The sequence below is a fragment of the Parazoarcus communis SWub3 = DSM 12120 genome, from assembly GCF_003226565.1.
Taxonomy (GTDB): domain Bacteria; phylum Pseudomonadota; class Gammaproteobacteria; order Burkholderiales; family Rhodocyclaceae; genus Parazoarcus; species Parazoarcus communis.
In genome coordinates this window covers 1-57,671 of sequence record NZ_QKOE01000015.1, presented here as the reverse complement: position 1 = coordinate 57,671, position 57,671 = coordinate 1, and the positions used below count along the sequence as shown (strand labels likewise).

General features: G+C 63.4%; 43 protein-coding genes and 1 pseudogene (1 of these 44 running past the window's edge). 21 read left to right on the top strand and 23 right to left on the bottom strand.

Annotation, left to right across the window (positions count from 1 at the left end; all coding sequences use genetic code 11):
• From tssC to DNK49_RS17280, 10 genes are all read left to right on the top strand, one after another.
• Positions 1–26, top strand: partial view of a type VI secretion system contractile sheath large subunit gene (gene tssC, locus DNK49_RS17325; protein ID WP_110527373.1) — the 3' portion only. The gene continues 1,471 nt to the left of window position 1, outside the view; 26 of the gene's 1,497 nt are visible here — the last part of the coding sequence; its start codon lies beyond the left edge, outside the window; the stop codon is at positions 24–26.
• Between the two features lie 83 nt (positions 27–109).
• Positions 110–598: an Hcp family type VI secretion system effector gene (locus DNK49_RS17320; RefSeq protein WP_110527370.1), complete on the top strand. Its 489-nt coding sequence runs from the start codon at positions 110–112 to the stop codon at positions 596–598.
• A gap of 81 nt (positions 599–679) precedes the next feature.
• Positions 680–1,186: an Hcp family type VI secretion system effector gene (locus DNK49_RS17315; protein WP_110527367.1), complete on the top strand. Its 507-nt coding sequence runs from the start codon at positions 680–682 to the stop codon at positions 1,184–1,186.
• 191 nt (positions 1,187–1,377) lie between these two features.
• Positions 1,378–2,040 (top strand): type VI secretion system accessory protein TagJ, encoded by a 663-nt coding sequence (locus tag DNK49_RS17310; RefSeq protein ID WP_243632422.1) that lies wholly within the window; start codon positions 1,378–1,380, stop codon positions 2,038–2,040.
• Positions 2,033–2,542 (top strand): type VI secretion system baseplate subunit TssE, encoded by a 510-nt coding sequence (tssE, locus tag DNK49_RS17305; RefSeq protein ID WP_110527361.1) that lies wholly within the window; start codon positions 2,033–2,035, stop codon positions 2,540–2,542. Before DNK49_RS17310 ends, tssE begins: the two co-directional genes overlap by 8 nt.
• A gap of 8 nt (positions 2,543–2,550) precedes the next feature.
• Positions 2,551–4,425: a type VI secretion system baseplate subunit TssF gene (tssF, locus tag DNK49_RS17300; RefSeq protein WP_110527358.1), complete on the top strand. Its 1,875-nt coding sequence runs from the start codon at positions 2,551–2,553 to the stop codon at positions 4,423–4,425.
• Entirely contained in the window at positions 4,401–5,438 is a 1,038-nt protein-coding gene (tssG, locus tag DNK49_RS17295) for a type VI secretion system baseplate subunit TssG (RefSeq protein WP_110527354.1), read from the top strand. The genes tssF and tssG overlap by 25 nt, the downstream gene beginning before the upstream one ends.
• Positions 5,439–5,507: 69 nt before the next feature.
• Positions 5,508–8,234, top strand: coding sequence for a type VI secretion system ATPase TssH (gene tssH / locus DNK49_RS17290; protein ID WP_110527351.1), 2,727 nt, complete (start codon positions 5,508–5,510; stop codon positions 8,232–8,234).
• Positions 8,235–8,486: 252 nt separating this feature from the next.
• Complete coding sequence (locus DNK49_RS17285; protein ID WP_243632421.1) at positions 8,487–9,788, top strand: tetratricopeptide repeat protein; 1,302 nt, start codon at positions 8,487–8,489, stop codon at positions 9,786–9,788.
• Between the two features lie 107 nt (positions 9,789–9,895).
• Entirely contained in the window at positions 9,896–10,480 is a 585-nt protein-coding gene (locus tag DNK49_RS17280) for a hypothetical protein (protein ID WP_110527345.1), read from the top strand.
• A gap of 22 nt (positions 10,481–10,502) precedes the next feature.
• On the opposite strand, the gene DNK49_RS17275 is transcribed toward DNK49_RS17280, so the two are convergent.
• The 10 genes from DNK49_RS17275 to DNK49_RS17230 form a co-directional block, all read right to left on the bottom strand.
• Entirely contained in the window at positions 10,503–11,960 is a 1,458-nt protein-coding gene (locus DNK49_RS17275) for a serine/threonine-protein kinase (RefSeq protein ID WP_110527342.1), read from the bottom strand.
• Between the two features lie 16 nt (positions 11,961–11,976).
• Positions 11,977–12,849, bottom strand: a complete 873-nt coding sequence (locus tag DNK49_RS17270) for a Tll0287-like domain-containing protein (RefSeq protein WP_110527340.1) — start codon at positions 12,847–12,849, stop codon at positions 11,977–11,979.
• A gap of 64 nt (positions 12,850–12,913) precedes the next feature.
• A complete protein-coding gene (locus tag DNK49_RS17265) occupies positions 12,914–13,735 on the bottom strand; it encodes a FecR domain-containing protein (RefSeq protein ID WP_165843362.1) in 822 nt (273 codons plus the stop codon).
• Positions 13,736–13,997: 262 nt separating this feature from the next.
• The gene (locus DNK49_RS17260; protein ID WP_110527335.1) at positions 13,998–15,365 is read right to left on the bottom strand and encodes a GTPase/DUF3482 domain-containing protein; all 1,368 of its coding nucleotides are present in this window, start codon (positions 15,363–15,365) and stop codon (positions 13,998–14,000) included.
• Positions 15,362–16,780 (bottom strand): DUF2868 domain-containing protein, encoded by a 1,419-nt coding sequence (locus tag DNK49_RS17255; RefSeq protein WP_110527332.1) that lies wholly within the window; start codon positions 16,778–16,780, stop codon positions 15,362–15,364. Before DNK49_RS17255 ends, DNK49_RS17260 begins: the two co-directional genes overlap by 4 nt.
• A gap of 9 nt (positions 16,781–16,789) precedes the next feature.
• Complete coding sequence (gene yidD, locus DNK49_RS17250) at positions 16,790–17,050, bottom strand: membrane protein insertion efficiency factor YidD (protein ID WP_110527329.1); 261 nt, start codon at positions 17,048–17,050, stop codon at positions 16,790–16,792.
• A 141-nt stretch (positions 17,051–17,191) separates the two neighbouring features.
• A complete protein-coding gene (dksA, locus tag DNK49_RS17245) occupies positions 17,192–17,620 on the bottom strand; it encodes an RNA polymerase-binding protein DksA (protein ID WP_110527326.1) in 429 nt (142 codons plus the stop codon).
• Between the two features lie 120 nt (positions 17,621–17,740).
• The gene (gene adeC, locus DNK49_RS17240) at positions 17,741–19,147 is read right to left on the bottom strand and encodes an AdeC/AdeK/OprM family multidrug efflux complex outer membrane factor (RefSeq protein WP_110527323.1); all 1,407 of its coding nucleotides are present in this window, start codon (positions 19,145–19,147) and stop codon (positions 17,741–17,743) included.
• Positions 19,144–22,305, bottom strand: coding sequence for an efflux RND transporter permease subunit (locus tag DNK49_RS17235; protein ID WP_110527320.1), 3,162 nt, complete (start codon positions 22,303–22,305; stop codon positions 19,144–19,146). The genes adeC and DNK49_RS17235 overlap by 4 nt, the downstream gene beginning before the upstream one ends.
• An 11-nt stretch (positions 22,306–22,316) precedes the next feature.
• Entirely contained in the window at positions 22,317–23,510 is a 1,194-nt protein-coding gene (locus tag DNK49_RS17230) for an efflux RND transporter periplasmic adaptor subunit (protein WP_110527317.1), read from the bottom strand.
• A 157-nt stretch (positions 23,511–23,667) separates the two neighbouring features.
• On the opposite strand from DNK49_RS17230, the gene DNK49_RS17225 reads away from it, so the two are divergent.
• The 3 genes from DNK49_RS17225 (at position 23,668) to DNK49_RS17215 (ending at position 26,591) form a co-directional block, all read left to right on the top strand.
• Positions 23,668–24,285 (top strand): TetR/AcrR family transcriptional regulator, encoded by a 618-nt coding sequence (locus DNK49_RS17225; protein WP_110527315.1) that lies wholly within the window; start codon positions 23,668–23,670, stop codon positions 24,283–24,285.
• Between the two features lie 177 nt (positions 24,286–24,462).
• A complete protein-coding gene (locus DNK49_RS17220; protein ID WP_110527312.1) occupies positions 24,463–25,470 on the top strand; it encodes an adenosine deaminase in 1,008 nt (335 codons plus the stop codon).
• A gap of 26 nt (positions 25,471–25,496) precedes the next feature.
• Complete coding sequence (locus tag DNK49_RS17215) at positions 25,497–26,591, top strand: BMP family ABC transporter substrate-binding protein (RefSeq protein ID WP_110527309.1); 1,095 nt, start codon at positions 25,497–25,499, stop codon at positions 26,589–26,591.
• A 60-nt stretch (positions 26,592–26,651) separates the two neighbouring features.
• On the opposite strand, the gene DNK49_RS17210 is transcribed toward DNK49_RS17215, so the two are convergent.
• The 6 genes from DNK49_RS17210 to DNK49_RS17185 all read right to left on the bottom strand — a co-directional run bounded on the left by DNK49_RS17210 (position 26,652) and on the right by DNK49_RS17185 (position 36,761).
• Positions 26,652–27,728 carry a metal-dependent hydrolase gene (locus tag DNK49_RS17210; RefSeq protein WP_110527306.1) on the bottom strand — a complete coding sequence of 359 codons (1,077 nt, stop codon included), beginning with the start codon at positions 27,726–27,728 and terminating at the stop codon, positions 26,652–26,654.
• A gap of 439 nt (positions 27,729–28,167) precedes the next feature.
• Complete coding sequence (locus tag DNK49_RS17205) at positions 28,168–31,263, bottom strand: AAA family ATPase (protein WP_110527303.1); 3,096 nt, start codon at positions 31,261–31,263, stop codon at positions 28,168–28,170.
• Positions 31,260–32,405: an exonuclease SbcCD subunit D gene (locus DNK49_RS17200; RefSeq protein WP_110527300.1), complete on the bottom strand. Its 1,146-nt coding sequence runs from the start codon at positions 32,403–32,405 to the stop codon at positions 31,260–31,262. The genes DNK49_RS17205 and DNK49_RS17200 overlap by 4 nt, the downstream gene beginning before the upstream one ends.
• A gap of 145 nt (positions 32,406–32,550) precedes the next feature.
• On the bottom strand, positions 32,551–32,799 hold the full coding sequence (locus tag DNK49_RS17195; protein WP_110527298.1) for a hypothetical protein: 249 nt from the start codon (positions 32,797–32,799) through the stop codon (positions 32,551–32,553).
• 79 nt (positions 32,800–32,878) lie between these two features.
• Positions 32,879–33,907, bottom strand: coding sequence for an alpha/beta hydrolase (locus DNK49_RS25030; protein WP_110527296.1), 1,029 nt, complete (start codon positions 33,905–33,907; stop codon positions 32,879–32,881).
• Positions 33,822–36,761 (bottom strand): transporter substrate-binding domain-containing diguanylate cyclase, encoded by a 2,940-nt coding sequence (locus DNK49_RS17185; protein ID WP_207807023.1) that lies wholly within the window; start codon positions 36,759–36,761, stop codon positions 33,822–33,824. The genes DNK49_RS25030 and DNK49_RS17185 overlap by 86 nt, the downstream gene beginning before the upstream one ends.
• A 254-nt stretch (positions 36,762–37,015) precedes the next feature.
• Here DNK49_RS17185 and DNK49_RS17180 point away from each other — a divergent pair, with 254 nt between their 5' ends.
• The gene (locus DNK49_RS17180) at positions 37,016–37,747 is read left to right on the top strand and encodes an SDR family oxidoreductase (protein ID WP_110527293.1); all 732 of its coding nucleotides are present in this window, start codon (positions 37,016–37,018) and stop codon (positions 37,745–37,747) included.
• Positions 37,748–37,802: 55 nt separating this feature from the next.
• The gene (gene ovoA, locus DNK49_RS17175; protein WP_110527290.1) at positions 37,803–39,920 is read left to right on the top strand and encodes a 5-histidylcysteine sulfoxide synthase; all 2,118 of its coding nucleotides are present in this window, start codon (positions 37,803–37,805) and stop codon (positions 39,918–39,920) included.
• 89 nt (positions 39,921–40,009) lie between these two features.
• On the opposite strand, the gene DNK49_RS17170 is transcribed toward ovoA, so the two are convergent.
• From DNK49_RS17170 to thiS, 6 genes are all read right to left on the bottom strand, one after another.
• Complete coding sequence (locus tag DNK49_RS17170) at positions 40,010–43,120, bottom strand: efflux RND transporter permease subunit (protein ID WP_110527285.1); 3,111 nt, start codon at positions 43,118–43,120, stop codon at positions 40,010–40,012.
• The gene (locus DNK49_RS17165; RefSeq protein WP_110527282.1) at positions 43,117–44,304 is read right to left on the bottom strand and encodes an efflux RND transporter periplasmic adaptor subunit; all 1,188 of its coding nucleotides are present in this window, start codon (positions 44,302–44,304) and stop codon (positions 43,117–43,119) included. The genes DNK49_RS17170 and DNK49_RS17165 overlap by 4 nt, the downstream gene beginning before the upstream one ends.
• A 239-nt stretch (positions 44,305–44,543) precedes the next feature.
• A complete protein-coding gene (gene sppA / locus DNK49_RS17160; protein WP_243632419.1) occupies positions 44,544–46,373 on the bottom strand; it encodes a signal peptide peptidase SppA in 1,830 nt (609 codons plus the stop codon).
• Positions 46,374–46,402: 29 nt separating this feature from the next.
• Positions 46,403–47,134, bottom strand: a complete 732-nt coding sequence (gene trmB / locus DNK49_RS17155) for a tRNA (guanosine(46)-N7)-methyltransferase TrmB (protein ID WP_110527279.1) — start codon at positions 47,132–47,134, stop codon at positions 46,403–46,405.
• Positions 47,131–47,916 (bottom strand): thiazole synthase, encoded by a 786-nt coding sequence (locus DNK49_RS17150; protein ID WP_110527276.1) that lies wholly within the window; start codon positions 47,914–47,916, stop codon positions 47,131–47,133. Before DNK49_RS17150 ends, trmB begins: the two co-directional genes overlap by 4 nt.
• 78 nt (positions 47,917–47,994) lie before the next feature.
• Positions 47,995–48,198, bottom strand: coding sequence for a sulfur carrier protein ThiS (gene thiS, locus DNK49_RS17145; RefSeq protein WP_110527273.1), 204 nt, complete (start codon positions 48,196–48,198; stop codon positions 47,995–47,997).
• Between the two features lie 280 nt (positions 48,199–48,478).
• On the opposite strand from thiS, the gene metX reads away from it, so the two are divergent.
• Together metX and metW are read left to right on the top strand one after the other, a co-directional pair.
• Complete coding sequence (metX, locus tag DNK49_RS17140; RefSeq protein WP_110527270.1) at positions 48,479–49,606, top strand: homoserine O-succinyltransferase MetX; 1,128 nt, start codon at positions 48,479–48,481, stop codon at positions 49,604–49,606.
• Between the two features lie 2 nt (positions 49,607–49,608).
• Positions 49,609–50,196 (top strand): methionine biosynthesis protein MetW, encoded by a 588-nt coding sequence (metW, locus tag DNK49_RS17135; protein ID WP_110527267.1) that lies wholly within the window; start codon positions 49,609–49,611, stop codon positions 50,194–50,196.
• Positions 50,197–50,252: 56 nt separating this feature from the next.
• Here the strand turns inward: metW and DNK49_RS17130 are convergent, their stop codons facing one another.
• A complete protein-coding gene (locus DNK49_RS17130) occupies positions 50,253–50,570 on the bottom strand; it encodes a hypothetical protein (protein WP_110527264.1) in 318 nt (105 codons plus the stop codon).
• Between the two features lie 223 nt (positions 50,571–50,793).
• On the opposite strand from DNK49_RS17130, the gene DNK49_RS24150 reads away from it, so the two are divergent.
• The 4 genes and pseudogenes from DNK49_RS24150 to DNK49_RS17110 all read left to right on the top strand — a co-directional run.
• Positions 50,794–54,669: an EAL domain-containing protein gene (locus DNK49_RS24150; protein WP_165843361.1), complete on the top strand. Its 3,876-nt coding sequence runs from the start codon at positions 50,794–50,796 to the stop codon at positions 54,667–54,669.
• Positions 54,670–54,802: 133 nt separating this feature from the next.
• Positions 54,803–56,323, top strand: a complete 1,521-nt coding sequence (locus DNK49_RS17120) for an AmpG family muropeptide MFS transporter (protein ID WP_110527261.1) — start codon at positions 54,803–54,805, stop codon at positions 56,321–56,323.
• A gap of 37 nt (positions 56,324–56,360) precedes the next feature.
• Positions 56,361–57,083: a uracil-DNA glycosylase family protein gene (locus DNK49_RS17115; protein WP_110527258.1), complete on the top strand. Its 723-nt coding sequence runs from the start codon at positions 56,361–56,363 to the stop codon at positions 57,081–57,083.
• A gap of 414 nt (positions 57,084–57,497) precedes the next feature.
• A pseudogene (locus tag DNK49_RS17110) lies at positions 57,498–57,671 on the top strand (IS1634 family transposase); the annotation flags it as partial.

The window sequence follows — 57,671 nt, the reverse complement described above, 5'->3', positions numbered from 1 at the left end:
AGCTCCCGTCCACCAAGGGCAGCTGACCCCTGGGTCCGGCTGGCGCGTGGTTCAAAAGCGGGGAGCCTCCCCGAAGTTCATCGCAGCATCAAATGGATAGGAGTTCATCATGGCAGTGGATATGTTCCTCAAACTCGGCAGTATCAAGGGCGAGTCAACGGACAAAGTGCATAAGGAATCAATCGATGTCCTAGCTTGGAGTTGGGGCTTGAGTCAATCCGGTACCACGCACATGGGTGGTGGAGGCGGATCGGGCAAGGTGAGTGTCCAGGACCTTTCCATTACCAAATACATTGATGCATCGAGCCATGCCCTGATTCAAGCCTGCTGCAGTGGCGAGCACTTCGACCAAGCCGTCATCACCGTGCGCAAGGCTGGAAAAACCCCGCTTGAGTACGTGAAGATCACCATGAAAGAGGTCCTGATCTCTTCGGTCAGCACGGGCGGTAGCGGGGGAGAAGACCGCTTGACCGAGAACGTAGTACTTAACTTCGCCGAGTTCAAGTACGAGTACACCGAGCAGACCCCGTCAGGCGGCAAGGGATCCACCAAGACCGCCACGTGGAATATCGCCGAGAATCACGGCGACGTTAGTTGATCGCTAATCCGCCGGTGTCATGCCGTCCTCTCGGCGGTGTGACGCCAGCTTCCTGAGGACCGCGTTTCCGGAGTCCAGTTGATGGCCATTGGTGACATATTCCTGAAAGTCGAAGGCTCCCGGTCGGGCCCCATTAAGGGTGAAGCGCAGGACATGCTCCACAAAAGCGAAATCGACGTTCTTGCTTGGACATGGGGCATGCAGGGAAATGCCAGCGCAACGGCTACCGCTGCCTCCGGCCGGGCAGGAGCCAATCAGGTTGCGCTCAAGGAGCTCGTCGTTACGAAGTTGGTGGATCGGGCAAGCACGGGACTGATGAGTGCTTTGCGTACGAACGAGCCAATCAAACAGGCAGTGCTGACCGCACGGAAAGCAGGCGGCGCCAAAGCTGTCGAATACTTGACGATCACCCTCTCCAACGCACGGATCAGCGCCCTCGAACTGGAGGGCGTCGGCGGCGGCGGACAGGCAGCGATCGAACGAGTGTCGTTCGCTTTTCAGAAAATTACTGTCGAGTACCGTGGCCAGAGTGAATCGGGTGGATCCAGCGCAACCTCGCAGTTCGAAACTGACATATCGCCCAAGTAGCCCCTGCCGCGACGGAACCAATGAACATGCCCTCAACAGACCAAGACAACGCCGAAGCCCAGTTGCGGGCGGGACATCCGGAAGCAGCACTGTCCCTGCTTCAAGCCGAGATCCGTCGCCAACCGGCGAACTCCAAGCTCCGCATCTTCCTGTTCCAGTTGCTTGCCATACTTGGCCAGTGGGATCGCGCAATGAATCAACTCAACGTTGCGGCGGAGCTTGACGTCTCGGCCCTTGCCATGGCCCAGATGTACCGCGAGGCACTGCGCTGCGAAGTCCTTCGCAGTGAAGTTTTTGCAGGCAAGCGCGCGCCCCTTGTCTTCGGCGAACCAGAACAGTGGCTGGCGCTGCTCGTCGAGTCGCTGCTCGTCGCTGGACGGGGTCAGCAAACTGAGGCCGCCGCACTGCGCGATCGGGCTTTCGAACTTGCCCCCGCCACCCCGGGCAGGATTGATGGCGCCCCATTCGAGTGGCTGGCTGATGCAGACGGCCGCCTTGGTCCGGTGTGTGAAGCAATCATCAACGGCAGTTACTACTGGATTCCGTTCTCCCGGCTAAGCCGTATCGACATCGAAGCCCCGACCGACCTGCGTGATTACGTCTGGGCACCGGCACATTTTCAGTTCAGCAACGGCGGCGAAGCCGTCGGCGTAATCCCGACCCGTTATCCCGGATCTGAGCAGGAGGCTGATGGCGCAATCAAACTCGCCTGGCGAACAGAGTGGCTGGTACACGCAGGAGATTACCGCGGGCTAGGCCAGCGCCTGTTCGCAACGGACCAAGGCGATTTCGCATTGCTCGATATCCGACGGGTTGACCTCGGAAACGCAGAACGGGGGAACATTGATGATTGAACGACTAGCTCAGGACAGGCTTCAGCCCGCCCTTCTCGACCGCCTGCGGGACGATGCACCCGAACTACGTACGGAAGCTCTTGAGCGCAGCGTGCTGAGCCGGTCGCAGCTGCGTGAGGCTGTATTGCGGGATCTGACCTGGCTGCTCAACGCCACCCGCCCACCCGCCAGCGACGGACTCGCTCACTGGACCGAAGCAGATCAGTCCGTACTGAACTACGGTATGCCCTGCTTCTCCGGCGAGACTGCCTCCTCGCTGGACATCACCGAACTTGAACGCGCCATCAGCGATGCCCTCACCCGCTTCGAACCGCGCATCATCCCAGGCACGCTAAAAATCAGCACCGACCAACAAGAGAGCGTCCTGGACTGGCACAACGTCATCGGCGTGCGCATTTCTGCTCAGATCTGGGCTCAGCCGATTCCGCTGGAGTTACTCCTGCGTACCGAACTGGATCTCGAGAGTGGTCTGGTCGAGGTCCGCGACTTGGGTAGCCACTGAGATCGGGCATGGACCCTAGGCTGTTAAAGCACTACAACCGCGAGCTTCAGCATCTGCGAGAGATGGGCGCAGAATTCGCACGCCAGTTTCCCAAGATTGCCGCACGGCTCGGAATGGAAGGCATCGAGGTTGCCGACCCATATGTCGAGCGTCTACTCGAAGGAACCAGCTTTCTCGCTGCGCGCGTCCAGCTGAAGATCGATGCGGAGTTTCCCCGCTTCACGCAAAACCTGCTGGAGATGCTGTACCCACACTATCTCGCGCCGACGCCTGCGATGCTGATCGTACAGTTTCGCCCGGAGCCGGGTGAAACCAACCTCGCCAGTGGCGTCACCCTGCCCCGAGGAGCACCGTTTCGCAGTGTATCTACGCGGAACGACACCACACATTGCGAGTTCCGTACCGCGCATACACTCCGTCTATGGCCAGTTGAGCTGACCCAGGCGAACTACTTCAGCTTTGCTCCTGATCTGCCACTGGCCCGCCTTCCCCTGACCGGGAGGGTGCGGGGTGGCGTGCGCCTGCGTTTGCGCACCACCGGTGGCCTCAAATTCGCCCAACTCGAACTGGACTCGCTAAATATTCATATCGGCGGCGCGCAGGAGGTTGCTCATCGCCTGCTCGAGATGATTGGAGGATCAACGCTCGGCGCGCTGGTGAGAGCCGCTGACGGAAAGTCCAGTTGGCAGCATTTCATTCCACCAACCCAGGTCCGCCTTTGCGGTTATGAAGACGAACAGGCGCTGCTTCCAGTTAGTCGACGCAGCTTCGATGGTTATCGCCTGGTACAGGAATACTTCGCATTTCCCGAGCGTTTCCTGTTCTTCGACATCAGCGGTCTGAAACCGGCCATCGTTCAAGCCAATGAGGAAATAGAACTCGTCCTATTGTTCGGGCAAGGTGACTCGGTCCTCGAAAGTGTGGTCGATCGCGCAAACTTTCTGCTTCACTGCACACCCGCAATCAACCTCTTTCCGAAACGCGCTGACCGAATCCATATCAATGACAGCGGTCACGAGTTTCACGTCGTTGCAGACCGTGCACATCCGATGGACTACGAAGTCTACGCGCTCACCAGCGTCACCGGGCACTTCCACGGATCCCAGGAAGAACTGCGTTTCCTTCCGTTCTACGCTGATTTTCACGACAATGGCATTAGTTCCACGCAGGCCTTTTATACCTGTCGACGGGAGCCTCGACTGCTGTCCGAAAAGCAGAAACGCACCGGGCCACGTACTGGCTACATTGGCAGCGAGTTATTTTTATCCCTGGTCGACCCGGCCGAAGCACCCTATCGATCCGACCTGCGGCAATTGTCGATCCAAACGCTTTGTACGAATCGAGATCTGCCCATCCTGCTACCGCAAGGTGAGGGGCACGGCGGCTTTTCGCTCGACATCGCCGCACCTGTCGAAGACATCCGCTGCGTGCGCGGCCCCTCTCGCCCTTATGCGATGCTGGCCGATGGCTCGATCGCATGGCGCCTAATCAGCCACTTGGCGCTCAATCACCTCTCCTTGGTCGATACACCAGCACACGAAGGAGCTGGCGCTCTGCGCGAGATGCTCCTGCTCTACACCAGGAGCAGCGATGCCAGCGCACGTCGCCAAATCGAAGGGCTTAAGTCCGTTAAGGTAGACACGGTTGTCGCTCGCCTACCATTTCCCGGCCCCATCTGTTTTGGCCGAGGCCTGGAAATCGAACTTGAAGTTGACGAATCGGCATTCGAGGGGAGCGGTGCGTTCCTGTTCGGCAGCGTAATGGAGCACTTCCTGGCCCGTCACGCGTCTCTAAACAGCTTTACCCAAACCAGCCTGCGCTCCCTGACACGAGGCACGATCATGAACGGGGAGCCGCGATGCGGAAAGCGTCCGATCCTGTAAGCCTGTTCGCGGCACTCGAACGCGCACCTTACGCCATCGATTTCCTTCAGGCGATGCGCCGGATCGAATGTGCCTTTCCGCATGCACCGCGCTGGGCAGAGGCATTGCGCCCACAGGACGAGCCGGTGCGCCTCGGCCAAGAGGCATCACTTTCTTTCGCCCCTGCCAGCCTTTCCGCATTCACACCTGCCAACGATCTTCACCCCCCGCGACTGGAGGTACGTTTCTTCGGTTTGCTCGGCCCGAATGGTCCTTTACCGCTTCACTTAACAGAATATGCCCGTCATCGTCAATTAAACCACGGTGACGCGACCTTCAATCGCTTTCTCGATCTAATTCACCATCGTTTCCTGGCGTTGTTCTACCGAGCCTGGGCACAGGCTCAACCCACAGTCAGCCTGGACCGACCAAAAAACGACCGCTTCTCGGACTATGTTGGCTCCACTTTCGGTATTGGCGAACCCACACTACGCAACCGCGATTGTGTCCCCGACAACGCCCGCCTGTTCCATGCCGGACTGCTGTCGCGGCAGATCCGCAATGCCGAAGGCCTGCAGGCCATTCTCGCCAACGACTTCGACCTGAATGTCGAGGTTGAACAATACGTCGGGCACTGGATGGCGCTGCGGGAGCGAGATCACGGCCGTATCGGCCAACGACACCTCGGCGTCGATGTGGTCATCGGTCGTCGAGTATGGGACCGACAGAGCAAGTTCCGTTTGCGCCTCGGCCCCATGAGCCTGAAGCAGTACATCGCCTTGTTGCCGGGCGGCAGCGCGTTGCCGCGGATCTCGGACTGGATACGTTTCTATACTCATGGAGAACTGGCTTGGGATGCACGCCTGCAACTCAAGGCCAGCGAAGTGCCGCAACTCGAACTGGCGCGCGGAGCGCGCCTCGGCTGGACGAGCTGGCTTGGCAAGCGTAGGACGCAACATGATGCGGATGACCTCGTTCTGGATGGAGAAAGGCTGCTGAAGCGGCAAGCAAACGCCCCTCCCCCTTCTGCTTAACCCTCTCGTCAACAAACACTGATCTCGCCCACGGCGGCAAGACACAACACAACTTACGGAGACAGACGCATGAGCGAAATCAGTCGGATCGCCTCCTTCGGCAAACTCAACAGTCTGACTTACAAGGCAATCGAAGGCGCAACTGTCTTCTGCAAGCTGCGCGGCAATCCCTACGTCGAGCTGGAACACTGGCTGCAACAACTGCTGCAGGCCGAAGACACGGACCTGCATCACATCGTCCGTCACTTCGAGCTCGACGCCGCGCGCCTGGCAGCCGACATGACGGCAGCACTCGACCGCCTGCCCCGTGGCTCGACCTCGATCTCGGACCTGTCCACCCACCTGGATACTGCAGTCGAACGCGGCTGGGTCTATGGCTCGCTGATGTTCGGCGAGCGCCAGGTCCGCTCCGGCCACCTGCTCGTCGGCATGCTCAAGACGCCTTCGCTGCGCAACGCCCTGATGGGGATATCGCGCCAGTTCGAACGGATCAAGCCCGATGTGCTGACCGACGACTTTGCCCGTATCGTGGCAGCCTCTCCTGAGGAACACCTGGGTGCGCGTGACGGCTCGAGCAGCCAGCCAGGCGAGGACAGTAACGCGATCGCCCCGGCCCAGATGGGCAAGCAGGAGGCACTGAAGAAGTTCACCGTCGACCTCACCGAGCAGGCCCGCTCCGGCAAGATGGACCCGATCGTCGGTCGCGACGAGGAAATCCGCCAGGTCATCGACATCCTGATGCGCCGCCGCCAGAACAACCCCATCCTCACGGGTGAAGCCGGGGTCGGCAAGACCGCGGTGGTGGAAGGCTTCGCTCAGCGCATCGTCAAGGGCGACGTACCACCGGCGCTCAAGGACGTCAGCCTGCTGACCCTGGACATCGGCTTGCTGCAGGCTGGAGCCAGCATGAAAGGCGAGTTCGAACAACGACTGCGCTCGGTCATCGAGGAGGTTCAGGCTTCGCCCAAGCCCATCATCCTGTTCATCGATGAAGCGCACACGCTGGTCGGCGCCGGAGGTGCCGCAGGTACCGGCGACGCTGCCAACCTGCTCAAGCCAGCACTGGCGCGTGGCACCCTGCGCACCGTTGCCGCCACGACCTTTGCCGAATACAAGAAGTACTTCGAGAAGGACCCCGCCCTGACCCGCCGCTTCCAGGTTGTGCAGGTCGACGAGCCGTCCGAAGAAAAAGGCGTGCTGATGCTGCGCGGCGTTGCGACAATGATGGAGAAGCACCACAAGGTACAGATCCTGGACGAGGCGCTGGAGGCAGCAGTCAAACTGTCGCATCGCTACATCCCGGCGCGTCAATTGCCCGACAAGGCAGTCAGCCTGCTCGACACCGCCTGCGCCCGGGTAGCCATCAGCCTGCATGCCACCCCTGCCGAGGTGGATGACAGCCAGCGCAGGATCGAAAACCTCGAGACCGAACTCGCCATCATCGATCGCGAGAAGGCCATTGGAATGAACACCGCCGAGCGCGAAGCCCTGTGCAACGGGCTGCTGGCTGCCGAACACGACCGTCTGGCGGGGCTCTCGCAACGCTGGCAGGACGAGAAGGCGCTTGTCGACCAGTTGTTGGGGCTGCGCGCGAAGCTGCGCGACGGCAGCAAGCCGGTCGAAGGGACCGGCAGTCCGCTGGAAGTTGCCGCCGACGCCGTCGCACCCCTGGCCGCCAACACTGACGAAGCCGCCCCGCCCGAAAAGTCGCGTGAGGAGCTGCTCGCCGAACTCATCGACGTCCAGAGCCGGCTGGCTGAACTGCAGGGCGAAGACCCGCTGATCCTGCCAACGGTCGATTACCAGGCCGTTGCCTCGGTGGTCGCCGACTGGACCGGCATTCCGGTCGGACGGATGGCCCGCAATGAGGTGGAAACCATCCTTAAACTGGCCGAAAACCTGGGTAAGCGCGTGATCGGCCAGGATCATGCGATGGAGATGATCGCCAAACGCATCCAGACCTCACGCGCCGGCCTCGACAACCCGAACAAACCGATTGGTGTATTCATGCTCGCCGGCACCTCCGGTGTGGGCAAGACCGAAACGGCCCTGGCACTGGCCGAGGCGCTGTACGGTGGCGAGCAGAACCTGATCACCATCAACATGAGCGAGTTCCAGGAGGCGCACACGGTCTCGACGCTGAAAGGCGCCCCGCCGGGTTACGTCGGTTACGGAGAGGGTGGTGTGCTGACCGAAGCAGTACGACGCAAGCCCTATAGCGTGGTACTACTGGACGAAGTGGAGAAGGCACATCCCGACGTGCATGAGATCTTCTTCCAGGTCTTCGACAAAGGCTTCATGGAAGACGGTGAAGGGCGCTACATCAACTTCAAGAACACCCTGATCCTGCTCACCACCAACGCAGGCACCGAACTCATCGCCGGCATGTGCAAGGATCCGGAACTGCTGCCCGACCCGGATGGTCTGGCGAAGGCCCTGCGCGACCCCCTGCTGAAGATCTTCCCGCCCGCCCTGCTTGGCCGACTGGTGACCATTCCCTACTATCCGCTCAGTGACGAGATGCTGGGCAAGATCGTCCACCTTCAACTCGGCCGTATCAAGAAGCGTGTCGAAGATCACCACAAGGTCCCGTTCGAGTACAGCGAGGACGTCGTCAAACTTGTCGTCAGCCGTTGCACCGAAACCGAATCCGGTGGCCGCATGATCGATGCGATCCTGACCAATACGATGTTGCCGGACATCAGCCGTGCCTTCCTGACACGGATGATGGAAGGTACTCAAATTGAACGGGTCAGTGTCGGAGTGGAAGATAGCAACTTTCAGTATACATTCTGACCTTGCCAGTAGAGTCAGTCTGCCGAATTGGGGACTCCATTCCCAGCACCATCCACCAATTCGCGTCGCTCAAGGCCGCCCATCCGGGCCGGCCACAGGTACGCACAGCAGCACGACGATCAGTCGCACAACGCAAGAAATTGCGGCGTTGCGTACTCCGGCAAGACATGACTTGTCCTCGGCCTCAAGACACCTGAAGCACAAAGCCCATCGACTATGACAGCCTCCGCACCTGCTGGACTACCCGACGAGATGACGCTGGAAGATGCGTTGACATTTGCTACCCGCTTGCATCGTATCGGAGAACTCGATGCTGCAGAAACCGTTTATTGGCGTGTGCTCGAAAGTGTTCCGGAGCATCCTGACGCATTGAACTTTCTAGCAATTGCAATGCACCAGCGTGGCCGTCCGGAAGAGGCCATCGCGCTGATGCGGCGCAGTCTGGCTCAGAATCCGGATGCACCCGGCGTCTGGAACAACTTGGGCAACATCTTGCTGGACCTTGGCCACATCGACGATGCTGGTGAAGCTTACGAACACTGTATCGCCCTCAACGCGACTGAACCCACTGTTCATAACAATCTTGGTGTACTTCGCCGCGCCCAAGGACGGTTTGCAGAATCAGAAGCTGCATACCGCAAAGTGCTAGAACTAGACCCGAGCAACATCGATGCCCACAACAATCTGGGCAATCTGCTCGCGGGCATCGGCCGCGTCGAGGAAGCAGTACGGTACTACTGTGAGACCATCGCTCTGATGCCATCCAATCCTTCGGCACGCAGGATGCTGGGTTATGCCTATTACATGCTCGGACGTATCGATGATGCAGCTGCGTTCTACCGAGCGTGGGTCGAAGCCGAACCGAACAACCCGACCCCCCGCCATCATCTGGCCGCCTGTACCGGAAAGGACGTCCCAGAACGCGCTGAAGATGCCTACATCGAATCCGTATTCGACGGTTTTGCCGACAGCTTTGACGCCAAGCTGGCCGCATTGACCTATCGCGCACCACAGCATGTCGCCGATGCAGTCGAGCGCATGCATCACAATCAGTTCAAATCTCTCGAGATACTCGACGCCGGCTGCGGAACCGGTCTGTGCGGACCATTGCTGACCCGCTTCGCACACCAGTTGACCGGTATCGACCTCTCCGCCCCTATGCTCACGAAGGCGCAAGGACGCAATGTCTATGACCGGTTGGTGAAAGCCGAGCTAACGGCCTTCCTTCGCGAGGAGCCCGCAGGAAGCTACGATCTGATCGTTTCGGCCGACACACTCTGCTACTTTGGCGCCCTGGATGCCGTATTCACAGGTGCCTTCAGATCGCTGAAGCAGGATGGAACACTGGTATTCACCGTAGAACTGGCCAGTTCCGGGCAGAACTGCCTGCGTTACCTGCTTGCACCCCATGGCCGCTACGCACATTCACCAGCCTATGTGATCGATGCGCTCCAGGCAGCGGGGCTAACCCCGACATCCACCGAACACGTGGTCCTTCGAACTGAAGGGGGAAAGCCTGTACCTGGTTTATTGCAGGTCGCCCGCAAGGTATGATCCTACATACCTCCGCACTCAAACCCCGCAGCAGCTCGAGTGGGTTGAACAGATCGAGCACATCTGCTTAACTCAGTCATCATCGGCGCAAATACTGAGGAGATCCCATGGCAGCAGACATGTGGCGGGTTCCCGCCTCCAAGGTCCACAAAGTCGGCACACTCAGTTTCGTTCAGGACAGCGGCGTGATGACGCACGCCGCCACCGCGAGCAATGGCAACTATCTCTTCTCGGAAGTTGGTGCGGGCACCAAGCCACTCGCACTAATCGGCATGTGGCATGAGGTAATCAATTTCCTTGCGCAGCGACCCACGGCCGCAATTGAGAACCGAATACTGGATCTGCCAGACATCTATATGGGCGCCTGTTTCTATCGGCCTGGCGAGCGATTCAAGGGACTATTCCCGATACACGACACCATCCAGCAGCTCACCGAGGGGCTGGCTGCAATGACGCCCGGCAACACGGTAACCGATGTCGGCGGTTTGATCGGGGAAGGTGTTTCTGCAATCCATAAGCAAGTCAAGACAAGACAAAGACCCCCGGCAATTTCCATGGCGAGCACGCCGGTGGTGGTCACCTTCACCTACCTACCAGCCAAAGACGTCGAACTGATTGGCACAGGGACTGCCGACTTCCAGACGCTACAGCCCATCGTCACTCGCGTGCTATCAGCCTTCAGCGGGGTTTAAGGCCAGACTTGACAGGTATGCCTCAACCCGTCTTGCCTAAATCCGCCAGGAAACGACTCCGTATTACGGGATCGTCAATCTGAGCGGCTAGCAGCGCACCGAACTGGTTGAGGTCTGCGCCATCTCGCGCAGCACGCTTAACCAGCACCCCCGCGATCGGCCCGAGATGACGAGCCAATAACTGGGTTGCACGTTCGATCTGTGCAGGTGTGACCGCGACCTCCTGCGCTGACTTCGGGGTAGTGGTCACCACCGCCAGCCCTCCTCCCACGGCGGATGTCACAACGCATGTCGGAGCCGAGGGTTGAGCCAATCCTGCGCGGCTCAGGCCATCGCGGAACTTCCGGCGAGCCTCTTCCGTATCAAGCTTGTCCTCCAGCTGCCGGTAAAGTTCGCCCAGATCGGCTGATGTCGTCGCGGCCTTGCGCACGATCACCCGGGCTAACGGCCCGATGTGGGCGGCCAGCTGGCGTTCGACCGTCCGCAAGGTGTCCTCCTGCCATTGGGTGGGCAGCGGGGTGGCCAGAGTCGGGCTCAACGGCATCGAAGTCACCGGCCCCGCATGCTGCGCCTGCATGGCCGCGAGACTGGCGCGCACTGCCGCGGCCGTCATGACCACCGTCTCCTCCGACACCACTGGACTGGGCGGCGTCCGGAAAGCTGCCTCATAAGCCTCGCGCAGCGCCACGGCAAAAGCTGCGGCATCGGCATAACGCTCGTCCGCGCGCTTGGCCAGTGCCTGGGTAAGGATCGCATCAAACAAGGGCGACAGCTCTGGATTGTGCGCGGATGGCGGCAGTTGCTGCACATTGCAAACCTGGTAGGCCATCGCCTCCATGCCACCGGTAAACGGGCGCTCACCGGTCAGCATCTCATAGAACACCACTCCGGCAGCAAACAGGTCGGCCCGGTGATCCACCGCCAGGCCAAGAAACTGCTCAGGCGCCATCGTGCTCGGCGTTCCGATGACCGAACCGACCTGAGTCAGGTTGGCCATGTCGATGCGGGCAATACCGAAATCGGTGATCTTGAGCCGACCATTGGCCGTGATCAGCAAGTTGGCCGCCTTGATGTCGCGATGGATGACGCCGCGCTGGTGCACGTAATCGAGCGCTTCCAGCAGCTGGATCATGATGCTGACCACGTCGGCAACCGGCAGCTTGCGGCCCTGGCGCAGATACTGCCCCAGACCACAGCCATCGACATACTCCATGGCGATGAAGGCAACCTGCTCGTCTTCACCAAAATCGTAGATTGCAACAATGCCGGGGTGGTTGAGACGGCCCGCCGCGCGCGCCTCGTTGCGGAATCGCTCGACCATGCCCTGGCCATCCCCAGCCTCGATCAGCTCACGACGGATGGTCTTGAGTGCGACCACCCGATCGATCGCCGGATCATGGGCACGATAGACCGTACCCATGCCGCCTTTGCCAAGAACGGCCTGAATCTGATACTTGCCCAGATGTTGCGGATGGCTCATCGAAACACCGACCCACTCAGGATTCGAGCATCTTCAGCGCATGCACCAGACTCTTGCGCATGCGTCCGAACGATTCGGCCAGCGTGGAGATTTCGTCGCGGCCTTTTACCGGAAACTCTTCGACATTCATCTCGCCCAGGCTGACGCGGTCGGCAATGCGCGCCAATCGGTTGACCGGACGAATCACCAGGGTGATCAACAGGATGTTGAGCAGCACGAAGATGAAACCAACCAGCGCAACCAGCAACACCATGAAGACGCGGAAGGTTGCATCCGCCCGCTGGATGGGTACCTCCATCGGCACCGACACCACCTGCGCACCAACGATCTCGTTGAGCTGCCAGCCGAAACCGTTGGCGGAGCCATAGCGCGCCAGCATCGAGGCGGGTGCGGCATCGGGTACGCTATGACAGCGCAGACAGCCGGGGTCAGTGATCTTGATCGGACGTGCCAGGTAGAGCGTCCGGCCGGCTGGCGTATCACGCTCACCCATGATTTCGGTCTGTCCCTGCGTATTGCGGAAGCTGTTGACGATGTCTGCCTCCCAGTCCGTCGCACGGTCGCGGGGATTGGTCGGGTTCAGCGTGGCTTCCTTGTAGGTATAGTCCGGATACTGCTTGCGCAGCTCGTTGAAATACTCGGTAGCCGCATAGGCCGCCACCGTCTGCGGCAGAAACTCGTAATTGAGCTGGTTCTGCAGCAAGGGGGTGATCTGACTGATGGTGTACCCGCGCGCAGCCAGGGAACCCTGCATCATGATCCGCGCATTCTGCAGGATCTCATCACGTGCATTGCGTTGCAGTACCTCATGCGACACATAGGCCGCCCCGCCCAGGCCGACCAGGAATACCAGGCTCAGGACCAGATTGAACTTCACGATCAGCTTCATGCTTGCCTCTCAGGATCGGTGCATCAGGGATACAGGGTTGAGGAATCCACACGCGATGCAGGCATCAGGGACGTGCCGGCGGGTTGCGGGGACGGTATTTTTCGGGGAACAGTATCCTGTCCCACTCGGGGTGGCGGGCGACATTGTCGGCCAGTTGCTGACGAAAGGCCTTGTCTCCCAGTCGGGGACGAAAACGTGCCACGAACCCGCTGCGCCAGGGCTGTGGCCCCTGCAGCCAATGCGCGACATCGCCGTAGGCGACCTCTCCCGCAGGTCTCGGCTCGACCTCACGCCCCTTGAAGCGCTCGAGCAGTCTTGGCAGCGGGTCACGGAAAGGGCGCGGCATGGCAGTCACAAAAACTTCTGCCGGACGCTCCTGCAAGACCAGGGCACGGTTTTCGTCCAGCACACCGAAACGTCCGCTATTGAGCCGCTGTGGCGTGCCTGCACGCCCTTTGAGATCGCTGACACTGACTGCAACCGCGCCATGCTCGACAAACAGCATTGCATCATCGCGCACGATCACGCTCGTCTCCCGTCCCTGTATCGACCAGCGCAGCCCCTGCAACTGAAAATCGGCCACCGAAGCTGCAGGGGACTGGATCTTGACCCAACCCTGCAGCACCGCAAACTCGCGCATGGCAGGCTTGCCACCTGACGCCAGCGTTCGCAGCATCAAACGCGTCTCGTCCCCCAGCGCCAGCCGGACGCCGTCCGGAAACTCGATCAGGGCATAGGCCTTGGGCGCGGTCTCGAGGATGTCCGAATCCAGCACCACCACCCCCGGCGCGGCAAGCAACACCTGGGTGCCACGCAACAGCTTCATCTGACCGTCGACAAAGGTCACCCGCACGTCAGCCTGGGCAAATGCCGGTATCAGGTGCAAGCAAGCCACAAGGGTCAGGAAACAACGAAGCAACATATGAGTGACAGATATCCAGGATGATCGGCCCCGGGCCCTGGCGCATGGCCCCGGAATCCTTCGAAGGATAGCAGGATCCGGGTGAAACACCCGTACGTCAGACATCACGACGACAGCAACTTCTGCGCCATTCCGATGCAATCCCCCCCTTATGTTCGATCAGGAGATGCCGGAAGCCAAGCCTGAGGTTCGAACCGTCAGTCAGTGATCACTGCCGTGTCAGGGCTCAATTCAAGGTCGCCGCAGCAAGCGTCTCGACCGCCTGCTCACGCTCCGGACTGGCAACGCCGCTCCACTCGGGATGCGCGCGAGCCTGGCGCAACTCGAGCGGCAAGCGCCCGCTTTGCCAGGCGAAGCCGTCCGGCACCCCCTCTTCGGCCACCGTCATCTCGATCGGTGCCAGCGCGGCGTGCCCACGCCCATCCAAGGCCCGCAACAAGGCCCGCTGGCGCAAGGCCAGTACCCGCAGGATCGCGTCATCCACGCTCAGCTCACGATGCCCACGGACACGGGCGGCAATCCGCTCACCATAGTGGCCGAATGTCTGCCACAAGCCGCCTGCCACCGCCCCCAATGCAGCCGCCGCCCCCAGCGTGATCCCCCCCACCATCAGGTCGATACCCACGCCGGCGGCAGCGCCTGCCGCAGCCCCACCCCCCAGCCTGACCCCAAACTGACGCAAGGTCTCGGGATTGAACAGATCATCCTCCCAACGTCCGGCCACCAGTGGCAGCGCGGTCATCCGGACGTCATCAGGACGGAAGCGGTAGAGTTGCAGCAGCGCATCGACACAGGCCTGCTCGCGCTCGCGCACCGTAGACCTGAGACGTTCGACCGCGGCAACCAATGCGCGATCCGAAGCATCAGCAACACGATGCCGGTGCGCGGCCAACGTGATCAACAAACGTGCAACCAGGCGCCGGGCGGCCTCGCGCCGCGCATCCGCCTCCCGGCAACGATCGGCAATCAGGGCGTCGATTGCCTCGCGATGCGCATGCAGCAGCGTTCCCAGGGTGGCAAACAGGCGCCGCTCACCGTCAATCTCCGGTGCCACCGTGTCGAAGCTCACCACCGCATGCAGACCCAGACGCGCCAGTGCCGCATGCCAGTCCTGTACGCGCGCAGCGGGCGAAACGACGAAGTTGAGCACGGGCAGCACCGGCTTTGCAGCACAAACCAGCAAGGCCAGTTCGTCCCTGTGCTTGGGCAAGACCGGATCGCGCGCATCAATCACATACAGCGCCGCATCGCTCCTGAGCAACTGACGCAGCACCTTCGATTCCTGCTCGAAGCGAGCGGCGGCCTCCGGCGTCACCAGGAAGCGGTCGATGCGATCCGGCCCATCAAGCCGCGCCCCTGCACCGAACTGCGCATCGATGAAGTCCAGCAGCGCAATCGCGTCTTCCATGCCGGGCGTGTCGTACAACTCGATGGCCACCTTCCCCGCCGCCATCAGCCGCAAGCCCTCCACATGGCGGGTCGTGCCTGCCGAGTCCGCCACCTCACCAAAGCCGGTGTCCCGTGCAAGGGTACGCAATAATGAAGTCTTGCCGGTATTGGTGTGGCCGACAACGGCAAGCTGCAAGGGGTTCATCGGCCCGTCTCCAGCCATGCCGCCGCCCGTGCGGCATCGTCACACACGGCGGCCTCGGGCAAGCCAAGGCTGGCAAGGCGGTCGCGCCAGAGGCCCATGCGACCGACCTGCCCATCCGGGCCGGGGTAGGCCCAGACCATGACCGATCCGGCGGTACCGGCAAGTTCGGCGATCAGCCCCAGGCTGCCACGGTCAGGCGTCATCCGGGGATCAACGGCAATCAGCAGTCGGGACGGCTGTCGCTGCAGAAAACGGCCGATAATTGCCTTGCGTTGTTCACGACTATCAATCCGCCCGCCATCCTCGACCGTGGTACTGAGCCATACCGGTGGCCAGACGAGATCGTCCCCCAACTCCAGTGCCAGTGCGCAACCGTCACCTGGAACCAAGCCCGGGCGTGCTGGTGCGACAGGCCCCACACCTTTGGCCGGCGCCGGATCACACACCCCGGCGCGCTCGCTATCGGGCAACAGTCGGGCACGCAGACGCAAGTAGGCCGGCTGAGTGAGATCCAGATGCTGGCGTGCAAGACCACGCCGCCACGCCAGCACACACAAGCCCGTCAGCACAAGCCGCGGCATGACCCCATAGAGCACCAGACACCCCAGCAGCCAACTCGACCACGCTCGCCGCGCAGCCTCGTCCAGCCCCCCCCCTGCACCCGCAGTAGCCACCATTGCCGCATCCGGCACCGCAAATCCGAAAAAGGCGGGTCCTGCACCGGTCATCGCCACCAAGCCAGCAAACACGTCCGCAGGCAGGATCGTCGTCTCCCAGACAAAACCGTAACGCCGCGTCGCCAACAACAGCAGCAGACCGACAAGTGCGGCCAGCAGCGCCAGCAACCAGAACAGGTGACTGAGAGCACTCAATCCCCAGGCAGCCGTCCGGTCACGACTCATCAGCCCAGCCAGGGCCACGGGCACGTCGGGCTGCGCCGTACGCCGGTCCAACCAGGCGACACCCTGCAACCATAAGCGCCCCAGGCCCGATCCCCCTGCTTGCCCGCCAGCCGTCACACTGATCAGCCAGACGATCAGGCTGATCGCATGAACACCCAGCAAGGCGCCCAGCGCCCAGATCACATTGACCGGCCGGCCGGCATCCCCCAGCACGGCACCGGCACTACCGCTGCCAAGCAGCACGGCGAACAGACAAACCAGTGCCAACAGCCAGCTTGCCCGCAGGCGCCAGGCCTGGATTGCGGAACGCAGCCCCAGGTGCCGACCAAGATGCGCCGCACGGACACACAGGCGACGCTCCAGATCGGCTTCAGACTGGCGCGCCACTGCCACCGCAGCCCTATCGTCAAGCACGCCCTCACGCGTTTCGTAGTGACGGACGGCCTCGGCCAGCCAGCGTGACTCGAAGGCGGAAAGCGGGCGATCGGAAACAGGATTGGAGGAAAATACCATCGACCCGTCCTACTGTCGGGGCGGGTGATGCTCATGCGGAGCGTGGTCGCCGCAGCAAGGCGGCGGGACGGGATCAAGCCCGCCCGGATGCCAGGGGTGACAGCGCAACACCCGCTTCAAGGCCAGCCAGCTGCCCTTGAGCGCGCCATGCACCTCAATGGCCTCAATCGCGTAGTGCGAGCAGGTCGGATAGAAACGACAGCGCGGCCCCAGCAGGGGACTGATGAACAACTGATAGCCGCGGATCAACGCACGCAGTAACCAGCGCATCAAGCAGACTCCAGGTACCCAGGCTGATCTGGACGGGCAGGCGGCGCAAGAAACACGTCGCCAAGCGCCAGCCACCCGCCACGCGCGTCACCGCCCCTCACGGGACGGTGCGGAAAAGAGAAAGACCGGAAGAAGGGCGGCTCAGCCGCCATGCATCTTCTTGAGTTTCTCGCGGCGCTCCTGCGCTTCGAGCGACAGGGTTGCGGTAGGACGCGCCAGCAAGCGGCCCACGCCGATCGGCTCACCGGTCTCCTCGCACCAGCCGTAATCACCGGCGTCGATGCGGGCGATGGCTTCCTCGATCTTCTTCAGCAGCTTGCGTTCGCGGTCACGCACGCGCAACTCGAGCGTGTGTTCTTCCTCGACACTGGCACGGTCCGACGGGTCGGGCGTGGCTTCGTTATCCTGCAGGTGCGTCGTGGTTTCGTGTGCATTTTCGAGCAGCTGGTTCATTTCGTCCTGCAGACGCTGACGAAAGAAGGCCAACTGACGCGGCGACATGTAATCCGACTCCGGTGCGGCACGGAGTTCTTCCTCGGTCATGAGGGCAGGTGTGATCGTTGCATTCATGGTGTGATTCCTTGTTCGGCATCCGTCCGGACTAGCAGGCCGTGACCATACCGCAAAGCGGGAATTGTTGCGACCCATCCAGCAGATAAATTCGCAACATATCCCACTTTGACCAATGGCTTATTGCCAGCCACCACCCAGCGCCTTGTACAGCGCCACCCTGTTACCTGCATCGGCAAGCCGGACGGCAATCAACTCCTGCTCGGCAGCATACGCCGAGCGCTGCGTATCGAGGAAGAGCAGATAACTGTCCAGGCCATTGCGGTAGCGCGCCTCGGCCAGGCGCAGGCTTTCGCGACTGGCAGCGACCAGGTTGCGCCGGGCATCCACCTGCTCGTCCAGCGTGGCGCGGCCGGCCAAGGCGTCGGCCACCTCACGGAATGCCGACTGGATGACCTGTTCATAACGCGCGACATTGATCTCGCGCTGCACCTCCGCCACCTCCAGACTGGCCGCCAACGCACCTGCATTGAAGATGGGCAGCGTGATCTGCGGCACGAAGGTCCAGGTCCCGGAGCCCGCCTCGAACAAGCCATCCAGGCTGGCACTGGCCGTTCCCGCACTGGTGGTCAACGCGATGCGCGGGAAGAAGGCCGCACGCGCCGCACCAATGCTGGCATTGGCGGCCTGCAGCTGATGTTCGGCCTGCAGCACGTCGGGACGACGCACCAGCACCTCTGACGGCACGCCGGCAGACAGCTCAGCCACGGTACTGACCGCCTCGACCAGGCGGTCCGGAAGCAAGGCATCCGGCACCGGGTTCCCGGTCAGCAGATTCAGCGCATTGCGGTCACGCGCGACCTGGGCGGTGTAGCTGGCCACATCGGCACGTGCGCGCTCCAGCGCGCTGCTCGCCTGATGCACATCCAGCGCGGACACGGCACCGGCCTCAAAGCTGCGCCGGGTCAACTCGTAGGACTGTTGCCGGGTGATGTAGGTCGATTGCGCCAGCGCCAGCAGCTCGCGATCGGCCGCCAGCGCAAGCCAGGCATTGGCCAGCTCGGCAACCAGCCCAATCTGCGCGCTGCGACGCGCCTCTTCGGTCGCGAGATAGGTTTGCAGGGCCTGATCACGCAGACTGCGAATCCGGCCAAAGAAGTCCAGCTCCCAGGCTGAGATTCCAACCGTCGTGCTGAACTGCCGGCTGATCTGAGCCTCTCCGCTGCTGGTCAGATCGCCTGGCAGGCGCTGGGCACTTTGTCCACCGCTCAGCCCCAAGGCCGGAAACAGCTCGGCGCGCTGGATGCGGTACTGCGCACGCGCCTGTTCGATATTGAGTGCAGTCACCCTCAAGTCACGGTTGTTGGCCAGGGCGATCCCGATCAACTCGCGCAGACGGGCATCGGCGAAATAAGTCCGCCAGTCGAGATCGGCAACGGCCTGGCCGTCACCAGCCGGCGCAGCCGATCCCATCGACCAGCTCGCAGGCACTGGCGCCGTCGGCCGCTGATAATCAGGTGCCAGCGTCGAGCAGGCCGTCCCCAGCACTGCGGCCAGGGCAAGCGTCAAGGTACGGATGGCGTTCATGCCCGGCCCTCCACAGGTTTTGCGGCATGCGCGTCTTCGGCTGCCGGCTTGTCTTTGAAAATGCGCTTGATCACGACGTAGAACAGCGGCACGAAGAAGATGCCCAGCACGGTGCCAGCGATGGTGCCACCCAACACGCCAGTGCCGATTGCGTTCTGGCTGCCCGAGCCCGCGCCCGTGGCGATGGCCAGTGGCGTAACCCCCAGACCGAAAGCCAGCGAGGTCATGATGATCGGACGCAGACGCATGCGGACTGCCGACAGCGTCGCGGCGATCAACTCCTTGCCCGCCTCCATCTCGGCCTTTGCGAACTCGACGATCAGGATCGCATTCTTCGACGACAGGCCGATGGTCGCCAACAGCCCGACCTGGAAGTACACATCGTTGGACAAGCCGCGTCCGGTCGCTGCCAGCAGCGCACCCAGCACCCCCAGCGGCACCACCAGGATCACCGCGAATGGCACCGACCAGCTCTCATACAGCGCGGCAAGGCACAGGAACACCACCAGCATCGACAGGACATACAACGCCGGTGCCTGAGCCCCGGAGCGGCGCTCCTCGAAAGAAGTCCCGGTCCACTCAAAGCCGATCCCCGGCTGCAGTTTGGCCATGATCTCTTCGACCGCGGCCATCGCGTCACCCGACGACAAGCCCGGTGCAGCCTGCCCCAGCAACTCGATCGAGGGCTGCCCGTTGTAGCGCTCCAGGCGTGGCGAACCGTAGGTCCAGTGTGCCGTGGTGAAGGCCGAGAACGGCACCATCTCGCCCCGGCTGTTGCGCACGAACCACTTTCCCAGATCCTCGGGCGTCATCCGGGCACCTGCATCCGCCTGCAGATAGACCTTCTTGATCCGGCCACGGTCGAGGAAGTCGTTGACGTAGGTTCCACCCCAGGCCGTCGACAAGGTGTCGTTGATATCGGCCACACTGACGCCGAGCGCACCCGCACGCGCATGGTCGATATCGAGCTGATACTCCGGCGTGTCATCCTGACCATTCGGGCGGACCGCCACCAGACGCTTGTCCTGCGACGCCATGCCGAGAAACTGGTTACGCGCGGCAACCAGTGCCTCATGACCCAGACCCGCACGATCCTGCAGCATCACGTTGAAGCCGTTTGACGTGCCCAACTCGATCACCGCCGGCGGCACGAAAGCAAACACCATGGCCTCGCGGATCTGCGAGAACGCCCCCATGGCACGGCCGGCGACCGACTTCACATCCATGCCCGGCCCTTTGCGTTCGTCCCAGTGCTTCAGGTTAACGAAACCGATACCCATGTTCTGGCCGCTACCGCCAAAGCTGAAGCCTGCCACGGTAAAGACCGCACGAACGGTGTCCTTCTCGTTCTCCAGATAGTGTTGCTCGACCTTCTTCAGTACCTCCAGCGTACGTTCCTGAGTGGCGCCCGCAGGCAGCATGACCTGATTGAACATCACGCCCTGGTCCTCCTCCGGCAGGAAGGAGGTCGGCATGCGCATGAACAACAAGCCCAACACGACGATGATTGCAAAATAAATCGCCATGAAGCGCTTGCGCCGGCTGAGGATGCCGCCAACACTGGATTCGTAGCGTGTCGTATTGCGTGCAAACATGCCATTGAACCAGCGGAAGAAGCCTGCGAACCACCCCCCTTCGGAAGCATCGTGACCCTTCTCGACATGCTTCAGCATGGTTGCACACAAAGCCGGGGTGAAAATGATCGCAACCAGCACCGACAGTGCCATGGCCGACACGATGGTGATCGAGAACTGACGGTAGATGACACCCGTCGACCCGCCGAAGAAAGCCATCGGGACGAACACCGCCGACAGCACCAGGCCGATCCCCACCAGCGCGCTGGTGATCTGGTCCATCGACTTGCGGGTCGCCTCCTTGGGTGGCAACCCCTCTTCAGTCATCACCCGCTCGACGTTCTCGACGACGACAATCGCATCATCCACCAGCAAGCCGATCGCCAGCACAATGCCGAACATGGTCAGGGTGTTGATCGAGAAGCCGAACGCCGCCATCACACCGAAAGTACCCAGCAGCACGACCGGTACCGCAATCGTCGGGATCAAGGTGGCGCGAAGGTTCTGCAGGAACAGGAACATCACCAGGAAGACCAGCACCACCGCCTCGATCAGGGTCTTCACCACTTCCTGGATCGAGATCTTGACGAAAGGCGTGGTGTCATAGGGCACGACCACTTCGACCCCAGCCGGGAAGTAGGGCTTCATCTCCTCGAGCTTGGCGCGCACCGCGGTGGCGGTTTCTAGCGCATTCGAGCCCGCGGCCAACCGGATACCGACGCCAGCCGCCGGCTTGCCATTGAAGCGCGCCACGGTACCGTAGTTCTCTGCACCGATCTCGATACGTGCAACGTCGCGCAAACGCACCTCACCCCCCTGGGTGCTGGTACGCAGCAGGATGCCCTCGAACTCCTCGACCGTCTGCAACCGGCTCTGGGCGGTAATCGTCGCCGTAAAACCCTGACCAGGCAGCGCGGGCGTTCCGCCAAGCTGACCTGCCGAAACCTGGGTGTTCTGCGCCGTGATCGCCGCCCTGACATCTGCCGGCGTCAGCTTGAAGTTGTTCAGCTTGGCCGGATCCATCCACACCCGCATCGCGTACTGCGCGCCAAACACCTGGATCTCGCCCACCCCTGTGACCCGCGACAACGGGTCCTGTACCGTGGACACCAGGAAATCCGACAGGTCGACCCCGTCCTGGCTACCGTCCGACGATACGAAACCCACCACCATCAGGAAGTTGCGCGCAGACTTGGCAACCTGCACACCCTGCTGCTGCACTGCCTGCGGCAGCAAAGGCAAGGCCAGTTGCAGCTTGTTCTGCACTTGAACCTGGGCAATGTCGGGATCCGTACCCGCATCGAAGGTCAAGGTCACCGATGCACGGCCATAGGCATCGCTGGACGAGTTCATGTAAAGCAGGCCGTCCAGCCCGGTCATCTTCTGTTCGATGATCTGGGTCACCGAATCCTCGACTGCCTTCGCCGACGCCCCAGGGTAGGTGGCGTTGATGACCACAGCGGGAGGCGCGATGGTCGGGTATTGCGACACCGGCAGTTGCAGGATGGACAAGGCCCCAGCCAGCATGATGACGATGGCGATCACCCAGGCAAAGATCGGCCTGTCGATAAAGAATCTTGCCATGGTTCAGGCCCTCACTTGGACACGACCGGCGCACCGGCGGCCGCAACTGGCGCCAGTGGCTGCGCCTGGACCTGGACACCGGGGCGGACTTTCTGCAGGCCTTCGACGATGACACGGTCACCGGCACGCAATCCCTCGGTCACCACCCACTTGTCGCCTTGCGAACGTGCGGTCTGAACCACCTTCGCCTCGACCTTGTCCTCAGCTCCGACCACCATCACCGTCGCATTGCCGCGCGGATCACGACTGACCGCCGCATGTGGCACCAGGATGGCCTCTTCCGCCTGCCCTTGTACCAGGCGAGCACGCACATACATGCCCGGCAGCAGCTCACCCTTGGTATTGGGGAAGATCGCGCGCAACGTCACGCTGCCCGTGCCGGTATCAACCGACACTTCGGAAAAGGCCAGCTTGCCCTCGGCCGCATACAGGCTGCCATCTTCGAGCACCAGCCGCACCGGCACGCTCTGATCACCGACCGGCTTGAGCTTGCCTGCCTCCAGCGCACGACGCATCTGCAGCAACTCACCGGTGGACTGCGTCAGATCAACGTAGATCGGGTCAAGCTGCTGGACCGTTGCCAGCGAGTCTGCCTGATTGGCCGTGACCAGCGCTCCCGGCGTCACCGTAGAGCGGCCAATACGGCCGGAAATGGGTGAGGCAACCCGGGTAAAGTCGAGATCGATCTTTGCTTTGTCCAGCGCAGCGCGCGCGGCAGCCAGATCCGCTTCGGCCTGCTTCAGCGCCGCGATCGCATCATCGTTGGCCTGCTTGCTGACGGCCTCGATCTTGACCAGCTCTGCATGACGCTCGGCCTTCAGGCGTGCGCTGTAGAGATTCGCTTCCGCCCGGGCCAGACTGGCACGGGCGCTATCGTAGGCGGCCTGATAGGTGGCAGGGTCGATCTGGTACAGCGTCTGCCCGGCCTTGACCTCGCTCCCTTCCGTAAAGAGGCGCTTGTGGACGATGCCGCTCACCTGCGGCCGCAACTCGGCCACCATGAAGGGTGTCGTACGGCCGGAAAGCTCACTGACCAGCGGCACCGAGCTGGCCTCGGCAACAATGACGCCCACTGACGGCATGCCAGGACCACCCGGCGCACCACCCGCCCCCTGTTGCGCCCCCTGCCCGCACGCGCTCAGCACGGTAACGGTGGCGAGCGCGATGGCCAGGGGTTTGATCAACGCGCGATATCGACTCTGCATGGTATGCCTCGTATGAAGGGGAGCGACGCGCGACTTCCGGATGGGAGGCCTAGCGCCACGATAGAACGTTCATTCTAGATTGAACGCTCATTCTATGTTATCGTCTGCTGCGTTGCAAGATCATTAAGACAAGTTCTCATTACATACGGAGACGGCCATGACCACCGACCCCTGCACGCCTGCCGAACGCTCCCGCGCCGCCAGCCGGCGCGCGCAAATCTTGCAAGCAGCATCTGACTGCTTTCATGACCACGGGTTTCATGGTGCCAGCATCTCGTTGATTTCGAAAGCGGCTGGCATGAGTGCCGGGCATATCTACCACTACTTCGAGAACAAGGAAGCCATCATCGCCGCCATCGTCGAACGCGATCTGGACCGTTTGCTGACCTTGTCGGCGGAGATGCGCGCCGCCAGCGACGTACTGGAAGCGTTGATCGGCCGGGCCGCTGAAGGCGTCATCGACAACCTTGACCCACGCACCGCAGGGCTCAAGGTGGAAATCGTTGCCGAAGCCTCGCGCAATCCCGCCGTTGCCAAGATTGTGCGAGCTGCTGATCGCTGCTGCATGTCCAGCCTGTCGGAAACCTTACGCATCCTGCGCGCGAACAAAGGGCATTCCACCGATGACGCCACCTTGCAGGGCATGACCGAAGTGCTGGCGTCGATGTTCGAAGGCCTGCTGTTGCGTGCCATCCGCAACCCTGATCTGGATCGCGACAGGGTCGTTGCCATCTTCCAGCGCGTGATCCGCCAACTGGTGACCGATCCGAACTGATCCTGGACTCAAGCCTGGGCACCGGCATGCGGGTCCTGACACCCAGCGCTATCTGCGAGGCATTATGATGTTTATTGCGCTGACGCATGCCTGAGTGCGCCCGTCCGTCCTAAGATCCGGAGGTCGATTGCGGCAGCGCAGCATTGCTGCCCAACGACTGTCGAACCGGAGATCGCGATGGACCTCGAAAGCTATATCCGCGCCCTGCCCAAGGCCGAACTTCACCTACACATCGAAGGCTCGCTCGAGCCCGAGATGATGTTTGCACTCGCCCAGCGCAATGGTGTGACCCTGCCCTGGGACAGCGTCGAAGCCACGCGCGCCGCCTATGCCTTCTCCGACCTGCAGAGCTTTCTCGACCTCTACTATGCCGGCGCCGCGGCGCTGATACACGAGCGTGACTTCCATGAGCTGGCGATGGCCTACTTTGCCCGGGCCCACGCCGACGGTGTAGTCCATGCAGAACTGTTCTTCGACCCACAGACCCATACCGAACGCGGCATCGCCTTCGAGACCGTGCTCGACGGCCTGGAACGGGCCTGTCAGGAGGCGCAGACCCGCTACGGCATCAGCTCGCGGCTGATCCTGTGCTTCCTGCGCCACCTCAGCGAGGACGAAGGCTTCGCCACGCTGGAGCAGGCTCTGCCCCATCTCGGCCGCATCCACGGCGTGGGGCTGGATTCATCCGAGAAGGGCCACCCACCCTCCAAGTTCACCCGTCTGTTCGCACGTTGCCGCGATCTCGGCCTGCATGTCGTCGCCCACGCAGGTGAGGAAGGCCCGCCAGCCTACATCGTCGAAGCCCTGGACCTGCTGCAGGTGGAGCGCATCGACCATGGCGTGCGCGCAGCGGAGGACCCTGCCCTGATGGCCCGCCTTGCGCGCGAACAGGTTCCACTGACCGTCTGCCCGCTGTCCAACATCAAGCTGTGCGTCTTCGACCGGCTGGAACAGCACAACCTCAGGCAATTGCTGGAAGCCGGGCTGAAGGTCACGATCAACTCGGACGATCCCGCCTATTTTGGCGGCTATGTCGGACAGAACTACCTGGAAACCGCCATCGCACTCGGCCTCAGCCGTGCTCAGCTGAAGCAACTGGCACGCAACAGCCTTGAGGCCAGCTTTGTCCCCGAAGCACTACGCAGCCCCTGGCTGAGCGTGCTTGATTCACTGCCGACCGACTGATTTCATCCTCTCGCTGGAGCCTTCCCATGACCGATCGTCGTACCGCCCTGAAATGGACTGCCAGTCTCGTTGCCGCCGGCCTGCTTCCGATGACGCCCCTGCATGCCCAGGACGTGCTCAAGGTCGGCTTCGTGTATGTCGGCCCGGTGGGCGAGGCGGGCTGGACCTTCGCCCATGATCTGGGGCGCCGGGCGCTTGAGGCCGCCTTTCCAGGCAAGGTCACGACCACCTTCATCGAAAGCGTTGCCGAAGGCGCTGATGCCGAACGGGTGATCCGCAGCCTGGCTCAGGACGGCCATCGGGTGATCTTCACCACCTCCTTCGGCTACATGGACTCGACCCTGAAGGTTGCACGCCAGTTTCCCAAGGTCGTCTTCCAGCATGCCACCGGCTACAAGACCGCCGCCAATGCCGGCACCTACGACGTCCGGACCTACGAAGGCGCCTACCTTGCTGGCGTGGTCGCGGGCAAGATGAGCAAGAGCGGCAAGCTCGGCGTCGTTGGCTCGCATCCGATTCCCGAGGTCATCCGCAACATCAATGCCTATACCCTGGGGGCACGTAGCGTGAATCCGCAGGCGACAACACGGGTGGTCTGGGTCAATTCGTGGTTCGATCCGGGCAAGGAACGCCAGGCCGCGCTCACCCTGCTCGCCCAGGGCGCCGACGTGCTGATGCAGAACACCGACTCGCCCGCCGTGCTCCAGGCAGCACAGGAGAAAGGCGCCTATGCCTTCGGCTGGGACTCCGACATGAGCGCCTATGGGCCCAAGGCCCAGCTCGCCGCCAGCGAGATCGACTGGAGCGTCTGGTACAAGAAGGTGGTCGGCGAAGTGCTGGCCGGGAATTTCGAACCCAGGCAGCAGGTCTGGTATGGCCTCAAGGAGGGCGCAATCGACCTCAAGCGACTCGGCGCCATGCTGCCAGCCGATGTCGCGCCTCTGGTCGAAGCCCGTCGTCAGGGCATTCTCGATGGCAGCCGCCCCATCTTCGCCGGCCCCTTGCGTAACCAAGCAGGCAAGGAAGTCGTCGCGGCCGGTCAAGCCATGAGTGACGCGGACAAGCTGGCAATGAACTACTACGTCGAGGGCGTGGAAGGCAGCGTGCCTGGCGGCAAGTAAGCCCGCGGGGTCGTATCGACAGGCCACCGCCCTGGCCGATACGACCCCAGCGCTTCAAGTTCAATCCATGATCCAGCGCCGGCCCCCGGCCACACGCTCGAACAATCGCCAGCCCTGCTCGGCCGAACACAGGCCGTAGCGGAAGGGGATCAGGTCCCGGCCGGGTGTTTCGAAGCGCAGGTCGCGGAAGTTGACACAGACACCCGCGGTACCGGTTTCGACATGGTCAAGGACTGGAAACATCGCAAACCAGCGATAGAAAGCAAAGTTCTCCGCGTTCCAGACCTGCTCGGCAATCGTCGCCACCTCACCGTCGCCAAAACGGGATCGCACCTGCCAGTTCGCTTGCGCAACCGGCAGATACTGCGCCGACAGCCGGCGGATGAAGTTGTCGTCGGGGCCGGCGATCAACGGCTGCTCACGCCGCGTGTTCAGATGCGCGTAGTGATAGCGCTCGCCATCGAACACGATCGCTGTCCAGTTGAAGGGAGACGCCGGCCGCGGCGCCGCATCGACTTCGACCACGGCAATGCCCTGCCGGGCCGCATAGGCCTCGGCTGCAGCAATCGCCTCATTGCGCGCCACACCGCTGAGCCCCACCCAACCAAGCAGCGCCACCGTGGCGAGTGCGGCGGGCAGGCGGCTGCCACGCCAGACTGCGCTCGCCAGCAAACCCAACAAAATGATGCCGCTGAAACCAAGATCGATGATGAAGGTCGTGCCCCAACCAAAGCGCTGGTCAGACAGGGGCGCCAGGATCATCGTACCGAACTGGGTGATCAGGTCGCCCAGCACATGCACGAAGATGGCCACTGCCGCCACAACATAGAGCGCACGCCAGTCGGCCGACGGCCTCCCACGGCTGCGCCAGCGGAACAGCGCCGCCATCACACCCGCCACCAGCAGGGCCCACAATGGCAACAGCAGCAGCGAATGGGTCACGCCACGGTGACCGCGCAGATAGGTCAACTCGGACACATAGCCGAGGACGAAATCCAGATCGGGAAAGGTCGCCGCAGCCGCGCCGGTCAGCACCACCTGCCAGACCGGCGGCCGCGCGGGATGATCAGTATCGGGGGCGCGTGCAAGCAGGCGCCCCGCCAATGCGCCTGAGAGCGCGTGAGTCAGCGTGTCCATGGGTTCTTTGAAGAGGGGGACGACGCTTCGTTCCCTGGGAGTCTGTCGAACTCAAGCGATCATGGCGAACGGTGTGGAAAAGCGAGGCCGGATTCGGCCACTCCTGGACACCCGTCATTTCACTCGGCAAAAAAAGACGGATATGGACCGTTATGCTCACTGGCACCGTCGATCAGCCTCAAGCCCGAAAATCCCCCTGGGTCACGTCACCCCGATGGGTCAGGCAGCCAGAGCGTCCGCCGCGGACTTGCGACGCACACCCAGGTAGTTGGCAGAAAGCTGCAGGAAGCGATTCAGGATCTCCGTATTCATTGGGCCTTTCTCATCGTTGTTGTTGAAGACCTGTCTGAGAGTCAGGCGCCAAGCCACTGGTTCGCCAACGGATTGCAACAACGTGTTGCCCGATCGGCATGGTGCCGTTCATTGAGCTGACGGCACATCAAGCCCGTATCCGCACCCGACTTCCGCCGACGCCCGGCACCACTTCGATCGCCACGTCAATCTGTTGCTTCATCTCCTCGACATGCGAAATGACCCCCACCATGCGACCTCGCTGCTGCAGATCGATCAAGGCCTTCATCGCCATGTCGAGCGCTTCCGGATCGAGGCTGCCGAAACCTTCGTCGATGAACAGGGTATCGAGCTGCACCCCCCCGGCATACGCCTGAACGACGTCGGAAAGACCGAGCGCAAGCGACAGCGACGCCATGAAGCCTTCGCCACCCGACAGCGTTGCCACCGGACGGGCACGGCCGGTGTAGTCATCCATCACTTCAAGATCGAGGCCGCCGGCCCGGCGTGCATCGGCCACATCCTCGCGCCGCTGCAGCAGGTAGCGCCCCCGGCTCATTGCCTTCAGGCGCAGCGAAGCCGCGCGCAGTACATCGTCGAGCAGCGCCGCCAGCACATAGCGTTGAAAGGTCAGCTTGCGGCCGTTTTCGCCATTGGCCAGCGCGGCGAGTTCCCCGGTCACACGGTAACGCGCTTCAATGACGGCATGACGGCTGCCGATATCATCGAGCAGCACCAGGGTCTGACGGATCTTCTCCAGACCGGACCGGGTCTCGGCACTACGGGCAAGCACAGCGTCGACCGCAGTCCGGGCCGCCACAGCCTGCGCCTCGAGGTCGTCAATGCTTGGGGGTTGTTGCCCCGCGACCGCGGCAGCGGCGCGCGTCGCGCGTTCGACGGCGCTTGCCCGCGCCTGCTCATGCTGACGCAGTTGTGTAAGCAGGGACTCGACGTCTTCTGCTGCCAGGCGGGCCTCCCGGTAGCTGGACTCGTCATCAAATCCCGCAGCCCGCCGGGCGGCGATGAAGCGCTCTTCGGCACCCTGCCAGGCCTCGGCGCGCTCGACCTCCGCCTGGGTCAGGGCCAGCGCCTCGGCATCCGCGCTGGCACACTCGCGTTCGGCATCGGCATGCATCGCAAGTGCGGCCTGCCACGCCGATTCCAGCGCATCACGCTGCCTGCGGGCATCCGCGATTGCCCGATCCAGCTCGCCAGGCGCGCGCAGGGCAGCAGGTACCGCGTCCTGACGCAGGGCAAGCACCCGGGCCGTCGCCTGAGCGGCCGCCTGCGCCTCAATCAGACCCGCTCGCGCCCGATCTCCCTTGGCAGCCGCATCCACGCGTGCGGTCTCAAGCGCCTTCACCGCAGTCTTGGCGGTGCTGAGCACCTTGGCTGCGGTCAATGCGGTCTTCAGGCGCTGCCTGATCGCGTCGGCAGCGTCGGGCTCGGCCAGCGGTCCGGGCAGCATGGTCTCTCCTGCGGCCACCGCCTGACCATCATCGACCGCAGCCTGCAGCGCACGCACCTCGGCTTCAAACGCCACGCGCTGACGTACTGCCTGCTCCAGCTGCGCACGCTGTTGCTCCAGGGTCTGCTCTGCCGTGCTCAACGCATCTGCCGCAGCTTGCAGGTCGGCATCGGTGGGCAGCTCGGCCTGCACAGAGGCGGGCTGGGGATGTTCGATGCTGCCACACACCGGACAAGGGCCGCCATCGTGCAGATGGCGTGCCAGGATCGCCGCCTGCGCACCGCGCCAGCGTAGATCGATGGACTGACGACGAACGCGCGCGGCCTCGACCGCTGCGGCAGCCAGCGCCTGGGCCTGCTGAAGGCGAGCCTCGATCGTCACCGCCCCATCCAGCGCCACCTGCCTTGCCGCCAGCCGAGCCAGCGCCGCCTCCCGGCGCTCCGCACGCTCGACCAGCAACTGTAGCGCCGGCACCTCGGCAGCCTGCGGCGCGAGCTGCTCGATATCCCGTTGTTTGACTTGCAGCGTCCGTTCCGCCGCATCCAGCGCAGTCGCAGCCTCCGTTGCGGCGCGGCCCTGTGTCTCGGCCACCTGCAGTGCCTGAACGTGCTCACGCTCGGCCTGCACCAGCAGCGCCGCCTGCTCGCTGAGCGCTTCGAGCTGCAGCAGACTGCGCTGAGCCTGCTCACGCTCCGGCGTGCGCAGCTTCTCCGCATCGCGCCGCATCATCGCGGCCTGCACCGCCGCCACGGCCGCCTGTTGACGTCCTCGTGCCGCATCGGCACGCATTCGGGCACGCTCAAGCTCGACCTGGGCCGCATCGCGCACACGCTCGTCAGTCGCCACCTGCAGCGCGCGCTGTGCCGCCGCCACCCGCACACCCAACCGGGCCATCTCCTCGTCGCGCGCGGCGATCGCAGCCAACGCTTGCTGTGCCGACGCCTGTTCGGCAAAAGCCTGCGCCAGCATCCGTCCCTGGGCCAGTGACTGCTGGGCGGCAGCATCGGCTGCACGGTGTTCAAGCGCCTCGGCAGCAAGTGCCTGCAGCACCTGCTCGGCGGTCCCGGCCTTGGCCCGCAACGCTTCCACGGTGTCGCTACCCGCCTGCTCGAGCAGGGTATCGCGGCGCAGGCGCAAGGCCTCCGCCGCCTGCTGCAGACTGCTGGCCTCCTGCTTGAGCGCATCCTGCAGACGCTTGTAGGCCGCGGTGCCAAACAAGGTTTCGAGTATGCGTTCGCGTTCGCCGGAGCTCGCGGTCAGCAACTTGCGGAACTGACCCTGTGGCAACAGCACGACCTGACGAAACTGGTCCGCCTCGCAACCCAGCAGACGGACGACATCGCGCGTGACCTCGACCGTCTTCTGCGACACCGGCTCCCAGCCTGCGTCTCCCTCTCCGTCCCGCCAACGATACAGCTCGGCCTTGGCCAGCACCTTCACCAGGCCATCCCCCCCCTTGGTCGCACGCAGCGCGGCACGCTCCTGCTCAGGCACCCTGCGCACGCGGTAGCGCTGGCTTCCGAGCGCAAATTCGAACTCGACCTCGGTCTGGGTGGAGGCATCCGCGTGGTGGCTGCGCATCTCGCGGGCGCTACGTTCACCACCCGACGTATCGCCATAGAGCGCAAAGGTGATGCCGTCGAGCAGCGAGGTCTTGCCTGCACCGGTCGGCCCCGCAATCAGGAACAGTGCCCCCGCGGGCAGACGGGTGAAATCCACCTCTTCGCGACCCGCAAAGGGGCCGAAGGCCTGCATGGTCAGCTTGATCGGCTTCATGCCTGGCGCGCCTCCTGTTCCAGACGATCGACCAGCGCTTGTACCGTCTGCATGGCAGCCTCTTCCATCGGACAACCGCTGACTTCAGCGTAAAAGCTGGCAAACAGGTCCTGAATCCGCACCCGGCGATGATCGGCCCCGGCACGCCCACTGCCCTCGCCTTCCAGCGCAGGTCGTTCAATTGCCAGCGCATTCGGATAGGCGGTGCGCAGCTTGCCCATGGCATCGAGCAGCGCACCACGATCGCTCAGACGGGCCAGAATGTAGTCTTCCCGCGCCGCGTCCGTGGCAGCCGCGGCAATGATCTCGTCCAACGCGCCTTCGATCACCCGGAGATCGCGCCAGGGCGGCAAGGCGAGGCGCTCGACCGTACAGCCGCCGGTCGCATCGAGCTCGACCAGATTGACCGACTTGCTGTGATCGACCTCGGCAAACGAATATTTCAGCAGCGAGCCGGCATAGTGGATGCGGGGGCTACCCGCCTGCTGCGGGCGATGCAGATGACCCAGCGCGACATAATCGAAGCCGTCGAAGATGCCGGCCGCCACCGCAGCGCTGCCCCCCACCGACAGCGGCCGCTCGGAGTCCGACTCGGCCCCGCCGACCACAAAGGCGTGCGCCACCACCACCGAGCGCCGTCCCGGCACATGTGCGCTGCGGATGCGCTGCAGCTGCGCGGCAAGCGCTGCCTGATGGTCGTCCAGCGCGTCATCGCCGAGCAGGCTGCGCACCATTGCCGGCTCGGCATAGGGCAGCGGATAGATCGCCACTTCGCCATGCGCGTCGCGCAACACCACCGGCCTGGGCGCTGCGCTCACCGGGCCGCAGAGGGTCAGCCCGGCACACTCGAGCATGCCCGAGCCAAAACCGAGACGGTCGGGGCCGTCATGATTGCCCGCGATCACGACCACCGGAATCCGCAACTCGACCACCAGACGGGTCAGCGTGACATCGAGCAGGCGCACCGCATCGGCGGGCGGCACCGAGCGGTCGTAGACATCCCCTGCAATCAGGATTGCATCGGGGCGGACGTCATCGGCCAGACGGATGAAGTCCTGCAACACCCGGGCCTGATCCTCCAGCAGCGACAGGCCGTGATAGACCCGGCCCAGATGCCAGTCGGCAGTATGGAGAAAGCGCATGGACACTCAGTGGCGAAAGGGGATGCCGAGTGTCGCACATCCATCCGGACAGGATGAAGCCTGCGCCGGTCAGGCACCGGAAATCCACGCCCTGTCGCTACGCATGTTGCCCCCAGGCCGCCGGGGACTCACGACAGGAATGTGCTCAGGGGGTACCGACTGCGTCCTTGACGCATTTCTTGGTAAAACTGTTTTTTGCCGCCCCCGCCAGCTTCTTTTCCATCGCCAGTGCATCGCAACGCGTCGTAGCATCCTGTTCGCATTTCTTCAGAAAGCTGTTCTTTGCTGCTCCGGCCAGTTTCTTTTCCTGCGCGGTGGCATTACAGCTTGCCCCCTCGGCGGAAACAGTGGTCGCAAACAGGGCAAGCAGACCGGCAAACAGGATCTTGTTCATCTCAGGCTCCTCAGCGTTTCATGGAATGCCCAAAGGGCGAATCATGATGCCATGAAGCGCATGCCCCATCACCGGCGTATTACGACAAAAGTTCAGTACAGCGGGCGCCGGCCGTCACCGGATCGACACCGAGCAGCACCTGCCTCAAGAACCCGGTAATTGCAGCGACCTCGCGCGGCAGATCAACGAAAGTCTCGTGATCGCCCGGCAACACCAGCAAGCGCACACTGCCCTGCTGGCCCGCCCGGTAAAGCCGCCTGGCATCCTCGACGGGTACGACCTCGTCGTCCTCCCCATGCACCAGCAATACTGGACACTGCAGGCGGCCCATGCTGGTCAGCGGCGCAATGTCGTCAAAACGATGGCCGATGACGTCCTGTACGTAAGCCAGCACATAGCGTCTTGCCCACCCGGGCACCTTCCTCGCCGCCAACCAGCGCTGCATCATCTCGGCAGGATGCACAAAGGCCGATACGCTGACCACCGCAGCCACCGTCGGCCTGCGCGCCGCGGCAAGCAATACCGCACCGGCGCCCACCGAGTGACCAATCAAGCCAATCTTTCCCGCAGCGACACCTGCCTGCCCAATCAACCACTCACAAGCATGATCGACATCTTCGGCAAAGCGCGGCAGGGAGGCAAAGCTGTCGTCATCGGACAGACCGTGGCAACGCGCATCGATGAACAAGGCCCCCAGACCGGCCTCGTGCAAGGGACGCGCCAGCGGCAGCATCATCTCGGCGTTACCGCCCCATCCATGAAGCACCACGACCGCTGGGCCAGAATCCTGTCCGCTCGCCGATGGAATCCACCAGCCATGCAGGCTTCTTTGATTGACCGTCGCAATCCGGACCGTCCGGAACGACAGTCCAGCCTGCGCAGGATCTTGAGCCTCCACGACCCGGGGGGCAGCAAGACCGGCACGTATCAGCCGATGCAGTGCAGTCCTGAGCAGAAGCCAGGCCCCCCCTCCACCCGCGAACCACACAGCCAGCGGTACGACATCGGACACATTCACGCCTTCACTCACCCTGCTGGGCTGCCACCGGTAGCTGATGCCCGACCACCCGATTGCGGCCGGTACGCTTGGCTTCGTACATGGCCTCATCAGCGATACGCAGATACGCTGCCGGCGACGTGTCTTCCAGCGGTACGCCGGACGCGACCCCGACACTAACGGTTAGACGTAGCACCTGGTTTTCGTGGCGCACCTCGAGTGCCTCGACCTCATGCCTCAACTGCTCGAAACGAAGCAGCGGATCCTCGCCGGCAACCGGGCTCATGAACACGACGAACTCCTCGCCGCCATAACGCGCGACATGGTCGTTGCTACGCCGGAAAGCCGACTGCAGACAGGCGCCGATCGCACGCAGGCAGACATCACCCGCTTCGTGGCCGTAGCGATCATTGATCTGCTTGAAATGGTCCAGATCGAGCAAGCCAATCGCAAATGGCAGCCCATGCCGCTGGCTGTGGCGAAACAGGGGTTCGAGGTAGCGATCGACATGACGCCGGTTGCCAATGCCGGTCAAGCCATCACGCAGGTTGAGTTCATCAAGCCGGGCATTGGCTTCGGCCAGCTGCGCATTGGTCTCGGCCAGCTTGCGGTTGAGCCCGCCGAGCTTGCGGTTCCACAGAAACAGCAGGCCAAGACCGAACACCGTCACCGCCAGCACCTGCCACACCAGGGTGTAATCCACCCTTTGCTCCAGCCGCATCGAACGCCATTTGGTCTCGATCCGGCGGCGATCCTCGTCAGACAGGCTGTCCACCAGTTTCTGCATGATGGACAGCAACATCGGCTCATCGCCTCGGGTGGCCACTGCGACCGACCAGTCGTAAGGCACCCGCCCGACTACCTTGATATCGGCCAGGCGTAGCTCCTGCAAATGATGGCTGGCAGTGATCAGGTTGCCCAGATAAGCGTCAATCTCGCCACGCTGCAGGCGTTTGAGGCCGTCGATCTCATTGTCCACCTCGACCAGACGGATGTCCGGGTGACGGGTGGCAAACAGCTCGACAAACGCGTAGCCGCGGACAATACCCAGCTTGCGCCCGTCAAGCTCGCTGAGCCGCTCGACAAAGGGGGCTTCCACCCGACCCAGCAGCACATTGGGCGAGGTGAAGTACGGCCGGGTAAAATCCATGAACGCCATCCGGCCCGGCGTGGGCAGCACCATCGGCAGGATGTCGCAACGCCTTGCCCGGGCGGCCTCCAGCGACTCAATCCAGGTCCGGACCGGCAGTACGTCAAAGCTCAGCTTGCCACGCGCGGCAAACAGGTCCATGAATTCGGCCGACATGCCGGTTGCCTGACCGGCACGGTCCAGCCCTTCGAGCGGCATCCAGTCCGGATCCACACAGGCGCGTATCGTGCGTCCGCGGGCATCGAGGTAGGCCTGCTCGGCATCGCTCAGCACCAGCCCGGCAGCCACAGGCCTGGCCGCTTCCGCGGGCAGCGTTGCCGCCCCCAGCCAGCGGTTTTCGATCAAGCGCCGCTCGGTCGGCGTGATCGCGCCCAGCGCGGCGTCGACAATCGCCACCAGCGGCTCGAGCGCCGGCCGCATCCCAAAACGCAGATCTTCGCCGCGGATGCCTTCGGCGTCGAGCTCGCCGGCGATGCGTACATCGCTCAGGCCAAGCTCCCGGATCCAGTGATTACCATTGGCGAGCGCGGCGATCACCACATCCACACTCCCCTCGCGTAACGCCCGAAACATCGCGTCCTGCGACGAGAACGACACCACCGCATCGCCAAAACGCCGCCGCAGCGCAGCTTCATAGAAGATCCCCGCACCGACTGCAATCCGCAGGCCGTCCAGATCCTCCGGCCGCGTCAGGCGCAGGCTCTCCTGGCGGGTGAAGGCCACGTTGGGAATGACATGGTAGGGTTGCGAAAAGCGGGTAAACGACCGGCGAGCCTCGATATCGGAGATGTTCGTCATGATGTCGATCTCACCGCGCTCGAACAGCTCGATCAGGCGCGTCCAGTGATCCGCCACCGTGATCACCTGCAGCCCGGTCATGTCGGCAACGCGATTCAAGACATCGACAGCCAGCCCCTGCAATTGCCCCTGGTCGACAAAGCTGAACGGCGCGTAGTCACGCATGACGCCGACCCGCAGCGGCCCCAGGCGACGCACATAGGCCGTCTGCTGCTCGCTCAGCCGGAAACGCGCCGGTGCCGTCAGCGCCTGGCCACCAAACTGCTGCCAGGCCTCAAGCAACTCGTCGATACGTTGCTGCGGGATCGCATTCAGCCCGGCCTGCAGGATACGATGCAGCACCGGATTGTCGCGGCGCACACCAATACGGAAATCCTCGCGCTCGTATCCCCCCATCTCCACCTTGCCAGCAATCGTCAGATGACGCAGGCCGGACTTGTGCGCAATGAACATCAGGGTGACTTCCGGTCCGACGACAGCATCCACCCAGCCGAAGGCCAGGGCCCGCACCAGGTTGGGAATGGCATCGAACTCCACCACCTCGATGCCGCTGGAGGCAAGCTGGTTCTTGTAGAAAATGTCGCGGACCACCCCGACGCGATAAGGCTTCAGATCCTCCAACCGACTGATCGGCCCCAGCGGCCGGTTGCCGTCATGCATGATCGCGGTCTGGCGAAAATGATAAGGCTCGGTAAACAGGACTTTCTCGGCACGGTCCTGGCGAAAGGAGATTTCATCGATGGCATCGATCTCACCGCGCATGAACGCCGGATAAATCTCGGGCCAGCTGCCGAAGCGATAGCTGAAGCTGACACCCGCCTGGCGTGCAATCTCCTCCAGGACATCAATCGAGAAACCTGCCGGCTCTACCCCATCGACCCAGGAATAAGGCTCGTTGTCAGCGACGACTCCGATCGAAATCACCGGCTTGCGTGCCAGGTAGGCACGTGCCTCATCGTCCAGCCCGGCCTTTGCGGCGGCAGGCAATGGCAGCAGGCACATCGCGAGGATCAGCATGCACGACATCTGCACGCAAAATCGCCATCTCGTCCATCCGTGCTGCATCAAGGCCATGCTGCTCCTGTTCCGGGCGACACACAGGTACCGATTGTGTGCCGAGAACACCTTGCCCGCAACGTGGCAAGCGCAAAACAGACAAACCCATGTGCCGACCCTGGTAGCGCGCTTGCATCGACTGCAGGCTTGGTTCCAGACTATCGGCATCAGGCGCACTTGCCCGCCACATCAGATTTCAGGGAAGCAGACGAACCATGCATGCCATCGTCACCGGTCACAGCCGCGGCCTGGGCGCCGCGATTGCCCAATGCCTGCTGGCGCGGGGCCTCACCGTGCTTGGCCTGTCACGCCATGGCAACCCGGCACTGGCTGAGCGCTTCGCGACGGGACTGAGCGAAGTCAGCCTCGACCTGAGCGATCCGTCCAGCCTGTGTGCCGCACTGCACACGACCCCGTTGAAGACCTTTCTGGCAGCGGACGGCCCGGCACTGCTGATCAATAACGCAGGCATGCTGCAACCCGTGGCGAGGCTGGGCACCCAGGACGCTGCAGCCATCGTCCGTGCCGGCCAGCTCAATTTCATCGCCCCGCTGCTGCTGGCCAACGCCTTCGCAGCCACCGGCAGGCTCGAACGCGAACGGCGCATCGTGCATGTGTCCAGCGGCGCCGCACGCAGTGCCTATGCGGGCTGGAGCATCTACGGCGCCGGCAAGGCCGGCCTCGACCATCACGCTCGCGCCGTGGCTGCTGAACAACACCCCTGGTTGCGCATCTGCAGTCTGGCACCTGGTGTCATCGATACCGACATGCAGGCCGAAGTGCGCGCCAGCGACCCCGCCGATTTCCCACAACGCGCGCGCTTCGATGCGCTCAAGCGCGACGCGCTGCTCACCCCCGCGGCGATCGCTGCCGAGCGCCTGGTCGACTACCTGCTGTCCGATGCCTTTGGCCGCGAGACGGTCGCCGATCTGCGCCAGCTGGCTTGATCAGCGGGGGATCTTCGCGCACAGTCTGGCTGACTCCATCATGCCCATACCGACGATGACGCAGCTCTTCCCCCGAACGCCCAAGCTGTCCGGCACCGATGTCGAGGCCTGCCGTAGCGAACTGCTGGACTATTTTCACGCAACCTTCGACCGCTACGAATCGCTGTTCGAGATCCTGGTGGGGGACGATGCCTACCTCCGCAAACCCATCAGCCTGCGTCACCCACTGATCTTCTACTTCGGCCACACGGCCACCTTCTTCATCAATAAGCTCCTGCTCGCCGGCCTGATCACCGAGCGTCTCGATCCACGACTGGAATCGATGTTCGCGGTCGGGGTCGATGAGATGAGCTGGGATGATCTCGACGACACCCGCTACGACTGGCCGGGCGTCGCCGAAGTCCGCGCCTATCGCAGCAAGGTACGGGCGGTCGTGGATGGCGTCATCCGCACCCATCCATTGAGCCTGCCAATCGGCTGGAAAGATCCGTTCTGGGCCATCCTGATGGGCATCGAGCACGAGCGCATCCATCTCGAAACCTCCTCGGTCCTGATGCGTCAGCACGGGCTCGAGTATGTCCGCCCTCATCCGGCATGGACGCCCTGTCGCCAGAGCGGACCCGCACCGGACAATGCCCTGGTGGACATTCCGGCCGGCCGTGTCCGCCTGGGTCGCAACCTGGATGACCCAATCTATGGCTGGGACAACGAATACGGCCGCCACGAAGCCGACGTTCCCGCGTTTCGTGCAGCCCGCCATCTGGTCAGCAATGGCGAATTCCTTGCCTTCGTCGAGGCCGGCGGCTATGCCGACGACAGCCTGTGGGACGAGGAAGGACTGGGCTGGAAACGCTACGCCCGCGCTGAGCACCCCACCTTCTGGATCGCCGATGGCCAAGGCTGGAAACTGCGCCTGATCACCGAAGAAGTCACCATGCCATGGAACTGGCCGGTCGAGACCAACTGCCTGGAGGCACGCGCCTTCTGTCGCTGGAAGGCACGCGAGACCGGTCTTCCGGTCCGCCTGCCCACCGAGGATGAATGGCACCGCCTGTACGACCACGTCGGTCTGGGTGACGTCCCACCCGACATCCCGGCCGGGGCCAACCTGCATCTTGACCACTGGGCCTCGAGCTGCCCGGTCGACACCTTTGCCCATGGCGAACTGTTCGATGTGGTCGGTAACGTGTGGCAGTGGTGCGAGACACCAACCTACCCCTTCGACGGCTTCGAGGTCCACCCGATCTATGATGACTTCACCACGCCGACCTTCGATGATCGTCACAACCTGATCAAGGGTGGCAGCTGGATCTCCACCGGCAACGAATCGCGCCACGCTTCGCGCTACGCCTTCCGCCGCCATTTTTTCCAGCATGCCGGATTCCGCTACATCGTCAGTGACGCGCCAGTGGTCAATCCGGCCTCGGCCTACGAGACCGACGCCCTGCTGTCGCAGTATGCGGAGTTTCACTACGGGGATGGCGCATTCGGTGTTCCCAATTTCCCCAAGACCCTGGCGGAGATCGCCATCGACGCCCAACGCCAGTACGGCAACGGCCGCTTCGCACGCGCACTCGATCTGGGCTGCGCCACCGGCCGCGCCAGCTTCGAACTGGCACGCGCCTTCGAAGAGGTGATCGGCATCGACTTCTCCGCCCGCTTCATCCAGGCTGGGGCCCGCCTGGCTGAGACCGGCGTGCTGCGCTACACCCTTCCCGACGAGGGCGAGCTGGTGAGCTACCATGAGCGCCGGCTCGACGCCCTCGGACTGGCTGCGACAGCCCAACGGGTGGCGTTCTGGCAGGGTGATGCCTGCAATCTGAAGGACGTCTTCACCGGCTTTGACCTGATCCTCGCCGCGAACCTGATCGACCGCCTGTACAGCCCGCGCCGCTTCCTCAACGACGTCGCCCATCGTCTGACACCCGGCGGCCTGCTGGTGCTGGCCTCACCCTATACCTGGCTGGAAGAGCACACCCGGCGCGAGGAATGGATCGGCGGCTTCAAGAAAGACGGCGAGTCATGGACCACACTGGACGGCTTGAAGGCGCTGCTTGGCGCAAGTTTTGATCTGGTACTGGGACCGCAGGCCGTTCCCTTCGTGATCCGCGAAACCCGACGCAAGCACCAGCACACGCTGTCCGAACTCACCATCTGGCGATTGCGTGGGTGATTCGCCCGCACATCCGGCACGGGCCATCACGCATCAAGGCCGCTGCTCGACCCCTGGCGTAACGCCCCGCCTGAACCGCCGTGACCCTGTCAGGCGGTGGCAGGACGTGCCCAGCGGCCCATCAGACGTCGTTTGGCGCCCTCCACCAGCGACAGCAGGGCAGGCACGAAAAACAGCACCAGTACCGCCGAAACCCCCAGCCCAAAGGCAATCGAGGTCGCCATCGGAATCAGGAACTGGGCCTGCAGCGAGCGCTCGAAAAGTAACGGCGTCAGCCCGCCGATGGTCGTCAACGAGGTCAGCAGCACCGCCCGCAGGCGGCCGCAGGCCGCGCCAACCAGTGCATCGTGCAGGCTTGCGCCCTTGTGCTGCAACTCCTTGAACAGGGTGACCAGAATGATGGAGTTATTGACCACGATGCCGGACAGGCCGAACAGGCCGAACATCGACAGGATGGTCAGGTTCAAGCCCAGCAACCAGTGACCGAAGATCGCCCCCGCCAGACCGAGCGGAATCGCCGCCATCACCACCAGTGGCCAGGACCAGGACGAGAACGACCACACCAGCACCAGATAGATGAGCCCCAGACCCAGCATCAGCCCTGCCTGCATGTCGGCCATGGTTTCGCGCTGATCCGCCGCCCGTCCCTGAAAGCTGTATTCCACGGCGTGTTTGACTGCAAGCTGCGGCAGCGCCTCACGCAGCAACTCGGCCTGCACCAGACCCGCATTGCTCCGGCTGGTATCGATCTCGCCCGAGACCTCGACCGCCAGCCGGCCATCCGCATGACGCAGGGCCTCGAACCCCCGCCGCGAGCTCCAGCTTGCCACCGTGGCAAGGGGCACGAAACGCCCATCGGGTATCCGGATCGCCAGCCGCTCGAAGACGTCCAGGCGCTCGCGCTCATCACGTGGCAGCAGGACCCGGACCTCGAGTTCGTCTCGACCCACCTGCACCAGCTGTGCCAGATGGCCATCGAAGGCAGCACGCAGCTGACGTCCCAGACTCTCGGTGGTCAGCCCAAGCGACTCGCCGGCAGGCGTCAGGCGATAGACCAGCTGCTCGCGCCCATAGGGCATGTCGTCCTCGATCTCGCTGACTCCGTCGATCGCCTTCATGGTTTCGCCAAGCTCCAGCGCGGCGGCCTTGAGCGCATCCGCATTGTCGCCGGTCAGGCGCACATTCAGATCCCGTCCGGGCGGCCCGGACTGACGCGAATTGAACACAAGCAACTCAAGCCCGGCGGGCTCACGTACCTTGCTGCGCCAGGTCGAGAGAAACTGCTCGTTGCGCACCTCGCGGGTATCGGGCGGAACCAGCTCGACCTGGATGGCCGCCAGCTGGTCGCCCTTCGCGCCACCCCCTGCACCGCTCGAGATCGTGCCGCCAAGCCGCGATACCGCCACCTGCACCAGGCCACCGCCAAGCTCGCGCTCGGTCTCCACCAATGCCCGCTCCAGCTCCGCCAGGAAAGCTTCGGTGTGCGCTCGCGGCGTACCGGCAACAAAGGTGGCGTTGGCATAGACCACCTGCCCCTCGGGGGTGGGGAAGAAGACGAAATTGATCCGCCCACCCGCCAGCAGGCCGACCGCCAGCACCATCATCGCCAGGGTCAGCGCAACCGTTACCCCACGCCAATGCAGCGCAGCCTCGACCGCACGCCGGAAGCGGTGGTCACGAAAATGCGAGAATCCCTCGTCCAGACGCCGGCGCAAGGCCGAAGTCTTGTGCGACATATCCTGCTGCAGTGCCAGCTTGAGGTGTGCCGGCAGGATCAGGAAGCTCTCCAGCAACGAGGCCATGATCACCATGATCATGACAAAAGGGATATCACCCAGGATGTTGCCGATCACGCCACCGACCATCATCAACGGGATGAAGGCGGCCACCGTGGTCAGCGACGCGGCCACAACCGGCCACAGCATGCGCCGCGCACCACCCAGCGCCGCATGCTCGGCGCCCTCGCCCATGCTGCGATGGGTGTCGGCATCCTCGCTGACCACAATCGCATCGTCCACGATGATGCCCAGCGCCATGATCAGCGCAAACAGGCTCATCATGTTGATGGTGCCGCCAAAGAACAGCATCAAGCCGAGCGTGGCCAGAAAGGCGGTGGGAATCCCCACCATCACCCAGAACGCCACCCGCGCCGGCAGGAACAGATACAGCACCAGCACGACCAGCAACAGGCCCGAAACACCATTGTTGATCAGCAACTCGATGCGGTCTCGGATCAGCTGCCATTGCGCATCGAAGACCTCCAGCCGGATGGTCGGCGGCAAGGTCGGCCGGGTCTTTTCCAGCCAGTCGTCGAACACCCTCGCCGCGCGCAGCGAATGCCCGCTCTCGGCCCGCTGCAACTGCATCTCGACAACAACATCGCCCGCCTCGCTCAGCACCAGCTCACCGGGTCGCGGCTCGCGCCGGATCTGCGCGATCTCGCCCAGCACGATCCGGCCACGGCCATCGCTGACCACGGCCACTTCCTCGAAACCCAGGGCATCGCGGCGCTGCTCCAGGCCCCGGATCTCGCGCGCACCATCACGCTCCCCTGCCACCCCGGCGGGAATGTCGCGGGCGACCTGGCCGATACGCTCACCGACATCGACCAGCGACAGCCCCAGCGTCTCGAGGGTGGCGGTGGGGAGCTCAACCGCAATGCGCTCCTCCGGCAAGCCGGTGATGCTGACCCGATCCACCCCGGCCGCCAGCAACTCACTCTCAAAACGGCGTACCCAGGGGCGCAACTCGTCGACGCTGCCACCCCGTACCAGCAGACGCGCAATCGGTTCATAGCGCGACACCCGGCTGACTTCGGGCGTTTCCGCGTCGCGCGGCAGATTTCTGAACTCATCCACACGTTGCCGCACCTGATCCAGAGCCAACAGCGGATCGGTGCCTTCATGCAGCTCCAGGGTCAGGCTGGCGATGCCCTGGGCCGAAGTGGAGCTCATCTTCTTGAGCCCATCGACCGTCTTCAAGCGCTCTTCCAGCGGGGTGGTGATGCCAACCTCGACATCCTCGGCCGCTGCGCCGCTCCACACCACCCGGACCGAGATCACGTCGAGTTCGAAGGACGGAAAGAACTGCACATTCATCCGTGTAATGCCGATGACCCCAAGGACAAAGGCAATCAGCATCAATACGTTGGCTGCCACCTTGTGGTGAACCAGCGCAGCCATCATCCCGTGCTGTTTCATGGCGCAACCGCCCCGACCACCTCGACCGCCAGGCCTTCTATCGCGTTGGGCAGATGGGTACGCATCACCTGCTCACCCGCGCGCAACTCCGGCGCACGCAACAGCAGTTCCACCCCAGCCTCAGTCCGACGTTCGCCGATACGGCTGACGCGGATACCGGTCAGGCGTCCGTTACGGATGGCATAAATACGATCTCCGCCATGCAGGGCCGTCGGCGGCAACACGATGACATCGTCCACCGCAGGACGCTGCATCAACGCATTGACGAAAGCGCCGGACGGCAGGCCGGTGCCCTCTTCCACCCTCAGCAGCACGTCGACGCCACGCGCATCGGCCTCCCCCCCAATGCGCTCAAGACGGGCGCGCAAACGGCTGGTACCGAAGTCGGCCGTGGCTTCCGGCTGTTCGCCACGGGCCAGCGCGGCACGCAACTCTTCGGCATAGACGGCGGGAATCTGGGCGCGCAGGAAGAGCGCATCAGAGGCGAACAGGGTCAGCAAAGCCTGACCGGCCTGCACCTGATCTCCGGCAGCAACCTCGACCTTGCCGATCCGGGCTGCAAATGGCGCCACGATCTCACCGCGGCGCGCGTCGCGCTCTGCCTCGGCGAGTTTGGCCCGCAACTGCGCCAGCCGGGCCGGATGCTCGGCAATCGCCTGTTCGCGCTGCGCCAGTGACAGGCGCACACGGGCGACCTCCTCGCGGGTCTGATCGTAGTTGCTTTCGGCGCCCAGCCGCGCGTTCATCAATTTTTCGAAGCGCGCCTGCTTGGCCTCGGCAAGCCTGAGCAAGGTCCGCTCCTGCTCGATTGCAGCCAGGTCGGTCCGGTGACGGATCAGCTCGCGGTCGACATCGCCGCGGGCCTGCGTCACCCGGGGCTCGAGGTCGCGCGGGTCCAGGCGCGCCAGCACCGTCCCCTGGGCCACCTTGTCGCCATCGCGCACCTTGAGTTCCAGAATGCGCCCGCTGACGGGTGCAGCGGCCCGCACTCGGTCAGGGGCCTCGATACGGCCGTATAGCACCAGGGTCGGCTGAGCAGATTGTGGCGACACCGCCACCGCTTCCACCCGCCAGCTACGCTCGCGAACCTCGACCTGTGGTGGTGCCGGGCGACTGGCCTTGAGCGCGATGAAACCGGCCAGCGCAAATGCGATGATGAGGACAGGCAACAGCAGACGGCGCATCGGACGAGAATCCCTGGATTGACGGACAGCCGCCACTCACGCCAAAAGGATCAAGGACGCGGCGCACAGGAAGCCCTGAGTGACGGGATATTTATTAGCAAACGCTGATTCTAACCGCTTCGCCCGAACTCAGCGCTTGTAAAGCGCCCTGAAAGCGTCACGACGACACGGCCGGGCCCTCAGGACCCGGCACGCGCCAAGTATGCGCAAGCTTCTTTACAGCTTCTCAGGACTGGCCCTCAAGGCGCTTCGCACAGGCAATGCACGTAGAGGTGCCGAGGATCGTTCCAGTTCAACAGATCGCCAACTTCACGTTGCAGACGGCCAAGCATCTGCCCGATCGGTGAGCCCCCCCCCAGCTGCACGCCCGGCTCGATGCCGGCAAAGCCAAGCAGCCGCTGCAGGATCAGCTGACCAGGCGACAGGCCGACGGACGGCCAGACCAGACTGTAACGCTCCAGACTCGCACGTTTTGCCGCCGCCGCGATGGCGTCCTCCAGACCACCGATCTGGTCTACCAGGCCCAGCTCAGCGGCGGCCTCACCGGTCCAGACCCGCCCACGCGCCACTTTGTCGACCTCGTCGACCTTCATGTTGCGCGCCGTCGCCACCGTTTGCAGGAAGCGCTGATAGCCATGTTCGATCGCCATCTGCATGGACTCTGCAGCCTGCGCCGACAAGGGGCGGCGCGGATCGAGCGCGCCGGCCAGCGGTCCGGTGGCCACACCGTCGGTGGTAACGCCGAGCCGCTTCAAGGGTTCGACGAATTCAGGGAACATCGCAAAGATGCCGATCGAGCCGGTCACCGTTGTCGGTGCGGCCCACACCTCGTCAGCACCGGCCGCAATCCAGTAGCCTCCGGAAGCGGCGACCGAGCTCATCGACGCGATCACCGGCTTGCCTGCCTGGCGGGTCAGCTCGAGTTCGCGGCGGATCAACTCGGACGCCCAGGCACTCCCCCCCGGGCTGTCGATGCGCAAGACCACCGCCTTGATCGAGTCATCCTCGCGTGCCTCGCGGATCATCTGGGCGAAATTGTCCCCGCCCACCACGCCCGGCGGCTGGCGGCCATCGGCAATCGCCCCCTGCGCCACCACCACCGCAATACGCTCACCCGCCCCCTGGCGTTGCGACCGCACGCCGGCCAGATAAGTAGCCGCCTCCACATGACGCACCGTCTTGCCGTCCGCATCGGCACCAAAACGCTCGATCAGGTAGGCACGCCACTCATCGCGGGTCGAAAATCGATCCACCAGGCCAGCCTGTTTCGCCGCCTCCGCCGCATCGCCACCTGCCGCGGCAAGGGCATCGCGATAACCGACCACATAACGGTCAAACGCCTCTGCCGGCTGCTTGCGCGCAGCCGCGACGTCAGCGCGGAAATGCCCCCAGATCGCATCGAGCAGGTCCCGGGTGGCCGTGCGGTCCTCGTCGGACATGTCGCTGCGGGTGAAGGGTTCGGAGAAGGACTTGTACTCGCCAACCCGGAACACATGCACCTTGACTCCAAGCGCATCGAGCGCGCCACGGAAGTAGCTGCCATAACGCGCCAGACCCTGCAACAGCACGAAGCCGTCCGGCGCCAGATGCAGTTCGTCCGCAATCGACGCCAGATAGTACTGGGATTGCGTGTAGCGCTCGCCACGGGCCAGCACCGGCCTGCCGGTCGCCTTGAACGCGGCGATGGCGGTACGCAATTCAGCCAGCTTGGACAAGCTGCCTGCCTGCAGGTCATCGGTATGCAGGACCAGCGCGGCGATCCGGCTGTCTTCGCGCGCAGCATTGACCGCCTCGATGAGGTCGTGGAGCACGGTCTGTCCGCCCTCACTCCCCTTCGACGTCAGCAGCGCAAGCGGTTCGTCCAGCGTGGCCTGCTCGACCAGAGCGCCACTCGGACTCAGCACCAGCACCGCCCCGTCAGGAATCTCGGGGGCCGAACGGAAGAACATCGCCACCACCGCGCCAATGACAAAGAGCAGCACGAGATTGAACACCGTACGCCGGATCGCATCCAGCCAACGCCACAGCGCACGCACCACCCGCCCAGCAAACCTGAACAATCCGATCACCCCGTGTCCTTGTCTTTTCCGTTATGTGCTCAGGCGCGGCGGCGAAACACCAGGTCCCATACGCCATGCCCCAACCTGAGACCCCGGTTTTCGAACTTTGTCAGCGGCCGGTAATCCGGCCGCGGCGCAAAGCCCTCCGCGGTGTTCTGCAGCGCCGGCTCTGCCGCCAGCACCTCCAGCATCCAGTGAGCATAGTCCTCCCAGTCGGTGGCGCAATGCAAGTAGCCACCGGGCGCCAGCTTGCTTGCCACCAGCGCGACGAAATCAGGCTGGATGATGCGGCGCTTATGGTGCCGGGCCTTGCGCCACGGATCCGGAAAGAACACATGCACGCCCGCCAGCGCGCCGTCGGCGATCATGTCGCGCATGACCTCGACCGCATCGTGCTGCATGATGCGGACATTGCCGATGTCCCCCTCGGCCAGCAGCTTGCATAACGCGCCGACGCCGGGACCATGAACTTCGATGCCCAGATAGTCCTGCCCGGGGTGTGCAGTGGCGATACGCGCGGTGGTCTCGCCCATGCCAAACCCGATCTCGAGAATCTTGGGCGCCTTGCGACCGAAAGCGGCCTCGAGATCAAGCGGCGCGGCACGGTAGGGAATGCCGACCTTCGGCAGCATCTCGTCCATGTAGCGCTGCTGGGCGCCGGACATCCGTCCCTGACGCAGCACGAAGCTGCGGATGCTGCGGCTGGAGAAGCGATGTTCCGGGCTGTCCTGGCCGATGATCTCGACCCTGCTGTCCTGCACGTCGCTCATGAACCGATCAACCCCGAAGTGGGCGAGCTGGGGTCGGCCGAGTAGAACTTGCGCGGCATGCGCCCGGCGAGGAAGGCCTCGCGCCCGGCCTCGACCGCCTTCTTCATTGCGCTGGCCATCAGCACCGGCTGACCGGCAAGCGCGATCGCGGTATTCATCAGCACGCCGTCGCAGCCCAGCTCCATGGCGATCGCCGCATCCGACGCGGTACCGACCCCGGCGTCGACGATGACCGGCACCTTGGCATTGTCGATGATCAGACGCAGGTTCCAGGGATTGAGAATGCCCATGCCAGAGCCAATCAGCGAAGCCAGCGGCATGATCGCGGCGCAACCGATGTCCTCCAGCATCTTCGCCTGGATGGGGTCGTCCGAGCAGTACACCATGACGTCGAAGCCGTCCTTGACCAAGGTCTCGGCCGCCTTCAGGGTTTCGGGCATGTTGGGGAACAGCGATTTGGGATCCCCCAGGACCTCGAGCTTGACCAGCGCATGGCCATCGAGCAGCTCACGCGCCAGACGCAAGGTACGCACCGCGTCGTCGGCGCTGTAGCAGCCGGCAGTATTGGGCAGGATGGTGAACTGTTCGGGAGGCAACACCTCGAGCAGATTGGGCTCGCCCGGATTCTGGCCAATGTTGGTGCGGCGGATCGCCACCGTCACGATGGCGGCGCCACTGGCATCGATGGCGGCACGGGTTTCGGCAAAATCCTTGTATTTGCCGGTTCCCACCAGCAGCCGCGAATCGTAGGACTTGCCAGCAATCACCAAAGGATCGTTCATGTTGGAACCTGTAATGAAATATCTATAGGACAGAAGCGAGAACCGGCGCGATCATGGCCCCGGCGGGCGTCCGCACCATCAGCCACCACCCACCGCAACCACGATCTCGAGCTGGTCGCCATCGGTCAGCTCGACCTCGCCATGACGGGCACGCGGCACGATCTCGCCATTGCGCTCGACCGCCAGACGCTTGCCGACCAGACCACGTTGCGCGAGCAAGGCAAGCACGGTAAGGCCGTCTTCCAGGGTTTCGACCTGGCCATTGAGGGTGATGCGGATCATTCGGGGTCAGCGCGAGGAATCACAAGGCAAAATCTTACCACGCTACCGAATCGATCCTTGCCCTGCGGGGAGCGCGCATGACATGCGCCCGGATCATCCCGACCACACTGCGCGCTCAAGACTGCTCGTTTGACTTTTCACCGTCCGCAAGCTAATTTCACGCCATAGCGCCGATTTGATCCATAGCTTGCGGGCGCTCAATAAATCCGGCTAAAGCGAGGGCAACCCAGTCCGCGTTTTTGCAGCCGGCTGGGTTTTTTGTTTTTTGCAGACGACATCCATGATCCAAGCGCAATCGGTCGGCGTCGTGACGCCACAAACAGCGCATTTCGCCACGCCGCTGCCACTGCGCAGCGGCGGCGTACTGCCGAGCTACGACCTGGTCTACGAAACCTACGGTACCCTCAATGCCGCGCGCAGCAACGCGGTACTGGTGTGCCATGCACTGTCCGGTTCGCACCACGTCGCCGGCCGCTACGCCGACACGCCCGACAACATTGGCTGGTGGGACAATCTGGTCGGCCCGGGCAAGCCGCTCGATACGCGCAAGTTCTTCGTCATCGGCGTCAACAACCTCGGCGGCTGTTACGGAACCACGGGCCCCGTCTCGATCAATCCGGCCACCGGCAAGCCGTGGGGCGCAGCCTTCCCCTTCGTCACCGTCGAAGACTGGGTAGACGCCCAGGCCCGCCTCGCCGACCTGCTCGGCATCGAGCGCTTTGCCGCGGTGGTCGGCGGCAGCCTGGGTGGCATGCAGGCCCTGTCGTGGACGCTGCAATACCCGGAACGCGTCGGCCATGCTGCGGTCATCGCATCGGCCCCCAAGCTGACCGCACAGAACATCGCCTTCAATGAAGTCGCACGCCAGGCCATCCTGACCGACCCGGACTTTCACGGCGGCAACTACTACGAGCATGGCGTCGTCCCCGCGCGGGGCCTGAAGCTGGCGCGCATGGTCGGCCACATCACCTATCTGTCCGATGACTCGATGGGTGAAAAGTTCGGCCGCAGCCTGCGTCACGGCAAGGCGGTGTACAGCTACGACGTCGAATTCGAGATCGAGTCCTACCTGCGCTATCAGGGCGACAAGTTTGCCGGCTACTTCGACGCCAACACCTATCTACTGACCACCAAGGCGCTGGATTATTACGACCCGGCCTTTGCCCACGGCGGCAATCTGGCGGCCGCGCTGGCGGGTGCAAGTGCTGATTTCCTGGTGGTTTCGTTCACCACCGACTGGCGCTTCTCGCCCGCCCGATCGCGCGAGATCGTGTACGCCCTGCTGCACAACCAGCGCAACGTGAGCTATGCCGAGATCGACTGCGCAGCGGGCCACGACTCCTTCCTGCTCGACGAACCCCATTACCATGCCGTGCTGTCGGCCTGGTTTGACCGCATCAAGGTGTAAGCATGGCTGCTTATCGCTACGACTACGAAGTGATCACCCAATGGATCACACCCGGCGAGCGGGTGCTCGACCTCGGCTGCGGCGACGGCAGCCTGCTCAAGCACTTGATGGAGGTACGGCAGGTTCAGGGCTACGGCGTCGAGAACGATCCGGAGAAGCTGCTGGCCTGCGTGCGCAACGGGGTGAACGTGGTGCAGGCCAACATGGACGAGGGCCTGAGCGACTTCGAAGATGGATTCTTCGATCATGTGATCATGAGCCTGTCGCTGCAGGCCATGCACAACACCCAGGGCATACTCGCCGAGATGCTGCGGGTGGGTCACGAGGCGGTGGTGAGCTTTCCCAACTTCGGCTACTGGCGACACCGGCAAAGCATCCTGAACGGACGCATGCCGGTTTCGGAAAGCCTGCCGCACCAGTGGTTCAACACGCCCAACGTACGCTTCTTCACCATTGCCGACTTCGAGGCCCTGTGCGAGATCAACGGTATCGCGATACGCGAGCGGCTGGCCTTTGACGAAGGCCAGCTGGTCAAGGACGAAGCCAACTTCCTGGCCAGTGTTGCGGTCTACCGCCTGGGCCGCAACTGACCGCAGCTCAGCCTGACAGCTACCGGTGACGCCACGTGCGTCACCGGTAGCGGGGCTCAACCAACCACGAAGTTGGCCACATCCACACGCATGACCGGACGCGCCAGGGCCACCGCGGTGACTGCCGCAAACTTGCTCGCCCATTCACCCGCCTGCACAAAACGGGCTTCACCGCCGTACTTGGCGACGTTGAGGATCATGTCGAGGACCAGCACCTTGCCCATCGGGTTGGACGGGGTGCACTCCAGATCCTCGAACTCCTTCGATAGCCAGGCGCGGGCCTGATCCTTGCCGATCCCGGCCACATCGGCGTCCTGAACGGTGAACTCATATTCCTGATTGGTGCCGAACGACACGATCACGGTCTGGGCCATGGCAAGCGATCTCCTCTGGTGTGGTTTCGGTATTGCCCTTCATTGTTGAGCGACCAGCCGGCAAGCGCAAGCAACGTATCGAATTGTGTAAACCCCTGTATCAAACGGCGATTCGCTGCGGTGCAGGATTGTCGGCACACCGCTGCACTGTCAGAATCCGGGCCATTCGATCCCGAACCCACAAACGGGACTTTTCCTTCACTCATGACAGGACAGGATGGGCGTGGAATCCACCGCTGTACCCACCTCCGCCGTCCGGCCGCGCTTTTCCCGGCAACTGCTGGCGGTCCTGACTGCAGTCGCAATCGCCGTCATTACCGCATTCGCAGCCTTCTACGCCAGCCGGCTCGATACCCTGCAGCGCGAAGCCGACGCCGAGTTGCGCACCACCACGCGAGCACTTGCGGACGAGCTTGCACAATGGCGCACCGAACGCCTCGGCGATGGAGAGGTCCTGCGCCGCAACCGGCTGGCCCTGACACAACTGGAAACCGACCTTCACCAGCAGGGCACCTTGTCCAATGCCAGCGTACGCTATTGGCTTCAGGGCTATCTTGAAGCGTTCGACTACGTCAGCCTGCTGGTACTTGGCAGCGACCATCACCCCTTGCTGGTCATGGGACGGCCCCACATCCTTTCGGCCAACTCCCAGGGCCTGATCGAACAGGCGGTCTCGAGCAGCTACCCCACCCTGAGCAGCATTCAGCACGACGCCTCGGGACAGGCCTATCTGGACCTGATCGTCCCCTTGCCGCTGGATGGCGAGCACTGGACGGTCCAGGCACTGGTGCTGCGTGTCGAACCTCAGCGCCAACTGTTTCCAATGCTGCAACGGCAAAGCGGCATGCGCGAGACCGATCGCAGCCTGCTGCTGGGCGAGACCTCAGGGCGCTACACCTTGCTCGGGCCGGATCTGCCGGGCAGCGGTGCCGCGCTGGCGCTGGACCGGGCACTGCTTGCCCAAGCCATGGGTCAGGGCAAGGTCCCCGCTGGCCGCCTGCTGCCGGACAGCCCACTGGCCTTCACCGCCGCCGACCGGGTCGACAGCGCGGGCTGGATCGTGGTGCGACAGATCGAGCGCCAGGAAATGCTGACCGGCATCCGCTCGCAACTGCTGTCCGCAGGCCTGACGGCCTTGCTGCTGCTGATCGCGGCGGCGCTGGCGATCCACCGTATCTGGCAGAAACAGAGCATGGCAGCCATCCACCAGCTTGCCGTCGAAGCCGATCATCGTGCCACGCTCGAAGCCTTGCAGAAGGAGCTCGAGACCGCGATGTCGATTGCCCGCCTGGGCCGCTGGGAGCGACGCCTGGACACCGACGAACTATGGTGGTCGCCGCAGACCCGCGCCTTGATCGGCATTCCGCAGGACGAACCGCCCAGCCGTGAAGGCTTCATCCGTCGCGTACACCCTGAAGATCGCGAGACTTTGCGCGCCGCGCTGGTCCGCGCCTACGCCAGCGGAGAAGCCAGCGAGTTCGCCTACCGGATCATCCGGCCGGACGGCAGCGTGGCCTATTTCCACAATCATGTCAGGATAGAGCAGGACCCCGTCGGCGGCCGACGCGCCATCGGCACCGTCCAGGACATCACCGATCAGCAGACCATCGCCCTGAAGCTGCACCGTCAGACCGCCTACCTGACCGCCATCGTCAATCACCTGCCCCAGGGCATCAGCGTGTTCGACGACCAACTCCGGCTGCAATACTGGAACCAACTGTTCATCGACATCCTGGAGCTGCCACCTGAAATCGTGGTGCGCAACGTCAGCTTCGACGATCTGATCATGGTGCCGGCCTTGCGCGGCGAATACGGCCCTGGCGATCCGGCCGAACACGTGCGCAAGCGTCGCGCACTGGCCGAACAGTTCAGCCCCCATCGATTCGAACGCACCAAACCCAACGGCCGCTCGCATCTGGTGATAGGCGAACCGTTGTACCTGGATGGCAAGGTCGCGGGCTTCATCACCACCTATACCGACATCACCGAGCGCAAACGTACAGAAGAGGCACTGGCCCGGAACAACGAAACCCTGCGCACCATCATCGACAACATGCCCAGTGCAGTCTCGCTGGTCGACAGCGAGTTGCAGGTGATCGCATGCAACGACCAGTTGCGGCGCCTGCTGGCCTTTCCCGACAGCCTGTTTGCCAACGGCCTGCCCAGCCTGGCAGACCTGATCCGCTTCAATGCCGAACGTGGTGAGTACGGCCCAGGCGATGCCGAAGAACAGGTGGCAACCCGCCTGGCACGCGCCCGTCTTGGCGAGGCACATCACTTCGAACGCACGCGGCCCGACGGCACCGTGCTCGAGGTGCATGGACAGCCGGTGGCCGACGGCGGCTTCGTCACCATTTACACCGATATCACCGACCGCAGGCGCACCGAAGCGCGTCTGCAGCTGGCAGACAAGGTGTTCGAACACAGCCCGGAAGCCATCGTGATCACCGACGGCAACCGCCGCATTCTGTCGGTTAACCCCGCACATGAGGCGATCTCCGGACACGCCGCAGCACACATGACCGGACAGTGCTTTGTCGCGAACGAAGCGGCCCCCGACGCTGAAGATGGCGAACCGTGGACCACTGCCGACACCCTGGGCTTCTGGGCGGGCGAGACCACCGGCCTGCGTGCCGATGGCGGATCGTATCCGCGCTGGATGACGATCAGCGCGGTGCGCGACGGCAATGACAACCGGCTGACCCATTACATTGCGATCTTCTCCGATATCACCGAACGCAAGCGTGCCGAAGAGGCCATCCAGCACCTCGCCCATCACGACACGCTGACCGGTCTGGACAACCGCTTTTCGCTCGGTATCCGCCTGCAGCAGGCGATTGCCACCACGCGACGCCAGGATCGCCGCCTGGCCGTGCTGTTCCTGGATCTCGACCGCTTCAAGACGATCAACGATTCGCTCGGCCATCATGTCGGCGACGCGCTGCTGGTAGAGGTTGCCAAGCGCCTGCGGGAATCCGTGCGCGAGACCGACGTGGTCGCCCGGCTGGGGGGCGACGAGTTCGTCGTGGTACTGCCGGGCCTGCATGACGAGAACGATGCCGCACACAGCGCCGGCAAGATCCTGGATGCCTTGTCAGCCCCGTACCCGATCGGCGACAACACCCTGCACACCACGCCGTCGATCGGCATCAGCCTGTTCCCCGACGATGGTGATAACACCTCGGCGCTGATGCGCAACGCCGACACCGCGATGTATCACGCCAAGGCGCTTGGCCGGGCCAACTTCCAGTTCTACGCCGAGGAGCTCAATCGCGCCGCACTCGAACGCATCGAGCTCGAACGCAAGCTGCGCAAGGCGCTGGAGCAGGATCAGTTCGAACTCTGGTATCAGCCCCAGTTCTCCGCAGCCGACGGTACGCTGACCGGCGTCGAGGCGCTGATCCGCTGGCGCCACCCGGTGGACGGCCTGATCTCGCCGGCGCGCTTCATTCCACTGGCGGAGGAAACCGGCCTCATCGTCGAGCTCGGCAACTGGGTGCTGCACACTGCCTGCCAGCAAACACGCCAATGGCGCGAACAGGGACTGCCCGCGATACGCATGTCGATCAACCTGTCCACCCGCCAGCTACGCTCGGCCCAGCTGGGCGACAAGGTCGCTGCGGCCCTGGCTGCCAGTGGCCTGCCGGCCAGGCTGCTCGAGCTGGAGATCACCGAAAGTGCGGTCATGGAACGCCCCCAGGAGGCTGTCGGGGTGCTTATCGGCCTGAAGGCCCTCGGTGTATCCATCGCCATCGACGACTTCGGCACCGGCTATTCCTCGCTGTCCTACCTCAAACTCTTTCCGCTCGATCACCTGAAAATCGACCGCTCCTTTGTCTCCGACATCGAACACGACCCCAACGACGCCGCGATTGTCACTGCAGCGGTATCACTCGCGCACAACCTGGGGTTGTCGGTGATTGCAGAGGGGGTGGAAACCGCCGTCCAGCTCACCCGCCTGCGCGAGCTTGGCTGCGACGAGATGCAGGGCTACTACTTCAGCCCGCCCGTGCCCGCCGCCGACGCCGCCGAGTTGCTGCGGCTCTCGGCCCGCTGCCGCGCAAAAGCGGGCGCGCGGGTCGAGTGCAATCTGGGATAATCACGGAAACCGCACATTCTCCCCGGAACCCGCACGTGCCTCCTCGTCCCGCGCATCGCTTCGGCCTGGCGCGACCTGTCTCACCCGCCTGCCGCCTCTTGAGCTCCGCTGCCCGCCCTGCTGGAGTCATCCGGTGACCGCTCACACCTTGGGTCGCGGCTGGCGGCTGTTCGCCATCCTGGTACTGGGTTTCGCCTCCGGCCTGCCGCTGGCACTGACCGGCCAGGCAATGCAGGCCTGGCTGACCATCGACGGCGTCGATCTGGCCACCATCGGTTTCTTCGGCCTGGTTGGGGTGCCCTATACCTTCAAGTTTCTGTGGGCGCCGCTGATGGACCGCTTCGAGCCGCCGCTGCTCGGGCGTCGTCGCGGCTGGCTGGTGATCACCCAGTTCGCGCTCGCCGCGCTGCTGTGGTGGATGAGCACACTGTCACCCATCGGCACGCCGGTGCTGTTCGCCGCCGCCGCGGTGCTGATCGCATTCCTGTCGGCGTCGCAGGACGTCGTGGTCGACGCCTACCGTACCGATCTGCTGCCCGATGAAGAACGCGGTCTGGGCGCCTCCATCCACGTCTTCGCCTACCGACTGGCCATGATCCTGTCCGGCGGCATCGCACTGATCTGGGCCGGCCAGTGGGCATCATGGCCGCGGGTGTACCAGACCATGTCCTTCATCATGCTGGGCTGTGCGGTGGTCTCACTCCTGGCATTGCCGCGCGTCTCGGCAGCCTTGAAGCCGCTCGACTCCGACCCCAAGCGCGAGCTGGTCGGCTTCGTCGCCATGCTGGCCGGGGTGGTTGCGGGGTACTTCATCGCACGCCAGACACTGATCCTGTTCGGCCTGGATCCGGACGATGCCAACCGCTGGATCCAGCTGCTGTTCATCCTTGCCGAGATCGCGGTGGCGCTGCCGCTCGCCGCCTGGGCCGCGAAACGTGCCGGCTTCGAGACCCTGAACCGCTCGCTGTCCAGCTACTTCGACCAGCGTGGCGCCGCCGCCTTTCTGGCCCTGATCATCCTGTACAAGCTGGGCGATGCCTTCGCCGGCAGCCTGACCACCCCCTTCCTGATCAAGGGCATGGGCTTCTCGCAGGAAGAAGTCGGCATTGCCAACAAGGTGATCGGCCTGTGGCTGACCATTCTTGGCGCCTTCATCGGCGGCCTGATCATGATGCGGCTGGCGCTGTACCGCTCGCTGCTGCTGTTCGGCGTGCTGCAGCTGGTTTCCAATTTTGGCTTCTACCTGCTGGCCCAGCTGGGCAAAGGGGCCTGGGGTGCGGTGGACGTACCGGCCTTTGACTGGGTCATCGTATCGCTGGCCGATCCGGCCACGCTGGACTGGCTGCTGCTGACCGTGATCGCGGGCGAGAACATCAGCGGTGGCATGGGCACGGTGGCGTTTGTCGCGCTGCTGATGAGCCTGTGCAACCAGCGCTTCACCGCCACCCATTACGCCATGCTGTCGGCCTTTGCCGCCGTCGGCCGGATCTACGTCAGCCCCTTGTCCGGCGTGTTGTCGCAAAGCATCGGCTGGCCGGCCTTCTTCCTGTTTTCCATCGTGGTGGCCGTGCCGGGCGTGGTGATGGTGTGGTGGTTGCGCGAGGCGATTCACCGCCTCGGCCGCCCGCAGCCCGTCACCGAGGTCGATGACTGACACCCACACCCACCACCCATCCCCTCCGCTCCAGACCATGACCGCTCACGCCCTGATCACCGCCGCCCGCACCCTGTCAGCCGCAGTCGACGCGATGCGCTTCGCCGCCCCGGTCACCCATGTCTACAACCCGCTGGACTATGCCCGGGGCATCCACGAACACTACCTGACGCGCTACGGCGCGAACCGCAAGCGGGTGGTCTTTCTCGGCATGAACCCCGGCCCCTTCGGCATGGCGCAGATCGGCGTGCCGTTTGGCGAGATTGCCAGTGCGCGCGACTGGCTGGGGCTGGAAGGTCCGGTCGGACAGCCCGCGGTGGTCAATCCCAAGCGCCCGGTCGAAGGCTTCGCCTGCGCCCGCTCGGAAGTCAGCGGACAACGGCTGTGGGGCTTGTTTCGCGAACGCTTCGGCACGCCAGAGGCGTTCTTTGCCGACCATTTCGTCGCCAACTACTGCCCGCTGGCCTTCTTCGAGAACGGCCGCAACCTGACCCCGGACAAGCTGCCGGTGGCCGAACAGAAGCCACTGCTGGCGGCCTGCGACGCACACCTGCACGCCCTGGTCGAGGCGCTGCAACCCGAGTGGGTGATCGGCATCGGCAACTGGGCAGAAAAGCGCGCGACCGAGGCCCTGGGCAATCGTACCGGCTTGAAGTTCGGCCGCATCCTGCACCCCAGCCCGGCCAGTCCGGCAGCCAACCGTGGCTGGGCCCCCGCCGCCAGCCGTCAGCTGCAGGAGCTGGGCATCTGGACCGCTTGAACCCAGGCTGGACGGAGTCGACGATCAACGCGGTGCGAAGCTCAGCATCCCGTCGTACTCCAGCGCAATCTCGCGTGCCAGCGCCATCTGGGCTCTGTGTTGCTCAGGCCCGCACCGTGCGCTCGGGGTGTCGATCACCAGCTGACGCCTGATTTCGACCCGACCATTGGGCTGCTGCTCGTAAGTCGTGGTAACCCGAGTTCGACGTGCGCCGTGCAAAGTCGGCGCCTTTCCAGCGGGTGCGAATCCCGCCCGCCGGGGTTCGACACTTCCCCCGATTTTCACCCCTTTTCGGAAAGTGCCTCCAGCACCGGCGCGGGTTTCAAAGCCATGATCGAAAAAGCTCTGTGGTGGCACGTTTGTAACAGTATTGTCCAGACTTGACGGAACTCTATAGGCCGATGAAGTGGCGGCATGCATGTCAAGCTCACCACCTCGGGAGGCCGCCGCTACGTCCAACTCGTCGAGTCCTATCGCGACGAAGCCGGACAGGTAAAGAAGCGCACCGTCGCCACGCTCGGCCGTGCCGAGCAGGTCGATGGGTCGCTCGATGCGGTCATCAATGGCTTGCTCAAGATCACCGGTCGG

Excerpts from the sequence above, each read along its gene's own strand:
- dksA (WP_110527326.1), bottom strand. The coding sequence starts at position 17,620 with ATGAATGCAACGATCACACCTGCCCTCATGACCGAGGAAGAACTCCGT.
- DNK49_RS17170 (WP_110527285.1), bottom strand. The coding sequence starts at position 43,120 with ATGAAACAGCACGGGATGATGGCTGCGCTGGTTCACCACAAGGTGGCA.
- DNK49_RS17180 (WP_110527293.1), top strand. The coding sequence starts at position 37,016 with ATGCATGCCATCGTCACCGGTCACAGCCGCGGCCTGGGCGCCGCGATT.
- tssF (WP_110527358.1), top strand. The coding sequence starts at position 2,551 with ATGGACCCTAGGCTGTTAAAGCACTACAACCGCGAGCTTCAGCATCTG.
- DNK49_RS17310 (WP_243632422.1), top strand. The coding sequence starts at position 1,378 with ATGAATCAACTCAACGTTGCGGCGGAGCTTGACGTCTCGGCCCTTGCC.
- DNK49_RS17150 (WP_110527276.1), bottom strand. The coding sequence starts at position 47,916 with ATGAACGATCCTTTGGTGATTGCTGGCAAGTCCTACGATTCGCGGCTG.
- DNK49_RS17320 (WP_110527370.1), top strand. The coding sequence starts at position 110 with ATGGCAGTGGATATGTTCCTCAAACTCGGCAGTATCAAGGGCGAGTCA.
- DNK49_RS25030 (WP_110527296.1), bottom strand. The coding sequence starts at position 33,907 with ATGAGGCCATGTACGAAGCCAAGCGTACCGGCCGCAATCGGGTGGTCG.
- metW (WP_110527267.1), top strand. The coding sequence starts at position 49,609 with ATGGCTGCTTATCGCTACGACTACGAAGTGATCACCCAATGGATCACA.
- DNK49_RS17220 (WP_110527312.1), top strand. The coding sequence starts at position 24,463 with ATGGACCTCGAAAGCTATATCCGCGCCCTGCCCAAGGCCGAACTTCAC.
- DNK49_RS17275 (WP_110527342.1), bottom strand. The coding sequence starts at position 11,960 with ATGAGCCATCCGCAACATCTGGGCAAGTATCAGATTCAGGCCGTTCTT.
- DNK49_RS17230 (WP_110527317.1), bottom strand. The coding sequence starts at position 23,510 with ATGCAGAGTCGATATCGCGCGTTGATCAAACCCCTGGCCATCGCGCTC.
- DNK49_RS17285 (WP_243632421.1), top strand. The coding sequence starts at position 8,487 with ATGACGCTGGAAGATGCGTTGACATTTGCTACCCGCTTGCATCGTATC.
- tssH (WP_110527351.1), top strand. The coding sequence starts at position 5,508 with ATGAGCGAAATCAGTCGGATCGCCTCCTTCGGCAAACTCAACAGTCTG.
- DNK49_RS17260 (WP_110527335.1), bottom strand. The coding sequence starts at position 15,365 with ATGAACCCCTTGCAGCTTGCCGTTGTCGGCCACACCAATACCGGCAAG.
- DNK49_RS17210 (WP_110527306.1), bottom strand. The coding sequence starts at position 27,728 with ATGGACACGCTGACTCACGCGCTCTCAGGCGCATTGGCGGGGCGCCTG.
- DNK49_RS17200 (WP_110527300.1), bottom strand. The coding sequence starts at position 32,405 with ATGCGCTTTCTCCATACTGCCGACTGGCATCTGGGCCGGGTCTATCAC.
- adeC (WP_110527323.1), bottom strand. The coding sequence starts at position 19,147 with ATGAACGCCATCCGTACCTTGACGCTTGCCCTGGCCGCAGTGCTGGGG.
- DNK49_RS17255 (WP_110527332.1), bottom strand. The coding sequence starts at position 16,780 with ATGGTATTTTCCTCCAATCCTGTTTCCGATCGCCCGCTTTCCGCCTTC.
- DNK49_RS17165 (WP_110527282.1), bottom strand. The coding sequence starts at position 44,304 with ATGCGCCGTCTGCTGTTGCCTGTCCTCATCATCGCATTTGCGCTGGCC.
- metX (WP_110527270.1), top strand. The coding sequence starts at position 48,479 with ATGATCCAAGCGCAATCGGTCGGCGTCGTGACGCCACAAACAGCGCAT.
- DNK49_RS17205 (WP_110527303.1), bottom strand. The coding sequence starts at position 31,263 with ATGAAGCCGATCAAGCTGACCATGCAGGCCTTCGGCCCCTTTGCGGGT.
- trmB (WP_110527279.1), bottom strand. The coding sequence starts at position 47,134 with ATGAGCGACGTGCAGGACAGCAGGGTCGAGATCATCGGCCAGGACAGC.
- DNK49_RS17225 (WP_110527315.1), top strand. The coding sequence starts at position 23,668 with ATGACCACCGACCCCTGCACGCCTGCCGAACGCTCCCGCGCCGCCAGC.
- DNK49_RS17115 (WP_110527258.1), top strand. The coding sequence starts at position 56,361 with ATGACCGCTCACGCCCTGATCACCGCCGCCCGCACCCTGTCAGCCGCA.
- DNK49_RS17185 (WP_207807023.1), bottom strand. The coding sequence starts at position 36,761 with ATGCTGATCCTCGCGATGTGCCTGCTGCCATTGCCTGCCGCCGCAAAG.
- DNK49_RS17280 (WP_110527345.1), top strand. The coding sequence starts at position 9,896 with ATGGCAGCAGACATGTGGCGGGTTCCCGCCTCCAAGGTCCACAAAGTC.
- tssG (WP_110527354.1), top strand. The coding sequence starts at position 4,401 with ATGCGGAAAGCGTCCGATCCTGTAAGCCTGTTCGCGGCACTCGAACGC.
- DNK49_RS17315 (WP_110527367.1), top strand. The coding sequence starts at position 680 with ATGGCCATTGGTGACATATTCCTGAAAGTCGAAGGCTCCCGGTCGGGC.
- DNK49_RS17130 (WP_110527264.1), bottom strand. The coding sequence starts at position 50,570 with ATGGCCCAGACCGTGATCGTGTCGTTCGGCACCAATCAGGAATATGAG.
- ovoA (WP_110527290.1), top strand. The coding sequence starts at position 37,803 with ATGACGCAGCTCTTCCCCCGAACGCCCAAGCTGTCCGGCACCGATGTC.
- thiS (WP_110527273.1), bottom strand. The coding sequence starts at position 48,198 with ATGATCCGCATCACCCTCAATGGCCAGGTCGAAACCCTGGAAGACGGC.
- yidD (WP_110527329.1), bottom strand. The coding sequence starts at position 17,050 with ATGCGCTGGTTACTGCGTGCGTTGATCCGCGGCTATCAGTTGTTCATC.
- tssE (WP_110527361.1), top strand. The coding sequence starts at position 2,033 with ATGATTGAACGACTAGCTCAGGACAGGCTTCAGCCCGCCCTTCTCGAC.
- DNK49_RS17195 (WP_110527298.1), bottom strand. The coding sequence starts at position 32,799 with ATGAACAAGATCCTGTTTGCCGGTCTGCTTGCCCTGTTTGCGACCACT.
- DNK49_RS17215 (WP_110527309.1), top strand. The coding sequence starts at position 25,497 with ATGACCGATCGTCGTACCGCCCTGAAATGGACTGCCAGTCTCGTTGCC.
- DNK49_RS17235 (WP_110527320.1), bottom strand. The coding sequence starts at position 22,305 with ATGGCAAGATTCTTTATCGACAGGCCGATCTTTGCCTGGGTGATCGCC.
- DNK49_RS17270 (WP_110527340.1), bottom strand. The coding sequence starts at position 12,849 with ATGAAGCTGATCGTGAAGTTCAATCTGGTCCTGAGCCTGGTATTCCTG.